A 57,534-nucleotide genomic window follows, 5' to 3' on the forward strand; every position below is an offset into this window, starting at 1 on the left:
CTTTTTTATCTTCTTTTTTATCTTCTTTTTTATCTTCTTTTTTATCTTCTTTTTTATCTTCTTTTTTATCTTCTTTTTTATCTTCTTTTTTATTAATAGGTAATGTGGTGTTAGTTTCAATTTTTGGTTGTTCTTTTTTTATTTTTTGATCTTGTATAACTTTTAAAGCATTTTTTAAACGCGAAATTTCTTCTTCACTTACCCCACTTTCTTTAAGCTCTTGCACATAAGCTTTATCATCAAAACCTAAAGAATTTGAACTTATAATTAATCTTTTTAAAATCTCATTTTTTTCTTCATTATTATCATTAATCACACTTTGTATATACAAAGATTTTAACTGCTGGTGTAATTGTAGTTTTTCTTCTGAATTAGAAGTTAAAAAATTTTGATCAAATTTCTTAACTTCTGCATTAGCAAAAACACTAAGACAAAATAATAAAAAAATAAAAAATATTCTAAGCATCTTCACCATTAACTAATTTTTTCATTAGCTCTTCTACACCAATAAGCTTATCTAGTCTATATCCATTAACCCCTGTAAAAAATAAGCCTGTTTCTTTTTTACCACTCCAAGCATCATATAATCTATCTGCTATACAATAACCCACCTTAGTAGCTTCCTTGCCTCTGCCACATGGTGCAACACAATTGCTCACACAAGAAATTTTTGGCCCCATTCTTTTATCCACTAAATTTAAAAGATTAGTTCTTACTCCTCTTGCGGGATAGCCAACTGGAGATTTTAAAAGCTCAATATCTTCTTTTTTACAATCTAACAATACTTGTTTAAAATCATCACTCGCATCACATTCAAAAGTTCCTATAAAGCGAGTTCCCATTTGAACGCCACTTGCTCCTAAAGACATCATTTTTTCTATATCTTGCTTATCCCAAATTCCACCTGCAGCAATTAATGGTATATCTCCCCAGTTTTTAATTTCTTGCGCAACTTGTGGCACTACATTTTCTAATTGATATTCATCCATTAAACATTGCTCATAAGTAAAACCTTGATGTCCACCACTTTTTGGTCCTTCAACTATAACTGCATCAGGCAAGCGATTATATCTACTTTGCCATCTTTTGCAGATAATTTTTAAAGCTTTAGCTGATGATACAATAGGCACCAAAGCAACATCAGGATAATCTTGTGTAAATTCAGGTAAATTTGTAGGAAGCCCTGCGCCTGAAACTATTACATTAAAACCAACTTCACAAGCATTGCGTGCAATTTGCGCATAATTATTACTTGCATATAAAATATTACAGCCTAAAGGTGCATCTTTACAAACCTTTCTAGCATTATCTATCAAGGCTTTTAAGCCTGCTTTTGAGTAAAAATTATCACTACCATAAGGCTTTGCATTGAACTCTTTATCTATATGTGCTCTATTTTCATAATATCCAGTTCCTACTGAAGAAATAATCCCTAATCCACCATTTAAAGAAACCGCAGAAGCAAGTTTGTCCCAACTTATACCAAGTCCCATACCACCTTGAAAAATAGGATATTTTATCTCATGCTTTCCAATTTTTAAAACTTTAAAACTCATCATATTACCTTTAATTTTGCAAATTTTCTTTTTCCAACTTGTAAAATATATTCACCACTTTCTAGTTGGTATTGTTCATCTTGAACTTTTTCTCCATTAACACTTACTGCATTAGAATTAATCAATCTTCTAGCTGCTGAAGTAGAACTTTCCATTTTGCACTCTACTATAGCTTTTGCAAGCCAAATACTACCTTCTAAGGCAAAACTTGATATATCACTAGGAAGCTCTTTTGCACTATGAACTTTATCAAATTCTTCCTTAGCTTTTAGCGCACATTCGCTTGAGTGAAAACGTGCAGTAATTTCCAAAGCTAAATTTTCCTTAGCTTTTTTAGGATGTAATGAACTGTTTTTAATATCATCTTTTATTTGTGAAATTTCATTTAAGCTTTTTTCACTTAAAAGCTCATAATATCTAAACATTAGCTCATCACTTATACTCAAAACCTTAGCATACATATCTTTGGCATTTTCAGTCACACCGATATAATTTCCTAAGCTTTTACTCATTTTATTTACGCCATCAAGGCCTTCAAGCAATGGCATCATCATCACCGCTTGTTCTTTTTGGCAATTATATACTCTTTGAAGCTGTCTACCCATTAAAAGATTAAACTTTTGATCCGTTCCACCCATTTCTATATCACTTTTTAATGCAACACTATCATAACCTTGTAAAAGTGGATATAAAAACTCACAAATTGATATAGGACTTTGTTCTTTAAAACGCTTGGTAAAATCATCTCTTTCAAGCATTCTAGCAACACTAAAAGTCGAAGCAAGTTCTACTATACCAGCGGCACCAAGCTCATTGAGCCATTTAGAATTAAAATGAATTTGAGTTTTACTTGGATCTAAAATCTTAAAAACTTGCTCTTCATAGGTTTTGGCATTTTTAAGTACTTCTTCTTTATCAAGCTTTTTTCTTGTAGCACTTTTTCCTGTTGGATCACCGATTTGAGCAGTAAAATCACCTATTAAAAACTGCACTATAGCTCCATGCTTTTGAAGCAAAGCCATTTTGCTCAAAACCACAGTATGACCCAAATGCAAATCAGCAGCTGTAGGATCAAAACCAGCCTTTATAAAAAAATTTTCACCTTTTTCATAGTAATTTTTTACCAAAGAAACTAATCTTTCCTCATCAATAATTTCTGCTATTCCTCGTTTAATTTCTTTAATAATTTCTTCAATATTCATTATAAAACCTTTTTTAGTGATTATTATACGCATCGTTTAAAGATGTAAAATCTAAGATTTTATACCTAGCTTTTAATCTTTCTTTTGCATTTTCAACATCTACATTATTAGGTAATTCAACCTGCACTTCAAAATAATTTGCCACCACAGGCTCTGAATCAGCTGAATTGATACTTAAAACATTTATTTGCATTTTAGCTAAAGTAGTTAGAAAATCTGCTAAAGAACCTTTTTTATTTTCTATAGAAACGATGATTTTGTAACTTTTTATCGAGCTATCATTCCAAGAAACAAAAACCATTTCTTTATTATCTTCTATCATTTTCATTGCTTGCTCGCAAAGCTTATGGTGTATCGTTGCTCCAGTTGAGTGTCTAAAAGCAATGATTTCATCCCCTCTTTTAGGCCTACAACAATAATCAAAATTAATCGTGGTTATTTTATAGTTAGAACCAATTACTATACTTTCAAATTTTTGCTCATTTTGCTCAAATTTAGCTGCTTGATTTTGCCCTATATATTTTCTAAGAGCTATAATTACCTCTTTAAAATAATTAAAATCCAAGGCAATTTGTCTGAGCTTTTTGTTAAATTTTTCTTTTTCAAGCCATTCTTCTATAAGCTTAGAATCTTTATTAAACACCGTAGATAAAAGATTTATAGCAATTTTATTATTTAATTCTTTTTTCTTTTGCTTACAAAAATCTCTTATACTAGCCCTAGCTTTTCCTGTTTTAACACTATCTATCCAAGAACATCTAAAAAATTCTTCTTCTGAAGTTTCAATGCTAACTATATCTCCATTTTTTAACACAGTTAAAAGCGGCACTCTCATACGATTAACAAAAGCTGTTTTTGCATGTAACCCTACTTTAGTATGAACCTCATATGCAAAGTCTAAAGCCGTAGCCCCACGCGGCAAAGTGAAAATCTCACCTTTTGGAGAATATACCGCTATATCTTCTATATATAAACTATCTTTTGCATATTCATAAAGCTCAATAGCATCACAATCTTGTATATTATTTCCTTCTTCTTTGCCATGCATGGAAATATCTGCAAGCCAATCTAAATTTGGTGTTGTTATGTTTCCTTCTTTGTATTTCCAATGTGCTGCCACACCAAATTCAGCAGTCTTGTGCATATCAAAGGTGCGAATTTGAGCTTCTATAATATTTTTTGCATCAAAAAGTGTTGTGTGTAAGGTTTGATAACCATTTTGTTTTGGCAAGGCTATATAGTCTTTAAATCTTGAGATTAAAGGATTAAAATGCGTATGTAAAATTCCTAAGGCCAAGTAGCAATCATAAACTTTTTCTACCAAAATTCTTACACCCAAAAGATCTAAAACTTCATCAAGTCCTACACCTTTTCTTTGCATTTTCAAATAAATAGAATAATTATGTTTAATTCTTTTATGTATAACAAAACTGCCTTGTCTAAAACCATTCTCTAAAAACAACATTTCTATCTTTGAAATAAATTCATTAAATCCAAGTTGAATTTGTTGATCTTTTGCATTTATATAATTATCAATTTGTGCATACTCATCAGGTAATAAAAACTTAAAACTTAAATCCTCAAGTAAATTTTTTATACTTGAAATTCCAAGTCTGTGAGCTATAGGCGCATATACTACCAAGGTTTCTTCGCTGATTCTTTTTTGTTTATCTTCTCTTAAAAAATTTAAAGTAAGCATATTGTGTAATCTATCGCAAAGTTTTATTACAAGCACACTCACATCTTCAACACCAGCTAAAAGCATATTTCTAAAAGTTAAAGCAGATTTTGCAAGTTTTTCATTAGAATTAGAGCGCGTAAGATGATCTTCTCTAATACTGACTATTTTAGTTAAACCTTGAACTAATTTGGTTACCTCTTCACCAAAATTTGCATTTAATTCGTCTTCATTACAATTTGTATCTTCTAACACATCGTGTAATAATGCAGCGATGATCATAGACTGCACCGGGCTTAAAAATGCCACAAAAGAAGCTACTAATATAGGATGGACTGCATATGGTTCCCCACTTTTTCTAAATTGTCCTTCGTGTTTTTGGATACAAAAATCTACTGCTTTTTCTAAAACAGCAGATTGTGGAAAGACCATAAAAAGGATTTCTTTTGCTCTTTGTAAATCCTTACAATTTTTAACATCATCAACAAGTTTATCTAACAATAACTCATCATTTACTAGCTTCAATAAATCCCTCTAAAACGATTTTGTCTTCTGCTATTTCATGTAAAGCAATGTCGGTATATTTGAATTTATTTTTATCTAAATTTACCAAAGGTTCTGCACCGTTTGCAAGCTCTTCAGCTCTTTTAGCCACTACAAGAGCTAGTTTATATCTATCATCTTTTAATTTTTTTAATGCTTTTGCAGCTATTTGTTCTACTCTCATTTTTTACCTTTAACCTTGATTTTTAACAATAGAGCATAAGCTCATATCGCCTTGAATGATTTTTAATAAATTTCCTTCTTTAAACATATTACATACCACGATAGGTAGAGCATTATCTTTAGCTAAAGCTATTGCTGTATCATCCATAACTTTTATATTATCATGTAAAGCTCTTTCATAGCTTAATTCATTTAGCATAATAGCATCATCATATTTTTTAGGGTCTTTATCATAAATTCCATCTACTTTAGTCGCTTTAATAATCATATCTGCTTGAATTTCTACCGCTCTTAAAGTTGCAGCAGTATCTGTAGTAAAATAAGGATTACCTGTACCACAAGCAAAAATAACTATACGTCCTTTTTCTAAATGTCTATGCGCTCTTCTCATAATATAAGTTTCACAAAATGCTTCCATTTGAATAGCACTTTGAACCCTTACATCAAGCCCAGCGCTTTCTAATGCTTCTTGCATAGCTATAGAATTAATCACAGTAGCAAGCATACCCATATGATCGCCACTTGTTCTTTTTATAAGCCCATCTCTTGCAGCAGATACCCCTCTAATGATATTTCCACCGCCTATTACTATACCTACTTCAACATTTTCATTAATCAAGCTTTTTATCTCAGAAGCTATGTATTTTAAAATAGAATTTTCTATACCAAACCCATTTTCTCCAGCCAAAGCTTCCCCAGAAAATTTAACCAATACTCTTTTTCTTTTATTGTTCATTAAATTTCTCCTTTGATTTGAAACTATATCAAAATTCGCATTAAAAAAAACTAATTTATTTAATCATTTCTAAAGGATTAATATGAAAATTCTTTTGTGTTACTTCAAAAGTTAAATCACTCTCAACCCTGCCTATAATATAACCTTTTTTAATATTTCTACCCACTTTAACCCCAGGTGCAATTTTATCTAAATGTGCATAAATAGTATGTATACCATCTTTATTTTCAACAATCACAACTTGTTTTAAAGTTGGAGTTGCTTTTGCAAAAACCACTTTACCATCTAAAACATTTCTTACTGCAGCATTAGCGCTATCACTTTTTAAAACTACATTTTCGTTATAAATTTTAATATTATAAATAGGATCTATGTAATTTCCAAATTTTTGTTTTACTGTGTAAGATTCTAAAGGGGCGATTGTCTTAGAGCCGCTATAGCGCTTGACACTGCTTGTTTGATAGCTTGAACCCACTTGTTTTATATTTGAATTTGGCTTTTTATCTTCTTTTTTTTGTGCTAATTTTTCTTCTTCTTTTTCTTTGATAATTTTTAATTTATTAAGTGTTTTTCTTAATTCTTGTTGTTGAGCTTGTAAATTAGAAAGTTTTCTAGTATAAATTTCCTTATCAGTTTTTTGTTTAACTATTTCTTGCTCTTGCTTTTTTCTAAGATTTTTAAGCTCATCAATTTGATCTTTATAGGATTTTAAATTGCTATTAATTGTAGTAATTTGTATTTGTTTTTCTTCTATTTTTTTGCTTATATCTTCATAATCTTTTGAAATTTGGTAAAATTCTTCCTTAAAAATTTTATCTAAAACCCCAACTAATTCTAAAGCTATAATACTATCTTCACTTTCAATATAATTTTTAGGAATTGCCAAATCATAAGCAAAATCTTTAGCAATTAAATCAATAATCTTTCCTTCGATTTTATTTTTATTTTGCAAAAGATCTTTATTTTGCGCATTGAGTTGCTCTAGTGCTTTTATTTGAGTTTTTACTGAGCTTTCAAGCTTAGAAGTTTTTGAAGTTAAAGTGCTAATTTCTGAAGCGATTTTTTTTAAATTTTTCTCATTATCTAAAATTTCGCTTGCTAAATCTTCTAATTTTTTAGAAAGTTGCTTTACTATACGTTCATTTTCTTTAATATCTTTTTGTTTTTGTTCGATTTCATTTGCAAACAAGATAGAACAAGAAAATAAAAAAAGCCAAAAGCATTTTTTCATTTTCTAACCTTAAACATTACAAAATTCACACAAGCAAAACAAACACAAAGCATTGCTAAAAAAATCAAAAACAAATGCGTGAAAATACTTATTTTAGGTAAACTAATATCCACACTTTGCAAAGCTAGTTTAATGGATTCAAGATCATAAACTTGGGTAAAAAATAATACAAGCAATAAAAACGCTATAAAACAATCAATAAAAACAATCTTATAAAGCATAAAAGATCTAAACCAAAATGGTGCTCCAAGTAAACACATGATTTCTACTCTTTGAGTATGCTCAAAAAGCCAAATTTTCATTTGTTTAAGCAATAATACAAAACTAAGCAATATTATAATAAACAAGAAAAACCATAATAAAAATTTCACCAAGACCAAAAGTTTATAAATTTTTGTATGTGTTTTAGCAAAAGTTTCTACTTTAGTAATATTAGGATTTTTTAAAAGCTTATCTTTTAAAGCATTTAGTTCATCTTCTGATAAAAGCTTATTGAGTTTTAAAGTATAAAATTTTGGCAATGTAGCCTTTAAAACCTCTATGTTTTTAGCCGATATATCATTCTTAAGTCTATCTATCATTTCATTTGGATTTAAAATTTCTAAAGACTGAAAATGACTTACTTGATCTTCTATGCTTTTTTTATCTAAATGAGTTTTTCCTACTAAAATAATATTATAATCTTTATTTAAAAGTTTTTCATAATGCTCTATAGTTTTGTTTGTAATGATTAAAAATTCAAAAGCAAACATCATTACCATTAAAGCAAATATTAAAGAAAGATGATTTTTAAAAGATTTCATTCATTCTCCCATTTTCTATATTAAAACGACGATAATCAAGTCTTAAATTAGTAGGAATTCTATGCGTAACAACTACCACACAAGTTCCAAGTATTTCTCTAGCTGATTTTAATAAAGTCCATATAATATCTGAAGAATACTCATCTAAGTTTCCCGTTGGTTCATCGCATAAGAGTAATTTTGGATTATGTGCTAAAGCTCTTGCCATAGCCACGCGTTGTTGCTCTCCACCTGAAAGCTGAGCTGGCTTTTTATCAGCTTTGAAAGTTAAATTTACATGCTTTAAAAGCTTTGCAGCTTGTTCTTTACATACATTCTTACTATAACCTTTAATCATCAAAGGTAGCATTACATTTTTTTCTACACTAAATTCTTGAACTAAACGATAATCTTGAAAAATAATTCCTATTTTTTGCCTAAGCTGCAAAAGCTCAGCATTAGAAATATCCACTAAGTCATCATTGCAAACCTTTAAGCTTCCACTTATTGGCTCCAAATCTCCATAGAAAGATTTTAACAAAGTTGATTTCCCGCTACCACTTTTTCCTGTAATAAAAACAAAATCATTATCTTTCAGCGAAAAACTAGCATTTTCTATAACAAGTTCATCATAACCAAGACAAAGCTTTTTAGCTTCTATCATCACTGCTTTTTCCTTAATTTATTTTATAAATTATTATTTGATATAAGAATACAATATTTCTCTTAATTTTTCTATAGCTTTTAAATTTTCTTTAGTTTTAAAGGGTTGCTCAAAGATAAATTCTATTTTTTGTGTGTTTAAAGCTATATAAACATGTTCAGGCTTGTAAAAAGCACCAAAAGCTATTTTAATAATAAGCCCATCATCCTTAATATACATTTTTTCAAAATGCAAGAAAAAATCCTCACCTTTAAAAACCTCATTTTTAAAATTCTTTTTTACACAAGCTAATTCTTCTGTGTTTAATTTTAAATCTTCAATAGCAAATTTTTGATCCTTACTTAAACTTTCACTCTTACTAAAACCACTGATGATTAAATCATATATATCTTTATTTTGTCTTTTCCAACGATCTTCATATTTGCTTGAAATTTCTAAATTTTCATTTTTCTTAATCAAGGCTTTTAAATGCGAAAAAGTTAAAAAAGTTTCTAAAGTAAAATCAAAATACAAAAAGCTATCTGTTCTAAGTTCAAATTGTCCATTTTCTTTTAAAACTCTAGCGCATTCATTTGCAAAATTTAACCCCACTACTCTACGGTGAGGCTTTTTATCCCAAGGAACAGGAAAATGCAAAAAGATTTTATCTACTAGATTAGATTCAAGTACGTTTAATAATAATCTTGCATCAGTTTCTATTAATAAAACATTATTTAAGTTTTCACTTAAGGCAAGTTTAGCTACTTGCTCTAACGCAGGGGTGTAAATTTCTACACCTATAATCAAAACGTCAGGATTTAATCTTGCTTGATAAAGCAAATGTCTACCACTTCCAAAGCCTATTTCAATGTAAATTTGCTTTTTGTTTTTTATTTGCTCTAACAACTCTTTTAAATCATTAGCAATTAAAGGTGTTTTTTGGATTAACCTTGTATGTTTTAACGCCACAGCTTCACAAACTACATCTTGAGTGAAATTTTCTTTAAACACAAGTAAGGCTTTTTGCAAGTACCCAATTTGCGAAGGCTTAGTGTGTTTTTCACCTTTAATAAGCCATTCAAGTTTTTTTTCATCTTTTTTAATTTGCAAAAAAAAGTTTTCTTGTTTTATGCGCGTAAAAAGCAAATCTACATTTTCACCTTTAGCAAGCCATAAAAATTCAACCCCATCTTTTTCAAAAGGAAGTTGAATTTCTTTTAAAATTTTACACTTAAAATTTGGCATTATTTCACCGCTGTAAATTTATCAGAAGCTTTTGATTCTATACCATTTGCATCAATAGCTATAACTTCATAACTATACACTTTTCCAGGAACAGCTGTGATATCTTTTAATTGTTTAGATTTAATCTCTTTAAACATAGCATTACTTCCACCACCACTTCTTTTAACTATATACTCTTTAGCTCTATCATCATTATCAACCCATTCAACTCTAATGCCATCATCTTCAACAGCACACAAAACAATACTTGGTGCTAATGGCGCCCCTAAGGTAATACCTTCTACAGGCTCACTTGCTATAGGACTTTCCAAGCCATCTTTATCCACCATACTCACTTTATAATATCTTTTTTCAGCCACACCTTTAACTACATCTTCATAAGTATTTTCAGAAGTTTTAGCTACCACGCTAAAAGGTAAAAAGGTAGTTGAACTTGAATAAATTTTATAATAAGCAAAATCAGCATAATCAATTTTATCCCAAGTTAGAATGATTTTTCTTGGTGCATCTTTGCTTGCTTGCAAATTACTTACCATAGGAGGAAGGGCTTTGGTGGTTGATTCGACTATCTTACTTGGAGTACTTTTAATACCATCATAAGTTAAAGCAATGATTCTATATTGAAAACTTTCATCAGGCTTTAATGAATCATCTATATATTCAGCACTTAAGCGATTTTTAACCCTAGTTAATTCTTTAAATTTCATATCTTTCATGTTTGCACGCTCAATGATGTATGAATTTACTCTTACATCAGGGTGTGGTCTCCAAACTATTTTTACACGATTTGGCAAACCAACAATAGCTTGCACAAAAGGCACTGGATCAATCACTCTATTTGTAAAAGCTTCTATACTCACGCCATCTTGAGAAACTTGTCCAAGCTCGTTAAAGGTTTTCATAGAATAATAATACCTTGTATTTGGTTCTAAATTTGTATCAGTATAATGAGTTTGAAATTTATTTTTAATTTTTGCTATAAGCTCCATAGGTGCACCAGCTGCATTTGCCCTATAAATATAATAGCCTGCTATATTTTGATCATACAATGGTTCCCATTCAAAAGCTATACTTGTAATATCACTTATACTTTTAATATTTGAAATTTTTGGTAAAGTATCATTTACTTGAGCAATTTGAGGCGAACTCATAGTTGTACTACAAGCACTAAAAGCCAAAGCAGAACTTAAGATAATCCAGTGAAGTTTTTTCATCTATCTCTCCTTGTGTAAAATTTTCTTTTAAAATTTGATAAAAATCATCAAACATAGGAGCTTTTATAAACATTAACTCTTTAGTCCTAGGATGAATAAAATAAATCAAATACGCATGAAGCATTACTCTATTATACTTTATTTTTCCTTTATATCCGTATAATTCATCTCCTAAAATGTAGCGATTAAAATCTGCCAAATGCACCCTGATTTGATGGGTTCTTCCTGTGTATAACTTAGCAGCTATTAAAGAGCAGTTTTTAGCACTTAATAAATTTATAAAATCTGTTTTTGCATTTTTTGCCAAAGGATTTTTAGTGTTTGTAGTAATTTTTTTAAGCCTATTATTAGGACAACGCATAATAGCTTTTTCATTACTCATTTTATCATTTTTCAAAGGCAATTCACTCAAAGCAAGGTAAAATCTTCCCATGCTTTTATCTAAAAGTTGATTTGCTAAAAATTGATGTGCTTGATTGTTTTTAGCTATGATGATAGCTCCGCTTGTGCCTTTATCAAGTCTATGCACAAGCCCTGCTCTATGCTCTCCATTTAAATTTGATAAAGCATAGCCCTTATGCAAAAGCCAATCCACCAAAGTCGCTTCTTTAACACTACTTGCACCATGCACGACAACATTAGGAGCTTTGTTTAAAACTAAAACATCATCATCTTCATATAAAATTTCTATATCAAACTCGGGCGTGTAGCTTTCTTTGGCTTCTTTTACTAAAGGTAAAAAAATACTTATTTCATCTTTTTGTTTTATTTTTTTAGAACTTTTATTTTCTAATTTTTCATTAATATATATGCAATTTTCTTTGATTAGTTTAGCAACTTGCGAACGACTTTGCTTAAGTATATCTGATAAAAAAATATCCAATCTTTCTTCACAAAGCGATGAAATTTTTAGCATATTATATTTCCTTGTGATAAAATTTGCAATTTTAGCATATAATTACACAATATTTTGTAAAAAAGGTTAGCTTTGATAAAACTTGATAGAAGAATTCTAACGCATTTTGATTTTGTTCAACCTCTTTTAGTGTTGCCTATCATAGCTATATCTTTTCTTTTAATTTATGAAGCAAATACACGCTTAGCCGAAAAACAATTTATCTATACTTTAGTAGGTTTTGCAGGATTTGCATTTTTTTTCTTTTTACCTTTAAGAAGATTAATGTGGCTTATACCTGTGTTATATTGGATCAATATAGCTTTACTTTTGAGCGTAGATATTTTTGGTGTTGAAAAACTTGGTGCTAGAAGATGGCTTGAGATACCTTTTACGCATTTTACCATACAGCCTTCTGAAATTTTTAAGCCTTCTTTTATTTTAATGTTAGCTTATTTGATTTATCAAAACCCACCACCTCATAATGGCTATGGTTTAAAACAATTTTTAAAGCTAAGTTTTTATATCTTACTCCCATTTTTACTTATAGCAGGAGAACCTGATTTAGGAACAGCTTTAGTACTTTTAATAGTAGGCTTTGGAACGCTTTTTATCATAGGGGTAAATTATAAAATTTGGCTTAGTATTTTTTTAGTTATAGCTATTGCTTCACCTATTATTTATAGTGATTTTTTAAAGCCTTATCAAAAACAAAGAATTCATGATTTCTTAGCTGAAGAGCCAAGTTACCATGTAAAACAATCCATCATCGCTATAGGAAGTGGTGGTTTGAGTGGAAAAAAAGCAGATGAAGCCACACAAACACATTTTAAATTTTTACCTATTTCTACGAGTGATTTTATCTTTGCATACTTATCTGAAAGATTTGGTTTTATTGGTGCGGTTATAATCATATTGCTTTACACCTTACTCATTTTTCACTTATTGAGTTTGAATTACAAACTCAAAGATGATTATTTTACAAGAGTAGTGACAAATTGCATTGCTTTGTTTATTTTCATATATGTAGCAGTAAATATATCAATGACCATAGGTTTTGCTCCTGTTGTTGGTATACCTATGCCATTTTTTAGTCATGGTGGAAGTTCTTTTGCTACCTTTATGATTTTCTTTGGAATTTTACAAAATTTAATAACTTTTAGATATTTAGCAATAGAAAAAGCGGTAAAAATAAAATTCTAAATTTAAATTAAGGAAATAAAGATATAATAACATTTTTATTTTAACTTCTGGCGGATTTATAGCTCAGTTGGTTAGAGCAACCGGCTCATAACCGGTTGGTCGCAGGTTCGAGTCCTGCTAAATCCACCATTTATTTTTATTAAAAACAAAAATAATACTCCTTGAAATATAAAATTTTTACAACAAGTATAATAAAAATTTACATACTTTAGAAAAATTAGCAATTGCGTTCAATAATAAATTATTTAAATCAACCATTATAAAAATATCAGATATTAAAACTGGATTTTACAAAGAGACAAATAAGAATTTTCATTTTGCATAAGCTTATAACAAAATATTTATAATACACTGCTAAAGATCATTACAACCCTTTTTCAGCAAAACAAAAATCTAATTCTACGGCAAATCAAATTAATTCTAATGAGAATAGTATAGTTACTATGAGAAATACACCTAAAGACATTGTTAGTGGTGGTTTAAGTGTTGCAGAGGAAATAAATAGAGTAAATCAAAATACGCAAGATAAAATTCAAAAACAAATAAATGATAGAAATTCGGATTTAAAAGAAAATAGTACTCCTAAAATTTAAGGAGTATTACTTTTCTACTTGTAATCATTATGGTGAATATTATAAGGTAGAAAACTATAAGAAATATCAGTAAAATCATAATTGTTATAGTCTTCTTCTCTTTTTGCAGGCGATAAAGAAATAATCTTTTTTGTATTTAAAAATAACAAACTAAGTATAGAGATTGATCCAAAAACTACAAAAAAACAAATTAATGAAAATAAAAACTGAAAATTTGACAGCTTGGTACTACTGATATAAACAATATAAGATATAATAGGGATTATATTAACTAAAACAACAAAACAAACAATTATTTTATTTTTCATGATTACAGCCTTTTTACATTTAAAAATTCATTATGGTAAAATTAAAAGATTAGAAAGACCTTATCGAGAATTATATGAGCAGTGTAAAAATTTTCCTACAAATAAACAAGAAAAAATTTCACATTATCTCTCTTCAAATAGCCAGGATAATTATTTAGAGGCAATAAATTTTATCTTAATCGCAGAAGAAAGCGTTGATATAGCTTTAAAATCAAAAAATAAAGATGTTGCAGAAAGCAGAAGAAAACTTGCATTAGAAATGGAACAAAAAATACAAGAAAGACATCCTAAAGCTTATGGTTTAATTGCTGGTATTATTCAGCTTTTAAAAAATAATTATGGTGTAAGTCTTTTTGAAAATCAATATATTAAGTATTATGAAGACGCTAAGAAACTAAAAACCATTAAATCTAGGCAAAAAAGAATTGATTGTATAAATGATTTAATAAAAGAAGCTGAAATAAATCCTAAAATTGATAAAAAATTATTGATTTTTGGAAAAATAAAGTAAAAGAAATAAGATAATCAAATTTTAAGTTTAAGGTTTGTAGAAAAATAAAGTGTCCATTTTTATGGACTTTTTATTTTTCCACCGACAGATTTCTTCTTGTTTGTTACACCATGATGAAAGCATATTCTGTCCCATTATTGTATTTCTAATGTTATAACAATAAAATTAGCAAAATGATAAAGATTGGTTGCGAAGGGGAGATTTGAACTCCCGACCTTCGGGTTATGAGCCCGACGAGCTAACCACTGCTCTACTTCGCGGCATCATATGAAGTGGATGGGGTAAAGGGATTCGAACCCCTGAATGACAGGACCAAAACCTGTTGCCTTACCGCTTGGCGATACCCCAATAAATGAAGTAATTTCTAAATTAGAACTGGTATTATATATTATTTTTTACATAATGTCAAGAAAAATGCTATAATATTTTTAAAAATATTATTAAGGAATAATTTTATGGGATATATAAGCATAGAACAAGCTATAAAAGAACTTCAAGATGGCAAGATGTTAGTAATGGTAGATGCAGAAGATAGAGAAAATGAAGGGGATTTAATTTTCCCTGCGCAATTTAGCTCACAAGAAAAAATAAATTTTACCATTACTCACGCAAGAGGTGTGGTGTGTGTAGCATTGAGTGAAAACTTAGCTAAAAAATTTGAACTACCTTTAATGGTACCTAAAAATACATCAAATCACGAAACAGCTTTCACCATAACCGTTGATGCAAAAAATGCAACAACAGGAGTAAGTGCTTATGAAAGGGATATGACTATACAAATTTTTGCTGATGATAATGCAAAGGCAAGTGATTTTGTGCGTCCTGGTCATATTAATCCTTTGATAGCAAAAAAAGGCGGGGTTTTAGAAAGAACAGGCCATACCGAGGGAACAGTGGATTTATGTCGCTTGGCAGGATTAAAAGAAGCGTGCGTGATATGTGAAATTGTCAAAGATAATGGAGATATGGCTAGAAGAAGCGATTTGCTTGAGTTTTGCAAAAAACACGCTATTAATATGATTACTATTTCAGATTTAATCGAGTATCGTTTAAAAAATGAAAGTTTGATTTCTTTAATCAAAGAAGAAGACAGTATTTTAGCAGGTTTTAAAGCTAAAAAAATGACTTTTAAAGATCATAATGAAAATGAACATATAGCTTTTAGCTTTGGCGCTTTGAAAGAATGTGAGAATGTTAAATTTTATCTTAGTGGAAGCGACTTTGAACTTCTAACTTCTAATAAATTTAATGAATTATTAAAACAAATTGAGTTTTTAAGCCAAGAAGGTGGCGTAATCATTTTCATGAAAAATGAAAAACAAGAAAACACACAATTTAAAAATTACGGCATAGGAGCGCAAATTTTAAGGTATTTAAAAATTTCAAAAATCAAACTTCTAAGTCAAAATACCGATAAAGAATTTATAGGCTTAAAAGGTTTTGGGCTTGATATTACAAGCAGTGATTTTAAAGCTTAAATTCTAAAAACTTAAACTTATCGCCAAAGTTAAACATCAAATTTTTACTTTGGCTGATAAAGTTTTTACAAATTTGGGGATTAGCATTTTTAGCATGTTCGATAATTTCTTCTAAGCCAAAGTCAATTAAGGCTTGATTTTGATTTTTATATTCTAACACTTCAAAGCCCTCTTCTTTTAAAACTTGTAAAAAATGATCAAAATTTACATTATATGTAATATCACTTTTAGCAAAAAAATCTTTTAAATTCTCTTCAAAAAGATTATACACTTGGTGATTTTTATACATTCTAATGCTAATTTTTTCTTCTTTTTTTGCATAATCAAAACATGCAAAAGTTAGTTTTTCACAAGTTTGTTTTAGTTTGGATAAAAAAGGTTTATAAGAGATACAAAGCTCGCTATTGGTGATAGCATATTTTTCACATTCTTTTAAAAGATCTTCATGCATAGGCTTAAAAACAATGTTTAAATCATCATCAACATATGCCATTGTTTTATCTTTTATAAGTTCACATGCAAAACAATCAAATAATTCATTAGCATAAAAAAAAGCATTTTTAAAATGACATTCTTCTAAAGAATTATAAATTTTTACATCTAAATCATATTCATCAAAAAGTTTTTTTTGAACACATCTTAACTTTTCATGCGACTCTATGACAAAACATTCAATCTGCTCTAAAACATCAGCTCTAAGAGTGTATAAAGCTTGTATAAAATCAAGCATTAAATGCCCTTCATTTGCCCCTATTTCTACAACTTCAACCGGTAAAGTTAGTTTTTTATCATCTATAAGTTTTAAAAAATGATTGGCTAAGAGCACCCCAAAAAGATTTCCCACACTAACTACAGTATAAAAATCTCCATTTTTGCCAACACTCACAGCTTGAGAGTAATATTTATCAATCCAGTTTTGAAAAAACTCACTAAAAGCTATCATTATAAAGCATTAAATTTAGCTATAAAATCAAGTGGATCAACTTGCACACCATTGACTAAAATTCCAAAATGCAAATGTGGTCCTGTAACCCTACCACTAGCTCCACTCAAACCTACAAGCTCGCCTTTTTTTACCTTTTGCCCTACTTTTACATTAAGTTTTGATAGATGATAATACTGAGAATAAATCCCATATCCATGATCAATCACTACCGAATTTCCTGCATAGTAACGATTTGAAGCAATCCTTACAATACCATCATTACTCGCATAAATTTTTGTTCCACTTGCTGCTCTAAAATCAGTTCCGCTATGATAACTTTTAAGAGTATCATTAAACAATCTTGCTTTTCCAAAATCACTTGTAATTTTACTTTCTAAAGGATATGTAAAATTGCCTTCAAATAAAGCTGTATTAGCATAAGTATTATAAACCTTAATAGCTTCTTGATATTCTTTACTAATGCGCTCAAGTGTTTCTTTAGGTGGATTGACCTTAGAAGCGCTAACTTTTAAAAATTCTTTTTTATAGTTTCCTTCACTAAATTTTATGTTAATTTCTTCTTTGGAATTATCTTTAAATTCAGCTATTAATTTTCTATCTTTAGGATTTTTATAAGGCATAGCTATGCTAACAATGATTTTATTTTTATACTCAAAAAAAGGAAGTTTTTTAGAATTTGAACTAACTTGCAAAAAATTATTTTTATCAAATTCTAAAAAAACTACTTGACCTTTTACAAGCTCAATCTCTCTAGCTTCTAAAGTAAAAATCAAAAAACATAGAAAAAAAAGAATTCTTCTCATACACTAAGCTCTTTAATATCAGCTATTTTTAAAAACTCACGATAGATTGCACACACCAAAGCTTGACGATTATTTTTGATATTTTCATCTTTGTCATTAATCATTACTTTATCAAAAAAAGCATCAATTTGTGGTTTTAGCGCAAAAAGGCTTTCTAAAAGCTCTTGAGTGTTGTTTTCTTTTGTTTTACACTGCATAAAAACTTGATATAAATCTTTTTCCTCTTGAGTGTTAAACAAATTTTCATTAACTTGAGCTTCACTCAATACTGCAATATTTGCTAAACGCTTAAAAGTAGTAAAATTTTGACTAAAATCTGCCTTATTTGCGCTTTGAATCAAAGCTTTCATACAAGAATCAATATAAATAACATCATAAGTTTTAGAGCTAAGCACAGCTTTAACAAAAGAAGCATTTACTTCATAAAAAGTATATAAACGCTCTAAGATAAAATCTAATAAAATTTTCAAATCAAAGCTTTTATATTCACTAGCTATTGCTTCTAAAAACATCTTAAGATCAAAATTTTTATTTAAAGCTAGGATAATTTTTAAAACACCATTTGCTGCTCTTCTTAAAGCATAAGGATCTTTTGTGCCACTTGGGATTTTCCCCATTGAAAAAAGCCCCATAAGTGTATCAAATTTATAAGCTAAAGCTACAATAGAGCTAAATTCATTACTTGGCATAGCTGAATTATCGCCATTTGGAAGGTATTGCTCTTTAATCGCCAAAGCAAGCTCATCGCTCATACCCATAGCCTTAACATAATAAGATCCCATAATACCTTGAAGATCAGTAAATTCATACACCATTTGAGTACTTAGATCAGCTTTTGAGTATTCTATGGCTTTTAAGATTTCATCTTTTTGGGTATTAGCAAAAATCTCACAAAGCTTAGCAGCGATTTTTTGTTCTCTAATGATTTTATCTTTTAAGGTTCCAAGTCCTTCAAGATAAACCATTTGGCTTATTTTATCATTATTTAAGCCCTGTGCTAAGTCATTTTTCCAAAAAAACATCGCATCGCTCAATCTTGCTCTTAAAACCCTTTCATTTCCATTAATGATTTTAGAATAATCTTTACAAACCGCATTAGAAACTACGATAAAATGATTGCTTAAAGTATTGTTTTTAAATACTGCAAAATAGCGTTGGTTTTCTCTCATGGAAGTGATGATTACCTCACTTGGGATTTCTAAATACTCTTTTTCAAAATGCCCTAATAATGCTTTTGGATACTCTGTGATAGCTACAACTTCAGCCAAAAGCTCATCATCTTCTGCAATAGTAATATCATTTTCTTTTTCAAGCATCTTTAACTGTTCAATGATAAGCTTTTTTCTTTGTTCTTGATCTAAAATAATATAATTTTGCTCTAAAGTTTTAAAATACTCATCAATATTCGCAAAAGCTATCAAATCATAACTAACACTTCTATGTACAAAAGTACTTTTTGCACTTTTAACACCATAGCTTTCAAATTCAATCAACTCATCATTTAAAATACAACAAAGCGAACGAATAGCTCTGATAAATTCAAAACTACCATCACCCCATCTCATGGTTTTACCAAAGCTCAAGCTTTTTAAAAAAGCTTCGATCATTTGAGCTAAAACTGCTTTGCTTTGTAAGCCTTGCACCTGTTTTTGACAATACAAAACTTCTTTACCTTTAATTTCTTTAAATTCAAGCTCTTCTTCTTTTAAACCACTTTTTTCTAAAAAGCTAAGTCCTGCTTGAGTAAGCTTTCCATCTTTATAAGCTATCGCCTTAGGTGCGCCTATAAATTCCACAAAAGAATCATCCTGTTTTTCTTTAAAATTTTCATGAATAAAAACTAATCTTCTAGGAGTATAGAAAAATTTAAATTCAGATTCTAAATGATACTCTTGTAAAATCTTTTCCCATTTTTTAGTAATATTTGGAAGCTCTTTTAATAAAGGAATAGCAGGAAGTTCTTCTGTGCCTATTTCTATTAACAATTTCATTTTACACTCTTTTTTAAAAATTTTTAGTGTATTTTACCTATTTTTTTTAAAATCTTTCTTTGTTTTTAGTTTTTCTTCTCTTTGTTTAGCTTTTTCTTGCATTTGGCGGTTAAAGCCAAACACAAGAAAAACCATAAAAGCTACAAACAAAGCAATAATAATATAATCTATCATTAGTCCCAACACTCTGCATTTTTAATACCAAGCTTTGAAGCACTAAACACTGGATCTCTACCTTGTCTTTTTTGCTCGCTAAAGTCTTTTAATACCTTTTTCACTATACCACCAAGCAATAAAATAGAAATGATATTAATCGTAGCCATAAACGCCATAGTAGTATCAGCTAAATCCCACGCAAATTTTAAATCCATATTTGCACCAATAAAAATCATAAGCACAGCGCTTGCTTTAAAAAGATTAATAATAATAGGATTTTGAGTAAGGTATTTAATATTTGCTTGAGCATAGTAATAATTTCCTATCAAAGAAGTAATAGCAAATAAAACTATACTAACAGTAGTAAAATGCACACCTAAATTTCCATAATATTCTTTCATGGATTCTTGCACTAAAGGCAGTGCTGTTAAAATAGGCTTACCATCTACGCCGATATTATTTGCATAAGCAAGTGAAAATAACACTAAAAATCCTGAACTTGTACAAATAATCACATCAATTAATACAGAAAATGCCTGAATAACCCCTTGTTTTGCAGGATGAGTTGTAAGAGCTGAAGCTGCTGCATTTGGCGCTGAACCCATACCCGCTTCATTAGAAAACAATCCTCTTTTTATACCTATAACCAAAGCAGAGCCTGCAAATCCGCCAAAAATAGCTTCAAAATCAAAAGCACTTTTAAAAATCATAGAAAACACTTCAGGAATTTTATCAAAATTCATAAACATTGCTATGATAGATAAACCCACATAAATCATAGCCATAATAGGAACGATAACCGAACTTACTTTACCTATTTTAGTATGATCACCAAAAAACATATAAGCAGCAAAAACAGCTAAAATTGCTCCTATTACAATAGGCCACCAACTTTGAGCAAAACTCACTTCGCTAGCATCAACCATGCCTTTATAGTAAAACTCAAACGCTGAAGTCATAGTTTGGCTTTGAAGACCATTAAATCCATAAGCGTAAGTGATGATTAAAATCACCGCAAATATAGCTCCAAGCCATTTTAAATTTAAGGCTTTACTAATATAATAAGCAGGACCACCTTTAAAACTTTTACCATCACGGCTTTTATAAACTTGCGCTAGAGTGCTTTCTGCAAAAGCTGAGGCACCACCAAAAAACGCCATAGCCCACATCCAAAACAAAGCACCTGGCCCACCCAAAACAACAGCTACTGCAATACCTGCGATATTTCCTATACCAACTCTTGAAGCTGTTGAAATCATCAAAGCTTGAAAAGGAGTAATATGGTGCTTTTCATGCTTTTCTTGCTTTTCTGTTAAGATATCAAACACATAAGGAAGCATTCGAAATTGCACAAAACCCGTCAAATAACTATAATAAAACCCTGTGGCAATAAGTAAAATTACTAAAATAGAATAATACTGATTATTCACAAAGGCAACAAATTGGGATATCAAATCCATATTTATCTCCTTTTTTATAATTTCTGAGCATAAATTTATCATAAAAAAAATGAATTTGTCATAAAAAAATATAATTTTAGATTAAATTTATTTTATTTTTTAAAGCTATGTGAAAATTTAACTCAAAATACTAATAATAAAATCATATAAGACACCTTTAAGTAAAAAGAAAACTTAATTTTTATACACTTAGATTTTTAAAATTTTACAAGGTGTGTAAGTTGAAACAAAATACGATGAAAATTTTTGTATTTTTTGCCATTATTGTTTTTTGGGCTTATTTTTCATTTCCTATTGAAATTTTACAAGTTAAAGATCAAAATGGTTTAGCCATAGGTGAATATGCTTATACTATAGAAGCCAAAGCTTATGTTCATAGTTATTTCACAACACTTGGTTTAACAGTGGGTGGAATTTTAATAGGAATAGTGCTTGGTTTTTTCCTAGCATTTTTAAGATTTTTAGAAATCCAAAGTTTAAATTTTATCATAGATGAATACATAGACATTATACGTGGAACCCCTCTGCTTTTACAACTTTTAATTTTTTCAGTAGTGATTTTTGCTACTTGGAGTGATAATTTTTATGTAGCTATTATCGCACTTGGGCTTAATAGCTCTGCTTATGTAGCCGAAATCGTAAGAAGTGGAATTCAAAGCGTAGATAAAGGACAAATGGAAGCAGCAAGAGCAATGGGACTTAATTATTCTGCTTCTATGAGGCTAATCATCTTCCCGCAAGCAATTAAAAACATTTTACCTTCTTTAATGAATGAATTTATTTCTTTATTTAAAGAAACTTCAATAGTGGGTTATATTAGCGTTATGGATATTACCATGCAAAGTAAAAGCTTACAAGCAATCTATTACAACCCTAAGCCTATTATTTTTACAGGACTTGTGTATTATGTAAGTGTTAAAATTTTAACACTCATTGCAAGATTTATAGAAGTGAGATTAAATAAACATGATTAAAATAGAAAATTTAATTAAAAAATACGGAAATTTAGAAGTCTTAAAAGATATTAGTGTTGAAGTGTATAAAGGCGATATTATTGCTATTATAGGGCCTAGTGGGGGCGGAAAAAGTACTTTTTTACGCTGTTTAAACAAACTTGAAACACCAGATAGTGGTAATATTTATATTAATAATGTCAATATACTTGATAAAAAAGCAGATATCAATAAAATTCGTCAAAAAGTAAGCATGGTGTTTCAACATTTTAATCTTTTTAATAATAAAAATGTTTTAGAAAATTTATGCTTAGCACCAGTACAAACTAAAATCATGAGCAAAGATGAAGCAGTAAAAAAAGCACGAGAATTACTCAAAAAAGTTGGCTTAAGTGATAAAGAAAGCTATTTTCCTCACAAGCTTTCAGGTGGACAAAAACAGCGTATTGCTATAGCAAGATCATTGATGATAAATCCTGATGTGATTTTATTTGATGAGCCAACTTCGGCTTTAGATCCTGAGATGATAGGTGAAGTTTTAAACATTATGAAAGAAGTGACTAAAGAAGGTTTAACCATGCTTGTAGTTACACATGAAATGAGCTTTGCAAGAAATGTAGCTAATCGAATTTTCTTTATGGATAAAGGCATTATAGCAGTAGATGAATGTCCTAAAGTAGCTTTTGAAAACCCAAAAAATGAAAGATTGAAAGAATTTTTAAATCAAGTTTTAAATCATTAAAATTTTTCAAAAGAGGCAAAATTTTGCCTCAAAGCTTCATAACTCACTATGCCTACACTCGTAGCTAAATTTAAACTTCTACCACAATCTTTCATCGGTATAGTAATAGCATTTTCCCATTTTTTTTGCATTAAATCCATAGGTAAACCAAAACTTTCACTTCCAAAAAATAAAAAATCACCTTTTTGATAATTTACATCAAAATAAGCTTGAGTGGTTTTAGTTGTTGCAAAGAAAAATCTATCTTGAAATTTTTCATATTTTTTTAAAAAATCTTCTAAATTATCCCATAATAAAGGATTTAACTTTTTCCAATAATCAAGCCCTGCTCTTCTAACCGCCTTTTCATCAATACTAAAAAGTGGATTAATAATATGCAAAGTAAATCCTGCATTAAAACACATTCTACCTATACTTCCTGTATTTTGCGGTATGCGAGGCTCAACCAAGACTATATGAAACATCTTTTTCCTTGAATGGTGTCCCCAGCAAGGTTTGAACTTGCGGCCTCAGAATTAGGAATTCTGCGCTCTATCCAGCTGAGCTATGAGGACAAATATTTCTATTATTTTAAGAAAAAATTTATTTTATAGAGCTTAAATTTTAAGCTCTATAAAAAAACATTTTGGATTTTCATCAAAACCTAAAATCCCATTATGTGCATCAATAATTTGTTTTGATAAAGAAAGACCTAAGCCATTACCTTTTAATTTAGTTGTTTTAAAAGCTTCAAAAACCATTTTTTTATCTTTGATACTCACACCATTATCATAAACTTTGATAAAAACTTTATCTTCTTTTTGCTCGCATTTAACTTTTATACAACCATCATCATTTTCACTTTCTTCAATAGCATCTATGGCGTTATAAAGCAAATTTTGCAAAACCAAAGCAAGCAAAGATTTATCTGCATTGATTTTTAAATCCAAAAATTCAAATTTAAAATCAATATTAGCTAGATAATTATAAGCTCCAATAGCCTGCTCGCATTCATCTTGTAATTCTTTTAAATTAAACTCATTTAAATTAACATGCACACCTTTTGTAAAAAGCAAGGTAGAATTTACAATACGCTCTACTCTTGAAATTGCTTTTTGAATTTCTAATACTATATGCTTATTTTTTAACTCACTTCTTTCAAACAGAGTAGAGCTTAATAAAGAAATAGAGCCGATGGGATTGCGTATTTCATGTGCTAGGTGTGCAGCAACTGTCCCCATACTAGCTAACCTTTCATTTCTTTTTTCATCGCTAATATCTGTTGCATTTACTATAAGTTTATCAGTATGAGAGGTGATTTTGATTAGATAAAATTTATGATCAAACTCAAGCTCATAATGTGTTTTATCAAGATCAATACATTCTAAAAGCTTTGGCTTTTGTGTAGCTAAATTATTTTGCAAAATAATATTTTTATTTGCGTCTAAAATCCACAAAGCCATAGGTAAAACTTCTATAATTTCACTTACCATTTGTCTTAATGCTGTGTAGTTTTCATTAAGTTGCTTATATTCATTTTCTATAACATAGGTTTGTTCTATTAATGCTTTTAAACCTTGTTGCAAGTTTTCTTTTTCACTAGAATCTAAACTTTTTAAAATATTTTCATCCATATTAATCCTTAATCAAAAAATCAAAATCATCTAAAGTATATAAAAGCAAATTACGCTCTTTATTTAATACAAGCTCTTTGCTAAAACCTTGCTTTGAGAAAAGCACATACAAATTAGGTTGGATTTGCAACTGCTTTGCCTTATTTTTTAAAGTATTTAAAATATTTTTACATATTTTTCTTTCTTTAAATTTAACCTCACCTAAAACACAAAAATTATTTTCATGATAATACAAATCTATTTCATGGTAATAATTCCAAAAACTATATACTTGATCCACTTTAAGCTTTTTGGCTAAAAATTCTTTACACAAAAGCTCAAAAGTAAAGCTTTGATATTTTTCTAAATTTTCTTGGATTATTTCTATTAATTCATTATGTTTTTTCATCGCAACTAGGTTTAAGTTAGGATATATAAAATAAAAGAAAAATCTTAATCCTTGGTTTTTAAAAACAACCTTATCTTGAATACTATAAGAGCGTAATTCTTTTTTAATTTTTTGTCTTTTATTTTTTATAATAGGTTTTTCTTGACTTTTTTCTAAAATCAAAATATTTCTCTCTAAAAGCTTATTGATAAGCCCTAGTGCTTGAAAATGCGGAATGGATTTATTAATAGAATAGCGTTTTCTATCATTTTTACTCAAAACACTTAAAGCTTTTAAGCTATTTTCATCTAAATTTAAATCAGCTAAAATATCAAAAGCATTTAAAACAAAAACATTTAAAATATTATCATATAAATTTAATTTCAAATCAAATTCAAATTCATCAAAAACACTATAAAAATCAAAAATACTTTTAAGCTCTAAAGAATCACAATGCTTTGAAAATTCACTAAATTTTATAGTCATATCCTTATTTTAAATATTTTGTATGTTATAATTTTAACAAATTTTTAGGGGAATTTTTTGAATATTGAAACATTAAAAAAAGATATTATTTTAAAAAAAGGAATATATTATTTTGACTTTACAGCTAGCGCTTTAGCTCTAAAAAGCATAGAAAAGGAAATTAAAAAAATTCTTATTACCTATGCAAATACACACTCAGATAGCTCTTTAAATTCTTTCATTACACAGCAACATTATGAAAATGCAAGAATAAATTTAAAAAAATACCTTGAATTAGATGATAGCTTTGCTCTTATAGCTTGCGGGAGTGGATCTTCAGCTGCTATTAAAAAATTTCAAGAACTTTTAGGTCTGTACATACCCCCGCTTATTAAAGAAAAATATTTTAAAAATACAGATAAAAACACCTTGCCTTTGGTTATAGTAGGACCTTATGAACATCATTCTAATGAACTTTCATTTAGAGAGGCTTTGTGTGAATGCGTTCGCATACCCTTAGATAAAAATGGCGAGTTAGATTATGCTTTTTTAGAAAAATTACTAAAAAAATCTAAAAACAGACAAATCATAGCAAGCTTTAACGCAGCTTCTAATGTTACTGGAATTTTAAGTGATTATAAAAAAATCTACACTCTAATCAAACAATATAATGGCGTAGTTGCTTTTGATATTTCTACTTTAGCTCCTTATACTAATTTAGATTCTAAATTTTATGATGCAGTATTTATCAGTTCTCATAAATTACTTGGAGGTGTAGGATCTTGTGGTTTACTTGCTATTAAAAAAAGTCTATGTGGTAATACTCCTAGCTTTGCTGCAGGTGGAACCGTAGGCTATGTTTCAAGAACCTCTCAGCAATACTTGTGCGAAGTTGAAAATTTAGAAGAAGGTGGTACACCTGGCATTATTCAACTAATTAGAGCAAGTTTAGCTTTTAAAGTACGCAATGAAATAGGTTTAAAAAATATAGAAAAAAAAGAAAAAGAACTTTGTGAATATTTTTTCAAGCAATGTGCAAATTTTCCAAAAATGATCTTATATGCAAAAAATATCACTCATAGATTACCTATTTTTGCTTTTAATATAGAAGGAATTTCTCCTTTTGATTTAGCTTATAAATTAAGCAAAACCTATAAGATAGAAACAAGAGCAGGCTGTGCTTGTGCAGGACCTTATGGACATGATTTACTCAATCTAAAAGACAATCAAGAATTAAAATCTAAACCAGGTTGGTTAAGAGTGGGTTTTCATTATACACATACAAAAGAAGATATAGAGTATTTTTTTAAAGCCTTGAAAGCAAGTATCAAGGCTTTAAGTTAATTATTGCAAATCGTATTTTTCTACAATTTTTTGGTAAGTACCATCAGCTTTAACTTTTTCTAAACCTGCATTGATTTTTTGAACAAGCTCAGTTTGTTTTCCTTTATCAAAAGCTACACAAAAACCTGAACTTCCATCATTTTCTTCTAAAAATGCTTCTAATTCTTCATTAGTTTTTAAATAACCCTTACCAATATCTTTATCTGTTAAAACTGCATCTACTTTACCAGCTTTTAAAGCTAAAATCGCGGCTAACATTTCCTCGCTAGCTACCACTTGAGCATTTGGAATAGCCTTAGCAGCACTTTCTTGAATAGTTCCAAGTTGAACACCTATTTTTTTACCTTCTAAACTTTGCTTATCACTAATACTAGAATCTGTTTTTAATTTTAAATATAAATTTTTAGTATTAAAATAAGTATCACTAAAATCCATACTTGTTAATCTTTGTGGTGTTGAACTCATAGCAGAAGCTATCATATCAATCTTTCCAGCTTTTAAAGCAGGGATTAAACCATCAAAACTCATATTTACCCATTCAAGTTTTAAATTTTCTCTTTTTGCTATCTCTTCTAATAAATTAACATCAAAGCCGGTAATTTTTGCATCTTTAATAAAATCAAAAGGAGGATAATTTGCAGCTATACCTACTTTATAAACCTTTTCACCAGAAGCACTAGCTTGACTTTTATCGCTTGAGCAAGCACCTAAAGCTAATATACCAAATAACGCTAAAACAACATATAATATTTTTTTCATTTTTTTCCTTTGTTAAAATTAAAATAAAATTGATAAATGATTATAATGTGTTTAAACGCCTGTATTTCTTCATATCCGCCTCCTTTATAATAAATGTGAGCATAATTATAGCAGAAAAAAGTTTTTTGGTAAAGAGTTGTTATAAAATATTTTTTATTTAAGTTAATTTTTATATATTTTAATTAATGTATTTAAATTTTTACTTTCTTACTAATCATTAAAACATAACCTATTCCAAGACAAATAGACCACATCGAACTACCACCATAACTTAAAAGCGGCACAGCAACTCCTTTTAACGGGGTTAAAGAAATAATTCCAAATGCATTCATAAAAAATGAAAATAATAAAAGCAAAGCTACACCTGAGCAAAACAAAAAATGAACCTTATTTTCACAACGCCCTGCTATTCTAAAAATTCTAAGTATCACCATCAAATAAATAAAACATATAATGCCTAATCCTAATAGCCCTATTTCTTCAGTAATCCCTGATAAAACAAAGTCTGTATGCACTTCACTTAAAAATCCCAGTTTAAAAGTTCCAAGCCCTAAACCCTCTCCAAAAAATCCACCATGAGCTATAGCATTTAAACTATGTGAAATTTGATAAGGTTCTGAATTATGGCTTACCCTTAAAGCACTTGCTAGCCAATCAGGAAAGAAAGGCAAAAATGCATCTTGGATATTTCCCCACCAAGCAGAAATACGCTGAATTCTTCTTTGATTACTTAAAATCACCAAAACACCAATCATTCCAACAATAACCACACCAAAAGCAAAAAGTCTTTTACTAGCTCCTGCAAAAAAAGCTAAAGCAAAAACCAAGAAAAAAGAAATAACACTTTGCCCTAAATCATTTTGTGTCATATAAATATAACCAATAACAAAAGCAGCTAAAATAAAATAAGGAATTAAAATTAAAACTTCATGCTTGATTGCTTTTTTACTATCATCGATTCTTCTTGTATAAGACCAAGCAAGGAAATAAATCAAACCTATTTTAAAAAATTCAACTGGAGAGATAGATAAAGGACCAAGCCTAATCCACCTTTTAGCACCACCTGCTGCAGTAGCAAGAAAGGTGGGTAAAAAAGGTAAAATAAGTATAAACAAAAAAGAGATGAGTAAAACGCTTATCATCAAATAGTGTGCCATTTTACTATCAGGATTTAATCTTGAAACAAAATAAATAATAGCTATACCACTAAGCCCAAAAAAAAGCTGTCTGATGAAAAAATGAAATTCATTATACTCTAAATAAAGTACAGTAAAAGTACTTAAAGAATAAGAAAAAAGTATTCCTATGGTTATGAGAATACAACTTAAAAAAAATAACTTTCTATCGGCAACCAATATTATTCCCTAAATTTTTATAAAAAATTAATTTTAATAAATTGCAACTTAAAATGATGTTATTTTAACATCAAGTATTATTTTTATATAAAGATTTTAAACTCTCATAAGCAAGCTGAATCTTCTCAAATTCTTCACGACAATAAGCTTGCTCAATCTTACTTTTACCTTGATGGCGATCAGGATGATAAATTTTAACTAAATTAAGATAATTTTGTCTAATAGTGGCAAAATCATCGCTAGAATTACACCCTAGTGTTTGAAAATAATTTTCAAAAAGCTTTGCTAGTGCATTAAATTTCCAATTAGTACTAGCTTTATTTTTCATTTTATTTCTAAATTCTAAAAGCTGAGTTTCATTAATCGTAAAATCAACGCAATATTTCAAGTGCTCATTCACGCTAGCTAAAATTTCTAAAAGATTCAAAGTATTATCATCTTTATATTCCACTGAAAAAATACAATTTTTTTCATCATACACACTTTTATGGTCTTTAAAATACTGCTCCAAATACACAGCAAACATTTTTTCATTAGAACTTAATGTGATTAAGATATTTTTTTGTGCAAAGCCTATTTTAGCAAAGATTACAGGTTTTAAAGTATTTGCTTGAGCAAGGTTTAACTTAAAAGTTTTATAGTGTGCAAAGGCAAGATTATCGATTTGATTTCCAGTATTTTTTTTATACTTGTGATTAACAAGTTTTAAAAAATATCTTCTTTGAGGAATTTCATTTTCTACAAAAAAAGACAAAGTTTTATTTTTATTACCTATAACTTTGGAAAAATTTTTACGGATAAGATCTTGAAAATATTTAAACATTAAAAAATCATCAGTATTAACACTAACTGATTCTAAAGTTTGCACTACTTGCATAAAATCCTCTCTATAAACCTAACTCCACAAAAATGCCTGTTCATTTAAAGCACTAGTGTGTTTTAAAATTTCATTTGGACTATAATCGGCTTTATACGATAAAGATTGACACCCTTTTACAAAATATCCTAAATAAATGTATTTTAATTTTTTTAATTGCGCAAGTTTTATTTCTGTTAAAAGTGAGTATTTACCAAGACTTAGATGAGAAAAATCAGGATCATAAAAACAATAAATACTAGAAATTCCATCTTCTAAAATATCAATCAAATCAACACAAACTAACTTATTATCAACATAAAAATCAAGCTCATATCCAAAAGTACCCGCATTATCTACATAAAGATTGTAATATTTTCTAAAATTTAAATCATAAATTTTCCAATTTCTCTTATCTTTTTGATAATGATGATATTTTTCGTATAATAATAAATGTTCATCACTTAAAGAAGGTTTTTGTAAGATTATTTTAGTAGCTGTATTTTTTTTTAAAACTCTACGATAGCTTTTGCTAAAATGGAAATTTTCTACCAAAATACGCAAATTTTGACATTCATTGCAATCATTACATATTGGTCTTGAAAAATACGAACCAAAACGACGCCAACCTCTTGAAACTAATTCTTGATTTTGTGCTTTATTAATAAAAGATATATAATTATATTCATTTCTACAATACCTATTTTCAAGATAAGGGCATTCTTCTTCTAAAGTACAAAAACCAATAATATTATTCATTAGATCTTTTTAATATCGCTATTTTTTACAAATTCCATAAATTCATTAGCCAAACGCTCTTCTTTTAAAAACATATCTTCAAATTCTTGTCCTTGTTTTTTATCCTCATTTTGCTTAGCTAAGTCTTTTTGTATAGTATCTAAGTCAGTATTTTTCATACTCACTCCACTTTTACTCGCTTTAACTTTTTCTTTTTTTGTTTGACCTTGTTCTTTTTGGAGTGCTTTTTTTATATCTTTTAATTCATCTAAAAAACTCATGATTGTCTACTTTCTTTTATCTTTTGTAAGGCCGCAGCTATAGCAGCAATTACTTCTTCTTTATTTTCTTGGTGTCTATCTTCTGTCTTTTCTAAAAGCTCTTCCATATGTGTTTCTATAAAAGAAGTATCAAAATACCCTCTTCTAAATTCTCTTATTTTGGTAATTGCAATCAAAAATGGCACAGTTGTTCTAATATCATCAATCACAAATTCTTTTAAAGCTCTCTCAAGTCTATTAACTGCACTATCATAACTTGAGCCTTTAACGATTAATTTTGCAAGCAAAGAATCATAATAAGGCGGCACAGTGTAGTCTTTATACAAATGACTATCCACTCTTACAGACGGCCCTAAAGCTGGAAAATATTCTGTGATTTTACCCGGACTTGGAATAAAATTTTTCCATACATTTTCCGCTGTAATCCTAGCTTCTATCGCAAAGCCTCTTGGTTTTATATCGCTTTGCTCAAGATCTAAAATTTCTCCATTTGCTATACGAATTTGTCTTGTGATAAGATCAATTCCTGTGATTTCTTCTGTGATTGGGTGTTCTACTTGAATTCTTGTATTCATTTCCATAAAATAAAATCTATTATAATCATCAAGCAAAAACTCAACCGTCCCAACATTCGTATAGCCCACAGCTTTTGCAGCAGCTACTGCAGTAACACCTATAGTTTTTCTTAGTTTTTCTGAGATACTTGGACAAGGTGCAATTTCTATAATTTTTTGATGTCTTCTTTGTATTGAACAATCTCTTTCACAAAGATGAATAATATTACCATAATTATCTGCTAAAATTTGAAACTCAATATGCCTTGGATTAATAACATATTTTTCCATAAAAACTTCATCATTTTTAAAAAAACTTAGCGCTTCTCTTTTGCATGCTTCAAAGGATTTTTCTAAATCTTCTTCTTTATGTACTACGCGTATACCTCTACCACCACCGCCACCACTGGCTTTTAAAATCACAGGATAGCCTATTTTTAAAGCTTGAAGTTTGATTTCTTCTAATGTACAATGATTTAATTTTTCAGTACCTGGAACTACAGGAATTCCATTTTTTTTCATTAAATATCTTGCTATATTTTTATTTCCCATTTTACGGATAACATCTGATTTTGGCCCTATAAAGATAATCCCTGCTTCTTCGCATTCTTTTGCAAATTCATAATTTTCGCTTAAAAAGCCATATCCAGGATGTATAGCATCAGCTCCACAAGCTTTAGCAATTTCAACTATTCTTTTGCCATCTAAATACCCTCTTATAGCATCAGTTCCTATTCTATATGCTTCATCAGCAACTTTTACATGTAAACACTCATGATCAGGTTCAGTATAAACAGCAACACTTTTTATATGCAAATCCCTACAAGCACGGATTACCCTTACTGCAATCTCACCTCTATTGGCTATTAAAATCTTATGTATCATTACTTTGCCTTAAGCTAAAATATTATTCAAAGAAGATTAGCATAAAAATATAAAAATTCTATAAAATTACTTGTTTTTGCTAATTTTAAGAATTTTTTGATAAAATTACTCTTTTATTTTGCGCCCATAGCTCAGCTGGATAGAGCATTTGATTGCGGTTCAAAAGGTCAGAGGTTCGAATCCTCTTGGGCGTACCACTTATTTCTTTTTCTTTTTAACGGAAAATTCATCTAAATCCAATTCTTTTTTATCTTTAAATTGATACCATAGAAATAAAATAAAAAATATAACTAAAATTGTAGCCAAAACATAATAAGTTCCATATTCATTTTCAGATAAAAATAAATTTTTAGTATTCATACCAAAAAATCCAACTATTAAATTTAAAGGTAAAAAAATCGCAGAAATAATACTCAAAAAATAAATATTTTTATTGATTTTTTCACTTCTTGCAGTATTAATATAAGTATATATTCCTTCTAATCTTGCAATATTGTCTTTTATGCTTCTTTCTAAAATTGCTAAATTCAAAATGATTGTTTTTAAATTTTTCTTTATAAAGTGTTGTTTGCTGTGACATATTTTACAAGCCTCAAGCACAGATGAAACAATCTTAGAACTTTTACCAAGCTTAACTTTTAATATAAAGTATTTGGTTAAAAAATTCTTGACTTTTTTATTTTCCAAAATCAATTCTTCTCTTTTTTCTATAGAGAGATTAATAGTATTGTTTTTTTCTTTTTCATTTTGCAAAATCTCTTTTAATATTGCTATAAATTCTGCATTAGAAAATAAAATCAAATTTTCATCTTTGTATTCAAAAATTTGATTGTCTTTAAAAATAAAAATATTTCTAGAATTTTTAGCAATATCTAACATAAAAACATCAAATTCATCAAACTCATAATAAGCATTTGATATATTAATATTATTAATAATTTGTTTTAAAGTATCATTTAACATATTCTTTGCCTATAAAATTCTTTTCTAAAATTTTCAAATTCATCTTTGATAATAGCTTCACGCATTTGTTTTACTAAATCTAAATAATAATGTAAATTATGAATGCTTGCGAGTCTAAAAAAGGTTAATTCTTTAGCTTTAAATAAATGATTTAAATAAGCTCTTGAAAAGTTTTTGCATGTATAGCAAGAACATTTGTTATCTATAGGAGCATGATCGGTGATAAATTCAGCTTTTTTGATATTAAATTTTCCAAAGCTAGTAAATAAAGTTCCATTTCTTGCATTTCTTGTTGGCATCACACAATCAAACATATCCACACCTCTTGCTACATTTTCTACCAAATCTTCAGGTGTGCCAACTCCCATTAAATACCTAGGACGATTGTTATCTACATAAGGCATCATAGCCTCAACCGTATCATACATAGCCTCATTTTCTTCTCCTACGCTTAATCCACCTATAGCAAGACCATCAAAGTCCATCTCACAAAGTGCTTGAGAACAAATTTTTCTAGCTTCAAAATCCGTTCCACCTTGGATAATACCAAAGATATTTTGCCCTATTCCTACACCCTGACTTTGCTTTAATTTATGATAATCAATAGCCTCTTTTGCCCATTTTATAGTGCGTTTTAAAGAAAGTTCTATCCTTTCTTTACTTGCAGGCAAGGCTACTAAATCATCTAAAATCATCATAATATCTGAATTAAAATCATACTGTGCATCTAAAACACTTTGCGGGGTAAAATAATGCAAACTTCCATCAATATGACTTTTAAATTGAATTCCTTTTTCATCGGGTTTGGAATTTTTACTTAAAGAAAAAGCTTGAAAACCACCGCTATCTGTTAAAAAAGATCCATTAAATTTACTAAAACCATGCAAGCCACCCATTTGTTTAATCACCTTAGATCCTGGTCTTAAATACAAATGATAAGTATTTGCTAAAATGATTTTTGCGTTTAAAATTTCACTCATATCAACAGCATCTAAGCTTTTAATCGCAGCCAAAGTCCCAACTGGCATAAAAATGGGAGTTAAAATTTCGCTATGTGTAGTTTTTATACGACAAGCTCTAGAATTTGCACTTTTATATTGAACTTCAAATTCCATTGATTTTCCTATATTTTTTGCATAATCATACCAAAGACTTGCTTATAAGTTTTTTGAAAGAAAGCCTGTTTTTAACAGGCTTAAGAAATTAGTAGTTTTTTACAAATTCAACGATCTTTTCACAACCCTCAATGATATCTTTTTCATTAGTTGCATAAGAAAGTCTAAAATACCCTTCCATACCAAAACCTATGCCTGACACTAAAGCTACTTTTTGCTCTTCTAATAATCTTTTACAAAATCTCATAGAATCATTATCAACTTCTTTACAAGAGATAAATAAATAAAAAGCTCCTTGTGGAATTTGCTCTAATTTTAACTTATCGCTTTTAGCTAAAATTTCACACGCTAACTCTCTACGCTTTAAAAAAGCTTGTCTCATCATTTCAATATCACTATCTGCTCTTCCAAGCAAGGCCGGTAAAGCTGCGTGTTGAATGATTGAGCAGATATTTGAAGTGCTTTGTCCTTGTAATTTTTTAACAGCATTATTAAACTCACTCATTTTGCTTGCCATATAACCAAAACGCCATCCTGGCATAGCACCGCATTTACTAAGACCATTAATACTTACAGTTCTATTTAAAGCATCTTCGCTCACTTGCGCAAAAGCACAAAATTCTCCATCATAAACTAATTTTTCATAAATCTCATCACTTAAAACTACGATTTTAGTTCCTTCTAAAACCTTAGCCAAAGCAGTAATTTCTTCTTTAGAATATATAGCACCCGTAGGATTTGATGGGGAATTAAACATCAAAACCTTTGTTTTTGGAGTAATAGCTTGTTTTAATTGCTCAGGAGTAATTTTAAAGCCATTTTTTGCTTCACCTTCTATAAATACAGGAGTTCCACCTGCAAATTTCACCATTTCAGGATAACTTACCCAATAAGGACTTGGTATGATAACCTCATCACCTTCTTCAACCAAACACTCAATCGCCATAAATAAAGAATGTTTAGCACCAACATTGGTAATGATTTCGCTTGCTTTATATTCCAAATTATTATCATTTTTAAATTTATATTGTATAGCTTCTATAACTTCTTTTATACCCACAACTGGCGTATAAGCCCCGCAACCTTTTTCAATAGCTTCAATTGCTGCTTTTTTAATGATTTCTGGAGTATCAAAATCAGGCTCACCTGCTGAAAAACTAATAACTTTTTCACCATTTGCTTTTAAAGTTTTGGCTATATCAGTCATTACTAAAGTTAAGGATTCTCCTAAATTTTGAGATCTTTGACTTAGCATTTTTTATCCTTTATTTTTGCTTTGATTTTTATTTGTGTTAATTGTTACAACTTGGAGCTTAAAAAAATCTACGAATAAAATTAAGAGTGTATATTTTTATAAATTTGTGTAGAAACTATACATTTTCTACACATAAAAATTTTATATTGTTTCTTTGAGTAATTATTCTAAAGCTTCTATATCGCTTTCATTATGATGGATAAAACGCTCATCTTTTTCTATAGTTTCAACCAAACGCCCTACTCTTTCCCATCTAACTTTTTTATTTTCATCCCATGAAAAATAAATAAACCAAGGTTGACCAACTATATATTTATAATCTACACTTCCCCAAAATCTACTATCACTAGAGTGATCACGATTATCGCCCATCATAAAATACTCATTTTCAGGCACCTTATAATAATATGCATTAAAACCATAAATATTATTAGCACCTAATTCATCAAAAGAAGCGGGCTTCATAGCAAATTGACCTAAATTCAAATAGCGAAAAAACACACTTTCTATATCCACTCTAGAATCATAATGTATTCCTTTTTCCACAAAAGGTTCTTTTACAAAAAGCCTTCCGCCTATGATTTTTGTTTTATTAGGATAATAATCTTTCATATATTCATCACCCTCAACCATACGCACATATAAGGTTTTATTTGCAAAAACAACCTCATCTCCACCCTTAGCCACACATCTTTTTACATAATGAATTTTTGGCTCATGTGGATATCTAAATACTACAATATCTCCTCTTTTAGGACCTTCAGCGCTTACTAAATGTCCATTTTTATTAAAATCAGGTAAAACAGGCACTTCTATCCAAGGAATATGCGGGGTTGGAATACCATAGGAGAATTTTTTTACAAATAAAAAATCCCCTACTAATAAAGTATTTTTCATAGAACCACTTGGTATAGTAAAAGCTTGTATAAAGAAAAATATAATCAATAAAACAACTATTAAAGTCCCTGTCCAAGATTGCGTGAATTTATAGATTTTTTTCAAAAAATTCATTTTTTAATCCTATTTTTAGCTGATTTTATAGTATTTTCTAAAAGCATTGCTATGGTCATAGGCCCCACCCCGCCTGGCACAGGAGTAATATAACTAGCTTTTTTGCTTACATTTTCAAAATCAACATCACCTACTATTTTTCCATCAACCCTATTAATCCCCACATCAACTACTATCACACCCTCTTTAACCATATCTTCTTTTAAAAGATTTGGACAACCTGCTGCTACAATGATAATATCAGCATTTTTTGTATAAGCTTTTAAATCTTTTGTATAAATATGACAAATGCTCACACTAGCATTTGCATTTAATAAAAGCGTCGCCATGGGACGACCTACTATATTAGAAGCCCCTATTACAACTACATCAGCGCCCTCTAATTTTATATCATAATGTTCTAAAATTTTCATAACGCCCAGAGGTGTACATGGCAAAAAACCACCTTTTAAATTTAAATTTAAATTCCCAACATTAAAAGGATGAAAACCATCTACATCTTTATTAAAATTAATACTTTCCAAGATTATATCTTTATTAATATGTACTGGCAATGGAAGCTGAACCAAAATCCCATCAACACTATCATCATGATTTAAGGTATTAATCAAAGCCAAAAGCTCATTTTGAGTTGTGTTTACATCAAGTTTATAAACCAAAGACTTAATCCCGCATTGCTCGCAAGCCTTTGCTTTAGAACCCACATAAGTAGCACTAGCAGGATCTTCTCCTACTAAAATCACAGCCAAGCAAGGCTCTATACTTTGATCTTTAAGCTTTGCTACTTCTTGTTTAAGATTTTCTTTAATCTCATCGCTCAGTCTTTTGCCATCTAAAAGTGTCATTTCTTTCCTTAAATTTATAGCTTTCTTTAACTTAAAAAATTGTATCATAACAAAACTTCTTTTTTTGTTAAAGGTGATAAATGAAAATTATTTTATTTTTATTTTTTATAGTTTATAGTGCTTGGGCTGAAGATTTTATTTCACCTAAAGAGTACCAAGAATCCCTTTACAAAAATCCAAGAGGCATAAGTTGCGCTAAATGTCATGGTGATGGAGGACAACAAATACTAGGGTATTACACTAAAAATGGAGAAAAAACTCCTTTTATAGTGCCAAGTATTAAAAATACACCCTATAAGCATTTTAGAGAAATTCTAAGCCAACCTCAGGAGGCAAAAAGCATTATGCCAACTTACTCATTAACAGAAGATGAGATCAAATCGCTTTATGATTACATTACTAACAATAAAAGGAGTAAAAATGAAAAATAACAAAAAAGCCTTTGAAGAAGCTTGTGAATATATAGCAGGTGGAGTTGATTCTCCTGTGCGTGCCTTTGCTAGCGTAGGTAGCAATCCTTTATTTATCAAACAAGGAAAAGGTGCTTATATTAGCGATATAGAAGATAATACTTATATAGATTATGTACAAAGTTGGGGACCTTTGCTTTTTGGGCATTGTGATGAAGATATTGAAAAAGCTTGTAAAAAAGCTTTAGAACATGGTTCAAGCTTTGGCGCACCAACCCTAGCTGAAACTAAGTTAGCTAAATTTATCTTAAAAGATTGGCCACATTTAGACAAAATACGCTTTGTAAGCAGTGGCACAGAAGCTACTATGAGCGCTATTCGTCTTGCAAGAGGATTTAGCAAAAAAGATAAAATCGTCAAATTTGAAGGATGTTATCATGGACATTCTGATTCTTTATTAGTAAGCGCTGGAAGTGGTGCAGCTACTTTTAACACCCCAAGCTCACTAGGAGTTTTAACCGATGTAGCTAAAAATACCCTAGTAGCTATTTATAATGACATTGAAAGTGTTAAAAACTTAATCAATAATGATGATAATATAGCTTGTATCATTATAGAGCCAATTGCAGGAAACATGGGCTTAGTACCCGCTAAAATAGAATTTTTACAAGAGCTAAGAAAACTATGTGATGAGCATCAAATTCTTTTGATTTTTGATGAAGTCATGAGTGGCTTTAGAGCTTCATACCTAGGCTCTTTTGGAATTAATAATATAAAAGCTGATATAGTAACTTTTGGTAAGGTTATAGGCGGAGGTATGCCTGCAGCTGCTTTTGCTGCAAGGGCTGAGATCATGGATTTATTAAGTCCTTTGGGCGGGGTATATCAAGCAGGAACGCTAAGTGGTAATCCTCTTGCTATGGCTGCAGGCTATGCGAGCTTAAAAAAAGCAAGAAATTATGAAGGTTTATATGAAAAATTAGAAAAACTAGGCAAAAGACTTACTCAAGGCTTTAAAGAAGCTGCAAATGATTGCAAAATTCCTTTGCAAGTTAATTGCGTTGGTTCTATGTTTGGATTTTTCTTTTGTGAAAACCCTGTTAATAATTATCAAGATGCTTTAAAATCAGATACTAAATTATTTGCTAAATTTCATGCACAAATGCTAAGCAAAGGCGTGTATTTGGCACCATCTCAATTTGAAACAGGTTTCATATGTGAATGCATGGATAAAAAAATCATTGATAAAACCATACAAGCAGCACAAGAAAGTTTTAAAGCCCTATGAATAAAAGACAAAAAATCATTCGTAAAGGTATAGAAGCTGCAGATGGATTAAGCCTTGGCATATCCATGGTTGTAGCTGTTTTAATTGGGGTTGGCATAGGCTATTTTTTAAAAAATTTAACCGGCATATCTTGGCTTTTTTGGGTAGGAGTTTTTATAGGAGTAGCTGCGGCGATTTTAAATGTTTATAAAGCTTACAAAGCACAAGTAAAAAGCTACGAGGAATTTAAAGAAGAAAATCGCTATAAAGATTTAAAAAATGATCCTAAAGCCTAAAATTTTACTAAAACTCTTGCTAGGATTAAATTTACTTTTCTTAGCAGGAGTTTTTTTCTATAAAGAATTAAGCTTTAAAACCTTTATAAGCTTTGAATTTGGCTTTTTGGCTCAAAATTTAATCATTCTGGTATCTTTTTTAAATTATAAAAATTTTATTTTTAAAGCAGCTAAAAATTATGATTTTACGCAAAGACCTTTACAAATTTTTGCTAAAAGACAATATTCTTTGCCAAAAATTATAAAATTTATCCATATAGATGACGATTTAAAACCAAAATTTAAAAGTATTTTTAAAAACGCATTAGCTTTTTTTTCTTTGTTTAAAATTTTTGCTTATGTGTTTTTAATAGCAGGATTTTTATTTTTAGAGTTTCAAGGTTTAATGAGTATTTTTGCCTTGTTTTGTGCAATGTTTGTCACACCCATAGCGGTATTAATATATAATTTTTTAATAAGAAAATGTTGAGCTCAAAAAGAACGATTAGATCATTAACTGCATTGTTTTTTGGTATGACTTTTGTTTTTATAGGAAGTGCTTTAACAGTAAATTCTATAGCAATTATTTTAAAACATAACGACGTTAGTAATTTTTATATAGGGATAATAGGAAGTTGTTATTTTCTTGGTGCTATGGTAAGCACTATTAGTGCTCATAGGATAGTCTCTAAAGTAGGACATATAAGATCTTTTGGAATTTTTGCCATCATTTTTGGTATAGCTACTATGCTTCATAGTTTAAATTCTAATCTTTATTTTTGGATGGTTTTGAGATTTTTGCTTGGTTTTTGCTACTATGCACTTTTAATGGTCATAGAATCATGGCTTAATGAAAAAGCAAAAAATGCTATTCGCTCAAGAGTAATAGCCTTTTATGAAGTGGTATTTTACTCATCATCAGGTTTTGGAATTTTACTTATGTCCTTTGATTTTCCAAGCAATGCAGTATTTATTTTAAGCGCTAGTTTTATTATGTTTGCTTCTATTCCTTTATTTTTAATCCGTATTAAAGAGCCGGTTTTACCACAAAAAACCAAAATTTCCATCCCTAAAGTTTTTGACATAGTGCCTTTAGCTTTAGTGACAAGCTTTATAGCAGGTATGCTTTTAAATGGATTTTTCTCCATGGCTTCTTTATTTATACTTATACAAGGATTTGGCGCAAAAGAGGCGTCGATTTTTATATTTTGTACCATGTTAGGAGGATTTATATCTCAACTTTTCATCGGAACTCTTTCTGATAAAATTAGTCGTAAATTTGCTATTATTTTATGTGCTTTTACCGCTTTAAGTGCTATGCTTTGTATTTTGTTATTAAGCTATAATATTTATTTAAAATACTTTTTTGGCTTTTTACTAGGTATGGGAATGTGTTGTTTATACGCTCTTTCTTTAGCCAGAGCAAATGACATGCTTGATGATTCTAGCAAAAGAGTTGAGCTTGGCAGAGCGGTTCTTTTTACTTATTCTTTTGGTGCTTTATTTGCGCCTGCTGTGCTTGGAACTTTAATGTATTATTTTGAAGGCAATGGTTTTATGTATTTTTACATTGTTTTATTAACTGTTTTAATTGCCTTTGCTATAGATAAACCAAAATTTAAAAATCTAACCAAATTTAAAAGAAAACCAGGTAATATGGTAATGCTAGATGATAACTAATATTTCTAACAATCAAAATCAATTCGCAAAAAACGAAACAAACAAAGAGAACAAAAGCGAGAAATCAGACAAAAAAACCTCACTTAATGATGCTTTAAAAAATCCTTTATTTTCTAAAAATGATCCCGAAATCAAATTACCTAAAGATTATGTAAGCAAAATCGATCAAAAATTACAAGAATTATTAAATAAACTTTTAGATCAAATCAAAACCAACAAAGATCCTGATTTAGCAGTATTAAAAAATCACAAAGATTTAAATTTTGCACCTAATTTTGCCAATGAAGTTAAAAAACTTCAAACAGAGCTTTCTAAAAAACCTGAATTTGAAAAGCTGCTTAAAGTTTTAGAAGATCTAGTTAAACCCGCTAAAGATATCAACAATAAAAATCTTTCATCTTTGGTAAAAAATTCAGGTGTATTTTTAGAAGCAAAACTCAATCATTCTTTAAAAGAGCAAAATTTACCACAAAGCTTTTTTAATCTTTTAAATACCATAAAAGGAGCTACTAGTGAAAATCTAAAACGCGATATAAGTAATTTAGATCTTAAAAATCTTGACGCCACAAGTACACTAAAAGAACTTATTCACATCTTACAAAATCATAAAAAAGATAATAAAATTTCTTTAGAAAATACAAACTACAAGACACTTTTTAAACTATTTGATAAAATAGAAAATTTTAAAAACTATATCAATAAAAATCCAAATTCCATTAGCCAAGAAAAGCTACAAAATATTGCTAATAATTTCATTAAAAATCTCAGTAAAAATTTAGCACTTATCAACAAAGAACTAGCCAAACCTGAAAATATAAAAATTCAAAATACGCATATACTAAAAGAACTTAGTCAAAACATTAAAGATCTTATAACGCTTTTAAAAGACATAAAAAATCACAAAAACAAAACTGAAACAACACAAGAAAATTTAAATAAAACTCCACACACTAAAGACATCAAAGAAGAGTTAAAAGAAGAAATAAAAACTCCACAAAAAAACACAGAAGATAAAAAAGAAATTCAACAAAAACAAGAAAGCATAGTAAAAGATAAAGAAATTCAAAACACAAAAGAAGAAAAAATACCACAAAGTAAAGATATCAAAGAAAATCCTAAAGAAGAACCAAAAACACTACAAAAAAATGCTGAAGAACCAAGCAAAAATGATAGTAAAAGTCAAAATTTACAAACAAATAATACTAAATTAGAAGATATATTTAAAAGCACTTCAGGCAAAATTTTGCTAGAAGATATTTTCAAACAAAATGTAAGTAAAAATCTTAATTTTAGTCAAAATTTGCAAGAAGAGCTTTTAAATAATCTTAACAAAGAACTAGGCCTAATAGGAAGAAAACTCAACGAGGTTTTAAAAGCTTTAGATCCTAAAAATTATGAAGCAAAAAATTCTTTAGATGATATAAAAAATATAGAAAAAAAATTAGAACTTTCTATAAAAGATCTTGGAAAAATTACTCCAAAAGATACCGCAGAAATTTCTTCAGAATTGCAAAAAGACATTAAATCCACTCTTTTGCAAGTTTCTAATCTGGCTAAAAATTTAGACAATGAAAACATACTAAATCAAGCAAATCGTCTTATAGCTCAGCTTGAATTTAATCAGCTTTTATCTTTGGCTAATAATAGCATTCATACTTTTTTACCTTTCTTTTGGGATGATTTAGAAAAATCTAATGTAGTTTTTAAACGCGGTAAAAAAGATAAATTTTATGCACAAATTAATCTTGAATTTGAAAAATTAGGAAAAATCAATGTATTTTTATCACTAAGTAATGATAAATACATTGATATAAATATGATGATAGAAAATGCTAATTTTAGAAAAAAACTTTACGAAAGAGCACATGAGCTAAAAAAAGCCTTAGTTAAAGTAGGACTTCTAAGCTCTAATTTTTTCATCAGTGATATAGTTAAAAGCAAATTTCACAACCAAGAAGAATACAATGACTTTAATATGGGTTTTGATACAAGGGCTTAAAAATGGCTAAAAAAACAAAAAAAGCCGTTGCGCTAGGCTATAACAAAGAAGATCAAAATGCACCAAAAATTCTAGCTAATGCTAAAGGTGAAAACGCTGCTAAAATCATCTCTTTAGCCAAAGAAAATGGCATACCCATAAAAGAGGATAAAGACTTAGTAGAAGTTCTTAGCAAGCTTGACTTAGGCGATGAAATCCCACCTAATATGTATAAAGCGGTGGCTGAAATTTTTGCCTTTTTGTATAAAGTTGCTAATGAAGATGAGACTAAACAAAGTCCGCAATCTTCTTAGAAAATTCAACTTGCTCATAAGCATTTTTACTAAATTTTAAAAATCCTTTTTGAGCGATTAAAACTATAGTTGAACCTAGCTCAAAATTTCCAAGTCTTTGACCTTTTTTTACAAAAAGACCTTCATAAGTATGAGTAAAATCAAAATTTGCAGCATTAGTTTGTATGCTAGTATCAAAGCTAAAATGCATTTTACCAACATTTAGCGCACCCACAAATACCATCCAAAGTATAAATTTACCTTCCACTAAGCACTTTAAAACTACTCTTTCATTTTTAGTATAAAGGTTTATAATCTTAGCTAACTTTGCCTCACTCACACTAAATAAAGCTCCGCTCATATAAGTAGCACTTAAAATTTGCATATTACAAGGTGCATGATAATGATGATAATCTTTTGGAGATAGATAAATATTTGCATAATCTATGCCATTTTCTAATTCTTCTTTGCCAGCTGAGTTTTTTAAAAGCTCTTCTATACTATAACTTGAACCTTTAATGCTAAAGGCTAAATTTTCTTTTAAGTCATTTTGAAAACTACTTCCAAGTTCTAAAATTTTACCATCACTTGGACTTACAAAGCCATCTTCTAATTCTCGCTCATTTAATAAAGTTCTTGTAAATAAAGCATTTAAACTCTCGTATTCTTCTAAGGGTTTAAATTCGCTCATATTAATATTAAAAGAATTTACATAAGCTTTATTAATATTTTTTTGTATGATTTTTGGAAATTTATATTTTGCTATGATTCCAAATATTTTTGAAGCACTATTACCAAATCCCACTCATTCTCCTTTTAATCTAATCAAAGCTATCTCACTAGGAGCTAAAAATCTCACAGCAGGTCCCCAAAATCCAGCTCCACTACTTACATAAAGCAAACTATCCTTGCTTAATTTATAAAGCCCATACACAAAGCCTTGTTCTAGATATACTAGTAAAGAAAAAGGGAAAATTTGTCCTGCGTGTGTATGTCCTGATAAAATCAAATCAAACCCACTCACATCATAAGTTTTTACATATTTTGGTTGATGCGTGATTAAAATATTAACTTTTTCTTGATTGATTTGAGTTTTGATTTTTTCTATATTACTTTCTTTAAAACCCAAATGTTTAGCAGCCAAATCCAAAGCCCCACTTAAAGTAAAATCCCCAAAATCAATACTTTCATCTTCTAAAACTTTGAAATTTTTAAGCGTTTTAAGCTTTTTGCTTATTGCATTTATATCATTGTAATACTCATGATTTCCATAGACAAAATAAGTACCATATTTTGATTTAAAATTTTCTAATAAATTAATATAAGACATACTAGCTATATCTGCATCGATTAAATCCCCAGCTATAATGACTATATCAGCATTTAAAGCATTAACTTCATCGATTAAGGTTTTTAAAAAATCTTCACCTAAATTTTTTCCCAAATGTACATCAGAAAGCAAAGCTATGTTTAAATCTTCTTTTAAATTTTTAATTTTAATATCTACTTCATTAACCTTAGGCGTGCTAATAGCATTTACAAAGCCTTTAAACACCATACTAACACTAAGTATAATAAGCCAAGAATCAAAAATTAATTTTAAAAACTTTCTTCTTTGAAGGCTAAAAATTTGCTCTTTTTTATTTTCATTAAAAAAAATCCAAGAAGCAATTTCAAAAACCACTCCAAAAAGTAAAAAAAAGCAGGTAATAGTAGGAAAAATCGCTAAAATATAATAAAGCTTTTCATGTAAAAAATTCCCGCGCATATTTACAAAAAAGATTAATTCACATGCAAAAACTATTAAAACAAGAGCTAATACAAACTTCTTATAAGGTTTTAAAAAATCAACCTTACTTAAAAATCTTTTATAAATATACCAATTTGCCAAAGCAAAAAATAAAACTAATAAAGTAAAAAAAACAAACACTCTCATAGTGTAATTTTATTTAAGCAAAATTAATACTTTTTAAAGTAAAATCGCAAAAAAACATTTGGGAAAGAAATTTGGCTTTAATAGATTTAATCGATGCAAATAAGAAATTTAATACAAAAATAGTTTTAGAAAATGCAAATTTTAGTGCAAATTTAGGAGAAAAAATTGCCATTATAGGCAAAAATGGCGAAGGAAAATCAAGTTTTTTAAAAGCCCTTATGGGAACTTTAAAACTAGATAGCGGTAGAGTGATTAAACAAAATAATGCTAGCATAGGCATGCTAAGCCAACAAGTAAGCTTTGAAAGCACCTTAAGCGTGAGCGAGGCTATCAAAAAAGAACTTGAAGAAATTTATCAAGCCTTAAAAGAATTTGAAAACTATAACGAAAAATTAGCTCTTGATCCTGAAAATAAAGAATATTTAAAAAAAGTAGATGAATTAAGTTTATTTATAGATTCAAAAGATGCATGGAATTTAGATCAAAAAATACAAAGAATACTAGAAGAGTTTAAACTATTAGAGTATAAAGACAGAGCATTTTGCTCTTTAAGCGGGGGTGAAATAAGACGTGTAGGACTTTGCACTCTTTTGCTGAAAAATCCTGATATTTTATTACTTGATGAGCCAACCAACCATCTAGATGTATATATGAGTAGCTTTTTAGAAGAAAGATTGAAAGCTTCTAAAATGTGTGTTATTTTCATCTCTCATGATAGGTATTTTATCGATGCGATAGCACAAAAATGCGTAGAAATAGAAGCAGGGAAATTAAGCATTTTTGAGGGTGGCTACACGCAGTATCTAGAAAAAAAAGCAGCTATCTTAGCTTCCTTAGCTAAAAGTCATGAAACTTTACTTAAACAACTAAAAAGCGAAGAAGAATGGCTAAGAAGAGGAGTTAAAGCTAGGCTAAAGCGCAACGAAGGGCGCAAAGAACGCATTTTTAAAATGCGCGAAGAAGCCAAGAAAAACCCAGGAGCTATCAAACGCTTACAGCTTGAAATCAAAAGAGCAAGTAAAAATTTCAACCAAACCCAAAGTCAAAATCGCAAAAAAATGCTTTTTGAACTTAAAAATATCTCAAAATCCATAGCAGATAAGACACTTTTTAAAGACTTTAATGCGCGAATTTTACAAGGTGAACGCATAGCCATAGTAGGTAAAAATGGCTGTGGCAAATCTACTTTTTTAAAAATTTTACTTGATCAAATTCCACTTGATAGCGGAGAAATTAAAAGAGGTGAAGTTAAGATAGGCTATTTTGATCAAAGCAGAAGCTTACTCAATACCGATAAAAAACTTTTAGAAATTTTTTGCCCAAATGGTGGCGATCGCATTCAAGTGCGTGGTAAAAATATGCATGTTTATGGGTATTTAAAACAATTTTTATTTCCAAAAGAATTTTTAGAACAAAGCGTAAGTGTTTTAAGCGGAGGAGAGAAAAACAGAGTTGCCCTAGCCTTGCTTTTTACTAAAGAATATGATGTGTTAATCTTAGATGAACCAACAAATGATTTAGATATAGCTACAATAAATATCTTAGAAGAATATTTACTTTCTTTTGAAGGTGCGATTTTGCTTGTATCACACGATAGATATTTTGTTGATAAAATAGCAACTAAACTTTATGCTTTTGAAGATAATGCAAATATTAACATAGAAGTTCTTTCTTATAGTGAGTATTTAGAAAATGAAAAAGAATACAAGGACTTTGAAGAATTTTCTAAAAGCTTAGAAACAAACACTACAACAAGTGTAAAAACAAAAGAAAAATCAAGTAAAAAACTAAGCTATAAGGAAAATGAAATTTTAAACTCATATCCTGATAAAATTCATAAATTAGAAGAAGAAATCAAAGAAATCAAAAATGCTCTAAGCAATCCTGCAATCTATCAAGAGCTAGGCGTAAACACTCTTTATGAAAAGCTAAACTCTTTAGAAAGCGAACTTAGTGTTTTAGAAGAAGCTTATTTTGAGGTTTTGGAAAAAAGTGAAAACACTGATTAACTTTATATATTTTAAATAAGATAAAATTACTCAAATTTATTTAAGGAAAAATTATGACTTTAATATCTATTTTATGTGTTTACACGGCCTTTTTGGTTTTTATATCTTATATGCAAATTGCATTTTTAAAAAAAGAAAGAGAAAAACATGCAATTATTTTAAATGAGCATGATTATAAAAATGCTGCAAATATCGCCATAGAAAATGAAAAATACAAAATCTTTTCTAATCTTTACAATCTGATAATTAATATTTCTTGGATTGGCTTTGGCTTTTTGTATTTAAAAGAAATTTTTATAAAAGAAAATTCTACTTTAGAAAATACTTTATTTTTACTTGCATTTTTATTGATTATTAGTATTTTAAATTTACCACTTAGTTATTATGAAAGCTTTATAAAAGATAAAAAACACGGCTTTTCAAATATGACTTTAGCACTTTTTATTAAAGATAGTATTAAATCTTTAGCCCTAATGCTTATTTTTGGCTTTTTAATCATCTATGCCTTAGTATTTTGCTTTGAGTTTTTTAGCACATACTGGTGGATCGTTGCTTTTGCTTTAAGCTTTATAATCATACTTATTATAAATCTCATCTACCCTACGCTTATTGCACCTATGTTTAATAAAATGAAAAAACTTGAAGATGAGAATTTATTAGAAAAAATCACCAATTTAATGCAAAAATGTGGCTTTAGTGCAAATGGTGTTTATGTTATTGATGCAAGTAAAAGGGATAAAAGATTAAATGCTTATTTTGGTGGTTTATTTAAAAGTAAAAGAGTGGTGCTTTTTGATACACTTTTAAATGCCTTAAAAGAAAAAGAACTCATCGCTGTTTTAGGTCATGAACTAGGGCATTTTGTACATAAAGATTTACTAAAAATGTTATTCTCTAGTGCTTTGATGCTTTTTGTTTTATTTTTTATCTTTGCTCATTTACCAAGCTTTTTTTATATTGAAAGTCACTTAGATGGAGTAAATGCTGGAGTTTTTGCACTTTTATTGATTTTTGGAAATATTTTTACTTTTATTATCTCTCCACTACTTAATAAAATGAGTCAAAAAAATGAATTTAATGCTGACTTACATGGAGCAAAACTAAGTTCTAAAGAAGATATGAAAAATGCCCTCATAGCTTTAGCAAAAGAAAATAAGGCCTTTGTTAAAACAAGTAAAATTTATACTTTCTTTCATCTAAGTCATCCTTGCATTTATGATAGAATCAAAGCTTTGCAATGATTTCAATCAAACAGGCCTTAAAGCAAGCTTACGCAAAAGATCCTACTCACAAAGAATATATACTTTTTATTCTTTGTGAGCTTTTGCAAAAAGACAAGGCTTGGATTTTTTTAAATCCTGAATTTCAAATTGATGAAAAAGTTTTTTTAGAATATGTAGATAGGTTTTTAAATGGCGAGCCTTTTGAATATTTATTTCAAAAAACGCAATTTTATGGTTTAGATTTTTTTATTGAAAAAGGGGTTTTAATACCGCGTTTTGATAGTGAAATATTACTTGAAAGATGCTTAGAAATTTTAGATCATAACTCTTTTGAAAATATACTTGAAATTGGCTTTGGGAGTGGAATTTTAAGTATCTCTCTAGCAAAGTTAAAGCAAATTTTCATACAAGCTTGCGATATTAATCCAAAAGCACTAGATCTTGCTAAAAAAAATGCAGATTTTCATAATGCTTCAAATTTAGTTAATTTTCAACTTTGTGATTTTAAAACTATGCAAGGAAATTTTGACTTTATTTTTTCCAATCCTCCTTATATAAAAAATAATTATCCTTTGGATAAATGGGTGCAAAATGAACCACATAATGCTTTATTTGGCGGGGATAAAGGTTGGGAAATTTTACATGAAATTATCCTTTTTGCTAAAAATCACAACACAAAAGTCTTAGCATGTGAGTTTGGTTATGATCAAAAAGCAATTTTAAATAAAATTTTAGAGGAAAATGGCTTCAAGGCTGCTTTTTATCAAGATTATAATGGATTTGATAGAGCCTTTGTTGCGTGGAATTTAAAAAATTAGACTATAATTATCTTTTTATAGGAGAAAATATGAAATCAATATATTTATTTTTACTAGCAAGTTTAATTGGGATTGAAATTAGCATAGGTGTATTTTTAGCTCCGACTATATTTTATCCTGCTAAATTCATAGGCGAAGGGGTTTTAACTCATTTTCAAAGTGGGCTTTTAATGACACACATTTTTGTGCAATTTGGTTATGTTTTGCTAGGTGTAAGTGTTTTATCTATTTTAATGGAAATTTTCTCATTTAAGGATAAAAATTTAACTTTTAAAATAAATTTTTCAAAATTTATGCTTTCTTTAATCATTTTGGCACTAAGTTTGCTTTTTGTATTTTACTTCACTGCTTATGTTTTAGAAGCACAAAGCTTAGGAGAAGAAGCAACTAAGACTCAAGAATTTATAAAAATTCATGGTGCAAGTGAAGTTGTGATGAAAATTATCATGTTATCACAAGTAATTTTGTTTTTTTTAAATTTTAAGACAAAAAAGTGATATAATAAAACAAGTCTTTAAAAGGAGTCAAAGATGAAAATAGGCGATATAGGAACAACTCAACAAAACCATTACTTAAATCAAGCTCAAAAAAGCCAAGAAAAAGCTTTAGAAAATATAGCCACAATGCGTGCTATAGATGGAAGTGACGAAGCAAATTTAGCCATAGCTGATTCTTTAAGAAGTCAGTATAGCACTATAGATCAAGGTATTTTAAATGCTTATGATTCAGTAGGTGTTTTACAAATTGCAGACTCAGCACTAAACAATATCTCAGCCACTGCAGATAGGCTTAATGAACTTTCTGTACGCTCAAATAGTGCTGCATTAAATGATAGACAAAAAAGTATGCTAAATGCCGAAGCAAATAAACTTATAAGTTCAATCAATGATGCATTTTCAAATGCAACTTTTAATGGAAAAAATGTCTTCCAAAGTATGGATTTTGTTGTTGGAGCTGGGGTTGAAAGTATTAATTTAAATCAACCAAGCACAGCAAACTTAAGCCTTGAAAACCAAGATGGAATTCGCGATTTTCAAGATCAAGTAGGTTCTTTACGCGCAGATATTGGTGCTGGGATTAATGCTATCCATTCTAACATCAACTCATCTTTGCAAACTAGCATTAATACCAAAGAAGCTGAAAGCAAATTGCAAAATAATGACTTAGCACAAAATATCAATGATTTTAATGCAAACTACTTAAAAGAAAATGCATTTTTATTTGCAAATGCTCACTCAAATGTAATGTTGCAAACTAAACTAGCAAGTTTGCTTCAATAAAAAAACTCCCAAATAAGGGAGTTTTTCAAGGAAAAATATGCAAGATAGTGCTTTGTTAAAGCAAGTTTTAAAACATCCTTTATATGAAAAAATCCAAAAACTTAGTATCAAAATTCAAAAATCAAGTTATCTTATAAATGATAGCTTTGATATTTTTTGTGATAAAAGCTTAGATGATGAAATTAATAGTATTGCCTTAGAATTAAAACCTTGGCGCAAAGGACCTTTTAAAATTAATGATTTATTTATAGACACAGAATGGCAAAGTTTTATAAAATTTAATATATTAAAACCATATATGCAAGAGATCAAAGGCAAAATAGTTGCAGATATTGGCTGCAATAATGGTTATTATATGTTTAAAATGCTTAAATTTAATCCTTCAAAACTCATAGGTTTTGATCCTTCTATAAAGTATTATTTACAATTTTTACTTTTAAACTCTATTGCAAAAACTCCTATACAATATGAACTTTTAGGTGTGGCTGATGTGCCAAATTATGGTATAAAATTTGATGTGATTTTTTGTCTTGGCGTAATTTATCATCGTAGTGATCCTATAGCCATGCTAAAACAGCTCAAGCAATCTTTAAACAAAGATGGTATAGTCTTTTTAGATACTATGTATATAGAAGATGAAAGAGAAATTGCACTCATTCCTCAAAAAACTTATTCAAAAATACCAAATATTTTTTTCATTCCGTCGATATTGGGTTTAAGAAATTGGTGTTATAGAGCTGGATTTAGTGAATTTGAAGTTATAGCAACTAAACAAACTGATTTTGAAGAACAAAGAAAAACACAATGGATTGATTCTTTTTCTTTAGATCAATTTTTAGATGAAAATGACTCAAATTTAACTTGCGAAGGTTATGAAGCACCAAAAAGAGTTTATGTTAAATTAAAGGTGTAAAAATGGCAAGAGCAGCAAGTGCTGTTAGCATAGAAGAATTGATAGATCCTGAAGAATTAAATCGCATTAAATCAGAACTCATCACTTGTCCAGGGATAAACAATACTTTAGCAGGAAGCATTTCTCATATAGAAAAAAATTTTGCTAAAGGTATCTTAATCACAACCCATGATATGGCAGTAGATGAGCTAGGATTAGTGCATAGTGGTTTTGTATTTAATGCAGCAAATTATATAGCTCAAGCTGCAATCAATAAAGAATTTAGCGTCTTAATAGGCTCAAGAAGCTTTTTTTATGCTCCTTTAAAAGTTGGCGATATTCTAAACCTTGAAGCAAGTGCTTTATTTAGTGATGACTCAAGAAAAAGAGAAGTTAAGGTAGTTGGTTTTGTGAATGAGATTAAAATTTTTGATGCTTCTTTTCAAGTTGTCACAACCGAAGATCATATATTTAAGCTTAAACAGAGTCAAAACACCACAAACAACAACCAAAACCAACAAGAACCTGCTAAACAAGAAACAACACAAGAAGAACTCAATGCGGCCTTAAAAGGAATCGGGGGTTAAAGGTAAATCCACCCAATTCTTTGGGCATTCTTTATGGTAAGTCCCACTTGCATCATAATATTCTTTACAATCATCATAAAAGCGGTTTGAAATTCCTCTTTCATTGACAAAACAGCCACCAAAAAACAATACTACAAATCCAATGAAAAATATTTTTTTAAACATCTCTTTTCCTATTTTAATCTTATTTGTTTACGCCATTTATAAGGCTCTATAGGATTTTCATCTACCCATAAACCTTTTTTATTTTCTTTAGCATAGTTTTGCTCATTTACATATAAATCACTATAATATTCATAAGCCCAAGCAAAACCATTTTTAACCATAACTTGATTGATATCTTTATCATTTAGGTACACAATGGCCAAAATTCTACCATATTTATCCTCATCTTTTACATTTAAAACAACTTCTTTATTTAATACAATAGCTTTTAAAAATTGCGTAGCCATTTTTCCATAGGCTTGATCACTCTCAGGTGCATCGATACCAAAAAGTCTGATTTTAAGTTTTTCATTTTCAAATTTAGCCTCAATAGTATCTCCATCTACTACACGACTTACCTTAGCATTAATATACGAACCACTATCATAATTTAAAATATAAGCGAAAGCGACTAAAAAAAGCACAATTAAAAATTTCTTTGGCTCTTTTAATAAGGTTATTAATAATTTAATTTGCTTTTTAGAAATTTTCATTTAAACCTCATCTATATAAAAATATGCCATAATTACAATAAAAAGGAGAAATTTATGCAAGAAATTATACAAAATTTTAAACAAATTACTCAAATACCTCATTGTAGTTTTAAAACCGAAGAATTAAAAAATTTTCTCATTGATTTTGCTAAAAGTCACAACTGTCAAGTAAGCGTTGATAATGCAGGTAATATCCACGCATACAAAGGAAATCCAAAAATTTGTTTACAAAGCCATTATGATATGGTTTGCATGGGAGAGGCTCCAAATATACAAATGTATGAAGAAAATGGATATTTAAAAGCTAAAAACTCAAGTTTAGGTGCAGATAATGGCATAGGAGTATCATTAATGATGCAAGCTTTAAAAGACTTTGAAAATATCGAATGTCTTTTTACTAATGATGAGGAAGTTGGCCTTTGTGGAGCAAATAATCTTACACATACTTTGATTTCAAACAAGCTGTTAAATTTAGACCATGAAAGCGATGATGAAGTTGTTATAGGTTGTGCTGGCGGAGTAGATATTTTTGCTAATTTGAAATTAGAAATAGATGAAAAAGAAGATGAATGCTATGAAATAGAGGCAATAGATTTTAAAGGTGGACATTCAGGGATTGATATTGTTAAAAACATCAAATCTTCTATCAAAGAAGCAAGTTACTTTATCACTCAAAATCAAGGCGAACTTTGCGAGTTTAAAGCAGGCGAGAGAATAAATTCAATACCAAAACATGCTAAAATCGTAGCATTTTTTAAAAATCCTCCAAAAGAAAATAATCATTTTAAAATAAAATATCTAGGTAGAATCAAAAGAACATATTATAAAAACTCTCAAATCATTTTAAATCTTATCAATGCTTTTGCACAAGGTGTTAGAACTTTTAATCATCATCTAAATTTAGTCCAAACAAGTATCAATCTTTCATTGGCTTATGAAAAAGAAGGTAAATTTCATTTTGAATTTTTTGCAAGATCAAATGATTTACAAGAGCTTAAAAATATAGAATTTGAAACCTTAACTTATTTTAAAATGCAAAGCTGTGAAGTTTCAAGTGCAAATTTTTATCCACCTTGGGCTAATAAAGATACTAAATTTGGAGAAGAAATTCTAAGTTATTTTAAAAAAGAAAATCCAAACGCCAAACTTTACACTATACATGCTGGTTTAGAATGTGGTATTATAAGTGAAAAACAACCTCTAGAATGTTGCTCTATAGGGCCAAATATATATAGCCCACATTCAACAGATGAAAAATGCGAAATAGCTTCTATCGAAAAAATCAGTAAAATTCTTTTTACAATTTTAAAAAATCACCAGTAATATATAGATAAAAAACCAATATTTTGACAAATAAATTCAAAATATTGGTAAATATTTATTTAAATAATAAAAAATTTTATTTACTATTAATAAAACTTGCATTATACTCTCGCATATTTTACAAACAAGGAGAGAGTATGGAAATGCTAACCAGCCTTAGCGAAGGCACTCAATTTAGTATCCAACTAGCTGTAGTTCTTATTTGTCTTTTTTATGGGGCAAAAAAAGGCGGTATCGCTCTTGGTTTACTAGGCGGTATAGGTTTATTGGTTTTAAGTTTTGGTTTTGCTGTAGCACCTGGAAAACCTTCAATTGATGTTATGCTTACCATCTTAGCTGTAGTTGTTGCTAGTGCAACCTTGCAAGCTAGCGGTGGTTTAGATGTAATGTTACAAGTAGCAGAAAGAGTTTTAAGAAAAAATCCTAAATTTTTAACCATCTTAGCACCTTTTGTAACTTGTATTTTAACCATGCTTTGCGGAACCGGACATGTTGTTTATACCATGATGCCTATTATTTACGACATTGCTATTAAAAACGGCATACGCCCAGAAAGACCAATGGCCGCTTCTAGTATTTCTTCTCAGCTTGGTATCATCGCAAGCCCTGTTTCAGTTGCTGTTGTAAGCTTAACAGCGCTGCTTTTAAATCCAGAAATCAACAAACATCCTTTAGCAGGTTTTGATGGTTATGTGGATTTACTTGCTATTACTATACCTTCTACTTTGGTAGGTGTTTTAGCTATAGGAATTTTTTCTTGGTTTAGAGGAAAAGATCTTGATAAAGATGCGAATTTTCAAGCTAGAATCAAAGATCCAGAACAAAGAGAATATATCTATGGTGATAGCAAAACTCTTCTTGGTCAAAAACTTCCAACTATTCAATGGGTAGCTATGTGGATTTTCTTAGGCGCTATTGCAATAGTAGCTATACTTGGAGCCTTCCCAGAACTTAGACCACAATTTACTTCAAAAGGTGTTACTAAACCTATGAATATGGTTGCAGTAATTCAAATGTTTATGCTTTTAGCAGGTGCAGCACTCATCATCTTTACTAAACTTGATGCAAGCAAAATTGCAAAAAATGAAATTTTTAAATCAGGTATGATAGCTTTAGTAGCTGTTTTTGGAATTTCTTGGATGGCAGATACCATGTTTGCAGTGCATACTCCTATGATGAAAGAATCTTTAGGAAATATCGTTATAGAACACCCTTGGACTTATGCAGTTATGCTTTTATTAATTTCTAAATTTGTTAATTCTCAAGCAGCAGCAATCGCAGCATTTGTCCCACTTGCACTAGGAATTGGTGTTGAACCAGGCATTATTATCGCTTTTGCAGCAGCTTGTTATGGATATTATATTTTACCAACTTATCCAAGCGATCTTGCAACTATACAATTTGATAGATCAGGCACTACAAAAATAGGTAAATTTGTTATCAATCATAGCTTTATCTTACCAGGCTTAATTGGTGTAATTGTTTCTTGTATAGTAGGTTATTTCTTAGCTTTAGGTGCAGGATATTTATAAAAATTAAAGGGCTTTAAAGAAAGCCCTTTTTTTCTCATTCAAATGCTTTTTCTAAATCAATAGGCATAGCTTGATAACCAGTACTTGCTCCACTAAAGCGAATTTGTACCGAAGGCTCTTTAGCTCCCCATTTAAACTCATCTATTTCAGGTCTTGGTTCACCCAAAGCAACACCTTTGTTTAAATCAAAAGCCATTCCAGCAGTAGCACTATAAACCACTATAGAGTTTTTATCTTTATGGTACTCAGTTAAAGAAGTGACAGGTGAAAACCATTCATTGCCTCTTTGCTTACCATACTCCCAAATTTGTTCTACGGTGTTATTTTTTTGATCTATTTTATATACAACTGCTCTTGAGTATTTCATCGAAGCAAAAGCAGGTTGTTCTATACCCCTTGCATCACCATTGTCAAAAGCTGTGATATAAATATATCTTTTATCAGATTTTTCATCTATTCTAAATGCAGTATGCTGTGTCCATGTAAAATCAAAACCACCGTCTTCATTTTCATAACCAGGGCATTTGCTATATTCATCCTCACAAACTATCTTTTTGCCATTTTTATCAATAGGTTGTAAAAGTACTTTTTTATATTTTTCTCCCCAGCCCTTATGTGCTCCTAGTATCCATTTTACCTTTTTATCGCGTCCTATTTTTATAATAGCGCTTTGATGACGACTTGAAATGATAATGCTATCATCACTTGGATCATAATCTACGCTATTTACATGAGCCCAGTTACGCCCTACTCCAGTACCTGCTATATCGCCAAAAGAATTACTTGCATCCATTTTAGCTAAATCCTCATCACTTAAAGTAACACCTGCTTTACTAGAATCAATATTCAAACAAACAGCGCCTTGATCTAAAGCTTTTATAATATTTGCTCTATATGGATCTAAAATTTCAAAAAGCCTCCACTCATCTACCACATTGCCATTTTTATCAACTTCTACTATCACATCACGCACTGAACGCACATTTTTACCATCAGGACGCTTAACATTGGTAGAAGCTACCCTTAAAAGGTAATTTCCATTTTGCATATCATCCATAGAATGAGAAAAGTCTATATAAGAAGAAGGTAAAATACGATTAAAAATTTCTCTACCCATTAAATCATACTTAACATATCTTTGACCAAATCCAAAACTCAAAGCCCCATCTTCATTTTGATGAAAACCCATCATAATACCACGCTTATAAATATTACCCCAATCCATTAATTTGTCACTATCTAAATACCAACGAATTTCACCTTTAGTGTCAATGATAAATGCATTTGAATTCTCATCCCACTCCATTGCACCACCTGCTGGGTTATTCCATACAGCTTGAGAACCTTTTCCACTTTGTCTTCCTGGAGCATTATTAACCAAATACAATCTATCTTCAAAACCTTTATCTACTTTAATCACTTCTACTTTTTCAAAAGGTACACCTCTTTGCATAAGACTTCCACTAGCTTCTATATTTACCCCACCAGTTGCTATTTTATATACCTCATCTACTACTTTTTCACTTTTTCCAAAAGCAGTTTTGGTATAACTTACTTTTACTGTATTTAAATATGATGAATAAAGTCCAAAAACAGGAATTCCTCCATATGTTTTAATTTTATTAGGGCTAACCTTATAAGATATAGTCTGTCCATTTGGTTTTGGAATTATAGTTACACTTACATCACTTAGTTTATATCCACCATCCATAATTACAGCACTAAGCGGGGATAAACCATAAGGATTTATTTTTATAGCACCAATTTTACCTTGAATCTCCCAATTAATACTAGCACCACTAGGTCCACCCATAGCTAAAGAAACATTAGGTGCAACTACAACAATACTACTAGCAAGCAAAATACTACTTACAA

Annotated in this window: 58 protein-coding genes, 5 tRNA genes and 2 pseudogenes (1 of these 65 only partly in view); 25 read left to right on the forward strand and 40 right to left on the reverse strand. The window is 29.4% G+C overall.

Annotation, left to right across the window (positions count from 1 at the left end):
* The 12 genes and pseudogenes from ACOTVC_RS05425 to ACOTVC_RS05480 all read right to left on the reverse strand — a co-directional run.
* Positions 1 to 466: pseudogene (locus ACOTVC_RS05425) on the reverse strand (N-acetylmuramoyl-L-alanine amidase); the annotation flags it as partial.
* Complete coding sequence (locus tag ACOTVC_RS05430; protein ID WP_214116820.1) at positions 459 to 1,556, reverse strand: nitronate monooxygenase; 1,098 nt, start codon at positions 1,554 to 1,556, stop codon at positions 459 to 461. The gene ACOTVC_RS05430 and the pseudogene ACOTVC_RS05425, both read right to left, overlap by 8 nt.
* The gene (gene tyrS / locus ACOTVC_RS05435) at positions 1,556 to 2,758 is read right to left on the reverse strand and encodes a tyrosine--tRNA ligase (protein ID WP_214116822.1); all 1,203 of its coding nucleotides are present in this window, start codon (positions 2,756 to 2,758) and stop codon (positions 1,556 to 1,558) included. Before tyrS ends, ACOTVC_RS05430 begins: the two co-directional genes overlap by 1 nt.
* Positions 2,759 to 2,771: 13 nt before the next feature.
* Entirely contained in the window at positions 2,772 to 4,961 is a 2,190-nt protein-coding gene (locus tag ACOTVC_RS05440; RefSeq protein WP_421627907.1) for a RelA/SpoT family protein, read from the reverse strand.
* Entirely contained in the window at positions 4,945 to 5,163 is a 219-nt protein-coding gene (locus tag ACOTVC_RS05445) for a DNA-directed RNA polymerase subunit omega (RefSeq protein WP_214099482.1), read from the reverse strand. Before ACOTVC_RS05445 ends, ACOTVC_RS05440 begins: the two co-directional genes overlap by 17 nt.
* Before the next feature lie 9 nt (positions 5,164 to 5,172).
* A complete protein-coding gene (pyrH, locus tag ACOTVC_RS05450; protein ID WP_421627909.1) occupies positions 5,173 to 5,898 on the reverse strand; it encodes a UMP kinase in 726 nt (241 codons plus the stop codon).
* Between the two features lie 55 nt (positions 5,899 to 5,953).
* Positions 5,954 to 7,129: a murein hydrolase activator EnvC family protein gene (locus tag ACOTVC_RS05455; RefSeq protein WP_421627910.1), complete on the reverse strand. Its 1,176-nt coding sequence runs from the start codon at positions 7,127 to 7,129 to the stop codon at positions 5,954 to 5,956.
* Entirely contained in the window at positions 7,126 to 7,932 is an 807-nt protein-coding gene (locus ACOTVC_RS05460; protein ID WP_214099480.1) for an ABC transporter permease, read from the reverse strand. Before ACOTVC_RS05460 ends, ACOTVC_RS05455 begins: the two co-directional genes overlap by 4 nt.
* Positions 7,919 to 8,575 carry a cell division ATP-binding protein FtsE gene (locus tag ACOTVC_RS05465; protein WP_214115577.1) on the reverse strand — a complete coding sequence of 219 codons (657 nt, stop codon included), beginning with the start codon at positions 8,573 to 8,575 and terminating at the stop codon, positions 7,919 to 7,921. The genes ACOTVC_RS05460 and ACOTVC_RS05465 overlap by 14 nt, the downstream gene beginning before the upstream one ends.
* Positions 8,576 to 8,608: 33 nt before the next feature.
* Positions 8,609 to 9,799, reverse strand: a complete 1,191-nt coding sequence (gene trmB / locus ACOTVC_RS05470; protein ID WP_214116802.1) for a tRNA (guanosine(46)-N7)-methyltransferase TrmB — start codon at positions 9,797 to 9,799, stop codon at positions 8,609 to 8,611.
* The gene (locus ACOTVC_RS05475) at positions 9,799 to 11,013 is read right to left on the reverse strand and encodes a fibronectin type III domain-containing protein (protein ID WP_214116804.1); all 1,215 of its coding nucleotides are present in this window, start codon (positions 11,011 to 11,013) and stop codon (positions 9,799 to 9,801) included. Before ACOTVC_RS05475 ends, trmB begins: the two co-directional genes overlap by 1 nt.
* Positions 10,967 to 11,929, reverse strand: a complete 963-nt coding sequence (locus tag ACOTVC_RS05480; protein WP_087685598.1) for an RluA family pseudouridine synthase — start codon at positions 11,927 to 11,929, stop codon at positions 10,967 to 10,969. Before ACOTVC_RS05480 ends, ACOTVC_RS05475 begins: the two co-directional genes overlap by 47 nt.
* A 72-nt stretch (positions 11,930 to 12,001) precedes the next feature.
* On the opposite strand from ACOTVC_RS05480, the gene ACOTVC_RS05485 reads away from it, so the two are divergent.
* The 3 genes from ACOTVC_RS05485 (at position 12,002) to ACOTVC_RS05495 (ending at position 13,704) form a co-directional block, all read left to right on the forward strand.
* Positions 12,002 to 13,111, forward strand: a complete 1,110-nt coding sequence (locus ACOTVC_RS05485; RefSeq protein WP_039641193.1) for an FtsW/RodA/SpoVE family cell cycle protein — start codon at positions 12,002 to 12,004, stop codon at positions 13,109 to 13,111.
* A gap of 52 nt (positions 13,112 to 13,163) precedes the next feature.
* A tRNA-Ile gene (locus tag ACOTVC_RS05490) sits at positions 13,164 to 13,240 on the forward strand.
* A 314-nt stretch (positions 13,241 to 13,554) separates the two neighbouring features.
* Entirely contained in the window at positions 13,555 to 13,704 is a 150-nt protein-coding gene (locus ACOTVC_RS05495) for a hypothetical protein (protein ID WP_214099375.1), read from the forward strand.
* A 14-nt stretch (positions 13,705 to 13,718) separates the two neighbouring features.
* Here ACOTVC_RS05495 and ACOTVC_RS05500 read toward each other — a convergent pair whose 3' ends face one another.
* Entirely contained in the window at positions 13,719 to 14,012 is a 294-nt protein-coding gene (locus tag ACOTVC_RS05500) for a hypothetical protein (protein WP_421627912.1), read from the reverse strand.
* A 19-nt stretch (positions 14,013 to 14,031) separates the two neighbouring features.
* Between ACOTVC_RS05500 and ACOTVC_RS05505 the strand changes: the two are divergent.
* Positions 14,032 to 14,537, forward strand: a pseudogene (locus ACOTVC_RS05505) (hypothetical protein); the annotation flags it as partial.
* 170 nt (positions 14,538 to 14,707) lie between these two features.
* On the opposite strand, the gene ACOTVC_RS05510 reads toward ACOTVC_RS05505, so the two are convergent.
* Positions 14,708 to 14,783 (reverse strand) — tRNA-Met (locus ACOTVC_RS05510).
* A 13-nt stretch (positions 14,784 to 14,796) separates the two neighbouring features.
* Positions 14,797 to 14,871: transfer RNA gene (locus ACOTVC_RS05515), tRNA-Gln, on the reverse strand.
* A gap of 107 nt (positions 14,872 to 14,978) precedes the next feature.
* Between ACOTVC_RS05515 and ACOTVC_RS05520 the strand changes: the two genes are divergently transcribed.
* A complete protein-coding gene (locus tag ACOTVC_RS05520; protein ID WP_087689726.1) occupies positions 14,979 to 16,001 on the forward strand; it encodes a bifunctional 3,4-dihydroxy-2-butanone 4-phosphate synthase/GTP cyclohydrolase II in 1,023 nt (340 codons plus the stop codon).
* Here ACOTVC_RS05520 and ACOTVC_RS05525 read toward each other — a convergent pair.
* Genes ACOTVC_RS05525 through ACOTVC_RS05545 form a run of 5 tightly spaced genes read right to left on the reverse strand, consistent with a single transcriptional unit; the run spans position 15,991 to position 21,357 of the window.
* A complete protein-coding gene (locus ACOTVC_RS05525) occupies positions 15,991 to 16,941 on the reverse strand; it encodes an SAM-dependent methyltransferase (RefSeq protein ID WP_421627945.1) in 951 nt (316 codons plus the stop codon). The two genes, ACOTVC_RS05520 and ACOTVC_RS05525, sit on opposite strands and share 11 nt — an antisense overlap.
* Before the next feature lie 2 nt (positions 16,942 to 16,943).
* A complete protein-coding gene (locus ACOTVC_RS05530) occupies positions 16,944 to 17,750 on the reverse strand; it encodes a M23 family metallopeptidase (RefSeq protein ID WP_214116533.1) in 807 nt (268 codons plus the stop codon).
* Positions 17,747 to 19,741, reverse strand: coding sequence for a glycine--tRNA ligase subunit beta (gene glyS / locus ACOTVC_RS05535; RefSeq protein WP_214116531.1), 1,995 nt, complete (start codon positions 19,739 to 19,741; stop codon positions 17,747 to 17,749). Before glyS ends, ACOTVC_RS05530 begins: the two co-directional genes overlap by 4 nt.
* A 33-nt stretch (positions 19,742 to 19,774) precedes the next feature.
* Positions 19,775 to 19,915: a hypothetical protein gene (locus tag ACOTVC_RS05540; RefSeq protein ID WP_087685579.1), complete on the reverse strand. Its 141-nt coding sequence runs from the start codon at positions 19,913 to 19,915 to the stop codon at positions 19,775 to 19,777.
* Positions 19,915 to 21,357 (reverse strand): alanine/glycine:cation symporter family protein, encoded by a 1,443-nt coding sequence (locus ACOTVC_RS05545; RefSeq protein ID WP_214116529.1) that lies wholly within the window; start codon positions 21,355 to 21,357, stop codon positions 19,915 to 19,917. The genes ACOTVC_RS05540 and ACOTVC_RS05545 overlap by 1 nt, the downstream gene beginning before the upstream one ends.
* Positions 21,358 to 21,578: 221 nt before the next feature.
* Here ACOTVC_RS05545 and ACOTVC_RS05550 point away from each other — a divergent pair, with 221 nt between their 5' ends.
* A complete protein-coding gene (locus tag ACOTVC_RS05550; protein ID WP_214116527.1) occupies positions 21,579 to 22,331 on the forward strand; it encodes an amino acid ABC transporter permease in 753 nt (250 codons plus the stop codon).
* On the forward strand, positions 22,324 to 23,052 hold the full coding sequence (locus tag ACOTVC_RS05555) for an amino acid ABC transporter ATP-binding protein (RefSeq protein WP_214116525.1): 729 nt from the start codon (positions 22,324 to 22,326) through the stop codon (positions 23,050 to 23,052). The genes ACOTVC_RS05550 and ACOTVC_RS05555 overlap by 8 nt, the downstream gene beginning before the upstream one ends.
* Here ACOTVC_RS05555 and ACOTVC_RS05560 read toward each other — a convergent pair.
* From ACOTVC_RS05560 to ACOTVC_RS05575, 4 genes are all read right to left on the reverse strand, one after another.
* Entirely contained in the window at positions 23,049 to 23,516 is a 468-nt protein-coding gene (locus tag ACOTVC_RS05560) for a tRNA (cytidine(34)-2'-O)-methyltransferase (protein WP_047208168.1), read from the reverse strand. The two genes, ACOTVC_RS05555 and ACOTVC_RS05560, sit on opposite strands and share 4 nt — an antisense overlap.
* Before the next feature lie 13 nt (positions 23,517 to 23,529).
* Positions 23,530 to 23,606 (reverse strand) — tRNA-Arg (locus tag ACOTVC_RS05565).
* Positions 23,607 to 23,648: 42 nt separating this feature from the next.
* The gene (locus tag ACOTVC_RS05570; protein ID WP_039628204.1) at positions 23,649 to 24,665 is read right to left on the reverse strand and encodes a fla regulon two-component system sensor histidine kinase FlgS; all 1,017 of its coding nucleotides are present in this window, start codon (positions 24,663 to 24,665) and stop codon (positions 23,649 to 23,651) included.
* 1 nt (position 24,666) lies between these two features.
* Entirely contained in the window at positions 24,667 to 25,518 is an 852-nt protein-coding gene (locus ACOTVC_RS05575; protein WP_214116523.1) for a DUF234 domain-containing protein, read from the reverse strand.
* 57 nt (positions 25,519 to 25,575) lie between these two features.
* On the opposite strand from ACOTVC_RS05575, the gene ACOTVC_RS05580 reads away from it, so the two are divergent.
* Entirely contained in the window at positions 25,576 to 26,841 is a 1,266-nt protein-coding gene (locus tag ACOTVC_RS05580; RefSeq protein ID WP_214099369.1) for an aminotransferase class V-fold PLP-dependent enzyme, read from the forward strand.
* On the opposite strand, the gene ACOTVC_RS05585 is transcribed toward ACOTVC_RS05580, so the two are convergent.
* The 6 genes from ACOTVC_RS05585 to ACOTVC_RS05610 form a co-directional block, all read right to left on the reverse strand.
* Positions 26,842 to 27,600, reverse strand: a complete 759-nt coding sequence (locus ACOTVC_RS05585; protein ID WP_421627918.1) for a basic amino acid ABC transporter substrate-binding protein — start codon at positions 27,598 to 27,600, stop codon at positions 26,842 to 26,844.
* A 191-nt stretch (positions 27,601 to 27,791) separates the two neighbouring features.
* Complete coding sequence (ftsW, locus tag ACOTVC_RS05590) at positions 27,792 to 28,955, reverse strand: putative lipid II flippase FtsW (protein ID WP_214099367.1); 1,164 nt, start codon at positions 28,953 to 28,955, stop codon at positions 27,792 to 27,794.
* 70 nt (positions 28,956 to 29,025) lie between these two features.
* Positions 29,026 to 29,832 (reverse strand): adenylosuccinate lyase, encoded by an 807-nt coding sequence (locus ACOTVC_RS05595; RefSeq protein ID WP_257929655.1) that lies wholly within the window; start codon positions 29,830 to 29,832, stop codon positions 29,026 to 29,028.
* Positions 29,833 to 29,850: 18 nt separating this feature from the next.
* Complete coding sequence (locus ACOTVC_RS05600; RefSeq protein ID WP_257929654.1) at positions 29,851 to 30,570, reverse strand: arginyltransferase; 720 nt, start codon at positions 30,568 to 30,570, stop codon at positions 29,851 to 29,853.
* Positions 30,570 to 30,830: a hypothetical protein gene (locus tag ACOTVC_RS05605; protein ID WP_257929653.1), complete on the reverse strand. Its 261-nt coding sequence runs from the start codon at positions 30,828 to 30,830 to the stop codon at positions 30,570 to 30,572. Before ACOTVC_RS05605 ends, ACOTVC_RS05600 begins: the two co-directional genes overlap by 1 nt.
* Positions 30,827 to 32,269: an acetyl-CoA carboxylase subunit A gene (locus ACOTVC_RS05610; protein WP_039617956.1), complete on the reverse strand. Its 1,443-nt coding sequence runs from the start codon at positions 32,267 to 32,269 to the stop codon at positions 30,827 to 30,829. Before ACOTVC_RS05610 ends, ACOTVC_RS05605 begins: the two co-directional genes overlap by 4 nt.
* Positions 32,270 to 32,389: 120 nt before the next feature.
* Here ACOTVC_RS05610 and ACOTVC_RS05615 point away from each other — a divergent pair.
* Positions 32,390 to 32,466, forward strand: a tRNA-Arg gene (locus ACOTVC_RS05615).
* A 1-nt stretch (position 32,467) separates the two neighbouring features.
* On the opposite strand, the gene ACOTVC_RS05620 is transcribed toward ACOTVC_RS05615, so the two are convergent.
* From ACOTVC_RS05620 to folD, 5 genes are all read right to left on the reverse strand, one after another.
* Entirely contained in the window at positions 32,468 to 33,232 is a 765-nt protein-coding gene (locus ACOTVC_RS05620; RefSeq protein WP_047208124.1) for a CorA family divalent cation transporter, read from the reverse strand.
* Complete coding sequence (gene tgt / locus ACOTVC_RS05625) at positions 33,226 to 34,347, reverse strand: tRNA guanosine(34) transglycosylase Tgt (RefSeq protein ID WP_214116598.1); 1,122 nt, start codon at positions 34,345 to 34,347, stop codon at positions 33,226 to 33,228. The genes ACOTVC_RS05620 and tgt overlap by 7 nt, the downstream gene beginning before the upstream one ends.
* Positions 34,348 to 34,435: 88 nt before the next feature.
* On the reverse strand, positions 34,436 to 35,602 hold the full coding sequence (locus tag ACOTVC_RS05630; RefSeq protein ID WP_421627920.1) for a pyridoxal phosphate-dependent aminotransferase: 1,167 nt from the start codon (positions 35,600 to 35,602) through the stop codon (positions 34,436 to 34,438).
* A gap of 162 nt (positions 35,603 to 35,764) precedes the next feature.
* Positions 35,765 to 36,613, reverse strand: a complete 849-nt coding sequence (gene lepB / locus ACOTVC_RS05635; RefSeq protein WP_039617949.1) for a signal peptidase I — start codon at positions 36,611 to 36,613, stop codon at positions 35,765 to 35,767.
* The gene (folD, locus tag ACOTVC_RS05640; RefSeq protein WP_214116602.1) at positions 36,610 to 37,458 is read right to left on the reverse strand and encodes a bifunctional methylenetetrahydrofolate dehydrogenase/methenyltetrahydrofolate cyclohydrolase FolD; all 849 of its coding nucleotides are present in this window, start codon (positions 37,456 to 37,458) and stop codon (positions 36,610 to 36,612) included. Before folD ends, lepB begins: the two co-directional genes overlap by 4 nt.
* 80 nt (positions 37,459 to 37,538) lie before the next feature.
* Here folD and ACOTVC_RS05645 point away from each other — a divergent pair, with 80 nt between their 5' ends.
* From ACOTVC_RS05645 to ACOTVC_RS05675, 7 genes are read left to right on the forward strand one after another with little or no spacing between them, the layout of a single operon-like run.
* Positions 37,539 to 37,889: a c-type cytochrome gene (locus tag ACOTVC_RS05645; RefSeq protein WP_421627922.1), complete on the forward strand. Its 351-nt coding sequence runs from the start codon at positions 37,539 to 37,541 to the stop codon at positions 37,887 to 37,889.
* Positions 37,879 to 39,156 (forward strand): glutamate-1-semialdehyde 2,1-aminomutase, encoded by a 1,278-nt coding sequence (hemL, locus tag ACOTVC_RS05650; RefSeq protein ID WP_257906550.1) that lies wholly within the window; start codon positions 37,879 to 37,881, stop codon positions 39,154 to 39,156. Before ACOTVC_RS05645 ends, hemL begins: the two co-directional genes overlap by 11 nt.
* Positions 39,153 to 39,431: an AtpZ/AtpI family protein gene (locus ACOTVC_RS05655; protein ID WP_257906551.1), complete on the forward strand. Its 279-nt coding sequence runs from the start codon at positions 39,153 to 39,155 to the stop codon at positions 39,429 to 39,431. The genes hemL and ACOTVC_RS05655 overlap by 4 nt, the downstream gene beginning before the upstream one ends.
* Complete coding sequence (locus ACOTVC_RS05660) at positions 39,415 to 39,900, forward strand: hypothetical protein (RefSeq protein WP_052243077.1); 486 nt, start codon at positions 39,415 to 39,417, stop codon at positions 39,898 to 39,900. The genes ACOTVC_RS05655 and ACOTVC_RS05660 overlap by 17 nt, the downstream gene beginning before the upstream one ends.
* Positions 39,897 to 41,090, forward strand: a complete 1,194-nt coding sequence (locus ACOTVC_RS05665) for an MFS transporter (RefSeq protein ID WP_257912515.1) — start codon at positions 39,897 to 39,899, stop codon at positions 41,088 to 41,090. Before ACOTVC_RS05660 ends, ACOTVC_RS05665 begins: the two co-directional genes overlap by 4 nt.
* On the forward strand, positions 41,080 to 43,089 hold the full coding sequence (locus ACOTVC_RS05670; RefSeq protein ID WP_421627926.1) for a flagellar hook-length control protein FliK: 2,010 nt from the start codon (positions 41,080 to 41,082) through the stop codon (positions 43,087 to 43,089). The genes ACOTVC_RS05665 and ACOTVC_RS05670 overlap by 11 nt, the downstream gene beginning before the upstream one ends.
* Positions 43,090 to 43,091: 2 nt before the next feature.
* Positions 43,092 to 43,382, forward strand: coding sequence for a FlhB-like flagellar biosynthesis protein (locus tag ACOTVC_RS05675; protein WP_012661291.1), 291 nt, complete (start codon positions 43,092 to 43,094; stop codon positions 43,380 to 43,382).
* On the opposite strand, the gene ACOTVC_RS05680 is transcribed toward ACOTVC_RS05675, so the two are convergent.
* Complete coding sequence (locus ACOTVC_RS05680) at positions 43,357 to 44,166, reverse strand: phosphatidylserine decarboxylase (protein WP_214116612.1); 810 nt, start codon at positions 44,164 to 44,166, stop codon at positions 43,357 to 43,359. The genes ACOTVC_RS05675 and ACOTVC_RS05680 overlap by 26 nt on opposite strands.
* On the reverse strand, positions 44,167 to 45,297 hold the full coding sequence (locus tag ACOTVC_RS05685; RefSeq protein WP_421627928.1) for a metallophosphoesterase: 1,131 nt from the start codon (positions 45,295 to 45,297) through the stop codon (positions 44,167 to 44,169).
* 71 nt (positions 45,298 to 45,368) lie between these two features.
* Between ACOTVC_RS05685 and abc-f the strand changes: the two genes are divergently transcribed.
* Genes abc-f through ACOTVC_RS05720 form a run of 7 tightly spaced genes read left to right on the forward strand, consistent with a single transcriptional unit; the run spans position 45,369 to position 52,106 of the window.
* Positions 45,369 to 47,306, forward strand: coding sequence for a ribosomal protection-like ABC-F family protein (gene abc-f / locus ACOTVC_RS05690; protein WP_214116616.1), 1,938 nt, complete (start codon positions 45,369 to 45,371; stop codon positions 47,304 to 47,306).
* A 53-nt stretch (positions 47,307 to 47,359) separates the two neighbouring features.
* Positions 47,360 to 48,547 carry a M48 family metallopeptidase gene (locus ACOTVC_RS05695; RefSeq protein ID WP_421627930.1) on the forward strand — a complete coding sequence of 396 codons (1,188 nt, stop codon included), beginning with the start codon at positions 47,360 to 47,362 and terminating at the stop codon, positions 48,545 to 48,547.
* Positions 48,547 to 49,347, forward strand: coding sequence for a HemK/PrmC family methyltransferase (locus ACOTVC_RS05700; RefSeq protein WP_214097632.1), 801 nt, complete (start codon positions 48,547 to 48,549; stop codon positions 49,345 to 49,347). The genes ACOTVC_RS05695 and ACOTVC_RS05700 overlap by 1 nt, the downstream gene beginning before the upstream one ends.
* Before the next feature lie 29 nt (positions 49,348 to 49,376).
* Complete coding sequence (locus ACOTVC_RS05705) at positions 49,377 to 49,844, forward strand: DUF4149 domain-containing protein (RefSeq protein ID WP_039628182.1); 468 nt, start codon at positions 49,377 to 49,379, stop codon at positions 49,842 to 49,844.
* 33 nt (positions 49,845 to 49,877) lie between these two features.
* On the forward strand, positions 49,878 to 50,627 hold the full coding sequence (locus tag ACOTVC_RS05710) for a flagellin (RefSeq protein WP_421627932.1): 750 nt from the start codon (positions 49,878 to 49,880) through the stop codon (positions 50,625 to 50,627).
* A gap of 37 nt (positions 50,628 to 50,664) precedes the next feature.
* Positions 50,665 to 51,540, forward strand: a complete 876-nt coding sequence (gene cmoB, locus ACOTVC_RS05715) for a tRNA 5-methoxyuridine(34)/uridine 5-oxyacetic acid(34) synthase CmoB (RefSeq protein ID WP_214115954.1) — start codon at positions 50,665 to 50,667, stop codon at positions 51,538 to 51,540.
* 2 nt (positions 51,541 to 51,542) lie between these two features.
* On the forward strand, positions 51,543 to 52,106 hold the full coding sequence (locus tag ACOTVC_RS05720; RefSeq protein ID WP_039617921.1) for a hypothetical protein: 564 nt from the start codon (positions 51,543 to 51,545) through the stop codon (positions 52,104 to 52,106).
* Here ACOTVC_RS05720 and ACOTVC_RS05725 read toward each other — a convergent pair.
* Both ACOTVC_RS05725 and ACOTVC_RS05730 read right to left on the reverse strand, forming a co-directional pair.
* Complete coding sequence (locus ACOTVC_RS05725; protein ID WP_039617919.1) at positions 52,086 to 52,271, reverse strand: hypothetical protein; 186 nt, start codon at positions 52,269 to 52,271, stop codon at positions 52,086 to 52,088. The two genes, ACOTVC_RS05720 and ACOTVC_RS05725, sit on opposite strands and share 21 nt — an antisense overlap.
* 8 nt (positions 52,272 to 52,279) lie before the next feature.
* On the reverse strand, positions 52,280 to 52,804 hold the full coding sequence (locus tag ACOTVC_RS05730) for a thermonuclease family protein (protein WP_214099353.1): 525 nt from the start codon (positions 52,802 to 52,804) through the stop codon (positions 52,280 to 52,282).
* 54 nt (positions 52,805 to 52,858) lie between these two features.
* Between ACOTVC_RS05730 and ACOTVC_RS05735 the strand changes: the two genes are divergently transcribed.
* A complete protein-coding gene (locus ACOTVC_RS05735; protein ID WP_421627934.1) occupies positions 52,859 to 54,127 on the forward strand; it encodes a M20/M25/M40 family metallo-hydrolase in 1,269 nt (422 codons plus the stop codon).
* Between the two features lie 137 nt (positions 54,128 to 54,264).
* Positions 54,265 to 55,659, forward strand: coding sequence for an anaerobic C4-dicarboxylate transporter (locus ACOTVC_RS05740; RefSeq protein ID WP_421627936.1), 1,395 nt, complete (start codon positions 54,265 to 54,267; stop codon positions 55,657 to 55,659).
* Between the two features lie 34 nt (positions 55,660 to 55,693).
* On the opposite strand, the gene ACOTVC_RS05745 is transcribed toward ACOTVC_RS05740, so the two are convergent.
* Positions 55,694 to 57,534 carry the 3' portion of an aryl-sulfate sulfotransferase gene (locus ACOTVC_RS05745; RefSeq protein WP_421627938.1) on the reverse strand. Its footprint extends 16 nt past the window's final position, so the window shows 1,841 of its 1,857 coding nt (coding positions 17–1,857); its start codon lies beyond the right edge, outside the window; the stop codon is at positions 55,694 to 55,696.

Origin of the sequence: Campylobacter sp. GB48, assembly GCF_049221845.1 — a bacterium.
GTDB lineage: Bacteria > Campylobacterota > Campylobacteria > Campylobacterales > Campylobacteraceae > Campylobacter_D > Campylobacter_D lari_C.

Coding starts and splice junctions, on each gene's coding strand:
- ACOTVC_RS05610 (WP_039617956.1), bottom strand. CDS start 32,269: ATGATACATAAGATTTTAATAGCCAATAGAGGTGAGATTGCAGTAAGG.
- ACOTVC_RS05735 (WP_421627934.1), top strand. CDS start 52,859: ATGCAAGAAATTATACAAAATTTTAAACAAATTACTCAAATACCTCAT.
- ACOTVC_RS05710 (WP_421627932.1), top strand. CDS start 49,878: ATGAAAATAGGCGATATAGGAACAACTCAACAAAACCATTACTTAAAT.
- ACOTVC_RS05530 (WP_214116533.1), bottom strand. CDS start 17,750: ATGAGAAGAATTCTTTTTTTTCTATGTTTTTTGATTTTTACTTTAGAA.
- ACOTVC_RS05540 (WP_087685579.1), bottom strand. CDS start 19,915: ATGATAGATTATATTATTATTGCTTTGTTTGTAGCTTTTATGGTTTTT.
- ACOTVC_RS05600 (WP_257929654.1), bottom strand. CDS start 30,570: ATGAATAATATTATTGGTTTTTGTACTTTAGAAGAAGAATGCCCTTAT.
- ACOTVC_RS05595 (WP_257929655.1), bottom strand. CDS start 29,832: ATGCAAGTAGTGCAAACTTTAGAATCAGTTAGTGTTAATACTGATGAT.
- ACOTVC_RS05705 (WP_039628182.1), top strand. CDS start 49,377: ATGAAATCAATATATTTATTTTTACTAGCAAGTTTAATTGGGATTGAA.
- ACOTVC_RS05725 (WP_039617919.1), bottom strand. CDS start 52,271: ATGTTTAAAAAAATATTTTTCATTGGATTTGTAGTATTGTTTTTTGGT.
- ACOTVC_RS05460 (WP_214099480.1), bottom strand. CDS start 7,932: ATGAAATCTTTTAAAAATCATCTTTCTTTAATATTTGCTTTAATGGTA.
- ACOTVC_RS05675 (WP_012661291.1), top strand. CDS start 43,092: ATGGCTAAAAAAACAAAAAAAGCCGTTGCGCTAGGCTATAACAAAGAA.
- ACOTVC_RS05445 (WP_214099482.1), bottom strand. CDS start 5,163: ATGAGAGTAGAACAAATAGCTGCAAAAGCATTAAAAAAATTAAAAGAT.
- ACOTVC_RS05430 (WP_214116820.1), bottom strand. CDS start 1,556: ATGAGTTTTAAAGTTTTAAAAATTGGAAAGCATGAGATAAAATATCCT.
- ACOTVC_RS05570 (WP_039628204.1), bottom strand. CDS start 24,665: ATGGATGAAAATATTTTAAAAAGTTTAGATTCTAGTGAAAAAGAAAAC.
- ACOTVC_RS05545 (WP_214116529.1), bottom strand. CDS start 21,357: ATGGATTTGATATCCCAATTTGTTGCCTTTGTGAATAATCAGTATTAT.
- trmB (WP_214116802.1), bottom strand. CDS start 9,799: ATGCCAAATTTTAAGTGTAAAATTTTAAAAGAAATTCAACTTCCTTTT.
- ACOTVC_RS05645 (WP_421627922.1), top strand. CDS start 37,539: ATGAAAATTATTTTATTTTTATTTTTTATAGTTTATAGTGCTTGGGCT.
- ACOTVC_RS05480 (WP_087685598.1), bottom strand. CDS start 11,929: ATGCTAAAAATTTCATCGCTTTGTGAAGAAAGATTGGATATTTTTTTA.
- ACOTVC_RS05575 (WP_214116523.1), bottom strand. CDS start 25,518: ATGACTATAAAATTTAGTGAATTTTCAAAGCATTGTGATTCTTTAGAG.
- ACOTVC_RS05500 (WP_421627912.1), bottom strand. CDS start 14,012: ATGAAAAATAAAATAATTGTTTGTTTTGTTGTTTTAGTTAATATAATC.
- ACOTVC_RS05720 (WP_039617921.1), top strand. CDS start 51,543: ATGGCAAGAGCAGCAAGTGCTGTTAGCATAGAAGAATTGATAGATCCT.
- ACOTVC_RS05630 (WP_421627920.1), bottom strand. CDS start 35,602: ATGCTAAGTCAAAGATCTCAAAATTTAGGAGAATCCTTAACTTTAGTA.
- ACOTVC_RS05455 (WP_421627910.1), bottom strand. CDS start 7,129: ATGAAAAAATGCTTTTGGCTTTTTTTATTTTCTTGTTCTATCTTGTTT.
- ACOTVC_RS05685 (WP_421627928.1), bottom strand. CDS start 45,297: ATGAGAGTGTTTGTTTTTTTTACTTTATTAGTTTTATTTTTTGCTTTG.
- glyS (WP_214116531.1), bottom strand. CDS start 19,741: ATGAAATTGTTAATAGAAATAGGCACAGAAGAACTTCCTGCTATTCCT.
- folD (WP_214116602.1), bottom strand. CDS start 37,458: ATGACACTTTTAGATGGCAAAAGACTGAGCGATGAGATTAAAGAAAAT.
- ACOTVC_RS05655 (WP_257906551.1), top strand. CDS start 39,153: ATGAATAAAAGACAAAAAATCATTCGTAAAGGTATAGAAGCTGCAGAT.
- pyrH (WP_421627909.1), bottom strand. CDS start 5,898: ATGAACAATAAAAGAAAAAGAGTATTGGTTAAATTTTCTGGGGAAGCT.
- cmoB (WP_214115954.1), top strand. CDS start 50,665: ATGCAAGATAGTGCTTTGTTAAAGCAAGTTTTAAAACATCCTTTATAT.
- ACOTVC_RS05670 (WP_421627926.1), top strand. CDS start 41,080: ATGATAACTAATATTTCTAACAATCAAAATCAATTCGCAAAAAACGAA.
- ACOTVC_RS05660 (WP_052243077.1), top strand. CDS start 39,415: ATGATCCTAAAGCCTAAAATTTTACTAAAACTCTTGCTAGGATTAAAT.
- ACOTVC_RS05585 (WP_421627918.1), bottom strand. CDS start 27,600: ATGAAAAAAATATTATATGTTGTTTTAGCGTTATTTGGTATATTAGCT.
- ACOTVC_RS05605 (WP_257929653.1), bottom strand. CDS start 30,830: ATGAGTTTTTTAGATGAATTAAAAGATATAAAAAAAGCACTCCAAAAA.
- ACOTVC_RS05560 (WP_047208168.1), bottom strand. CDS start 23,516: ATGTTTCATATAGTCTTGGTTGAGCCTCGCATACCGCAAAATACAGGA.
- ACOTVC_RS05555 (WP_214116525.1), top strand. CDS start 22,324: ATGATTAAAATAGAAAATTTAATTAAAAAATACGGAAATTTAGAAGTC.
- ACOTVC_RS05620 (WP_047208124.1), bottom strand. CDS start 33,232: ATGTTAAATGATACTTTAAAACAAATTATTAATAATATTAATATATCA.
- tyrS (WP_214116822.1), bottom strand. CDS start 2,758: ATGAATATTGAAGAAATTATTAAAGAAATTAAACGAGGAATAGCAGAA.
- tgt (WP_214116598.1), bottom strand. CDS start 34,347: ATGGAATTTGAAGTTCAATATAAAAGTGCAAATTCTAGAGCTTGTCGT.
- ACOTVC_RS05465 (WP_214115577.1), bottom strand. CDS start 8,575: ATGATAGAAGCTAAAAAGCTTTGTCTTGGTTATGATGAACTTGTTATA.
- ACOTVC_RS05520 (WP_087689726.1), top strand. CDS start 14,979: ATGGGATATATAAGCATAGAACAAGCTATAAAAGAACTTCAAGATGGC.
- ACOTVC_RS05740 (WP_421627936.1), top strand. CDS start 54,265: ATGGAAATGCTAACCAGCCTTAGCGAAGGCACTCAATTTAGTATCCAA.
- ACOTVC_RS05475 (WP_214116804.1), bottom strand. CDS start 11,013: ATGAAAAAACTTCACTGGATTATCTTAAGTTCTGCTTTGGCTTTTAGT.
- ACOTVC_RS05495 (WP_214099375.1), top strand. CDS start 13,555: ATGAGAAATACACCTAAAGACATTGTTAGTGGTGGTTTAAGTGTTGCA.
- ACOTVC_RS05730 (WP_214099353.1), bottom strand. CDS start 52,804: ATGAAAATTTCTAAAAAGCAAATTAAATTATTAATAACCTTATTAAAA.
- lepB (WP_039617949.1), bottom strand. CDS start 36,613: ATGAATTTTTTGAAAAAAATCTATAAATTCACGCAATCTTGGACAGGG.
- ACOTVC_RS05695 (WP_421627930.1), top strand. CDS start 47,360: ATGACTTTAATATCTATTTTATGTGTTTACACGGCCTTTTTGGTTTTT.
- hemL (WP_257906550.1), top strand. CDS start 37,879: ATGAAAAATAACAAAAAAGCCTTTGAAGAAGCTTGTGAATATATAGCA.